The sequence below is a fragment of the Novosphingobium sp. KN65.2 genome, from assembly GCF_001368935.1.
Classification (GTDB): Bacteria; Pseudomonadota; Alphaproteobacteria; order Sphingomonadales; family Sphingomonadaceae; genus Novosphingobium; species Novosphingobium mathurense.
Window position 1 is genome coordinate 55,401 of the sequence record NZ_CCBH010000148.1, and the last position, 57,671, is coordinate 113,071.

General features: G+C 65.7%; 39 protein-coding genes and 2 tRNA genes (1 of these 41 only partly in view). 19 read left to right on the top strand and 22 right to left on the bottom strand.

Going from position 1 to position 57,671, the window contains the following annotated elements; all coding sequences use genetic code 11:
* Positions 1–96 precede the first annotated feature (96 nt).
* Entirely contained in the window at positions 97–735 is a 639-nt protein-coding gene (locus SPHV1_RS11280; RefSeq protein ID WP_054946134.1) for a TetR/AcrR family transcriptional regulator, read from the bottom strand.
* Positions 736–846: 111 nt separating this feature from the next.
* Between SPHV1_RS11280 and SPHV1_RS11285 the strand changes: the two genes are divergently transcribed.
* The 7 genes from SPHV1_RS11285 (at position 847) to SPHV1_RS11315 (ending at position 8,953) form a co-directional block, all read left to right on the top strand.
* On the top strand, positions 847–3,213 hold the full coding sequence (locus SPHV1_RS11285) for a TonB-dependent receptor (protein ID WP_054946135.1): 2,367 nt from the start codon (positions 847–849) through the stop codon (positions 3,211–3,213).
* Between the two features lie 103 nt (positions 3,214–3,316).
* Positions 3,317–4,189: an alpha/beta fold hydrolase gene (locus SPHV1_RS11290; RefSeq protein ID WP_054946136.1), complete on the top strand. Its 873-nt coding sequence runs from the start codon at positions 3,317–3,319 to the stop codon at positions 4,187–4,189.
* 1 nt (position 4,190) lies between these two features.
* The gene (locus SPHV1_RS11295) at positions 4,191–5,462 is read left to right on the top strand and encodes an MFS transporter (RefSeq protein ID WP_054946137.1); all 1,272 of its coding nucleotides are present in this window, start codon (positions 4,191–4,193) and stop codon (positions 5,460–5,462) included.
* A 144-nt stretch (positions 5,463–5,606) separates the two neighbouring features.
* Positions 5,607–5,840 (top strand): hypothetical protein, encoded by a 234-nt coding sequence (locus tag SPHV1_RS11300; protein WP_054946138.1) that lies wholly within the window; start codon positions 5,607–5,609, stop codon positions 5,838–5,840.
* Between the two features lie 256 nt (positions 5,841–6,096).
* Positions 6,097–7,452, top strand: coding sequence for an NADP-specific glutamate dehydrogenase (gdhA, locus tag SPHV1_RS11305; RefSeq protein ID WP_054946139.1), 1,356 nt, complete (start codon positions 6,097–6,099; stop codon positions 7,450–7,452).
* A gap of 16 nt (positions 7,453–7,468) precedes the next feature.
* Positions 7,469–8,086, top strand: coding sequence for a Pycsar system effector family protein (locus tag SPHV1_RS11310; protein ID WP_054946140.1), 618 nt, complete (start codon positions 7,469–7,471; stop codon positions 8,084–8,086).
* A gap of 264 nt (positions 8,087–8,350) precedes the next feature.
* Positions 8,351–8,953, top strand: coding sequence for a response regulator transcription factor (locus SPHV1_RS11315; RefSeq protein ID WP_054946141.1), 603 nt, complete (start codon positions 8,351–8,353; stop codon positions 8,951–8,953).
* A 112-nt stretch (positions 8,954–9,065) separates the two neighbouring features.
* On the opposite strand, the gene SPHV1_RS11320 is transcribed toward SPHV1_RS11315, so the two are convergent.
* From SPHV1_RS11320 to SPHV1_RS11335, 4 genes are all read right to left on the bottom strand, one after another.
* Positions 9,066–9,141: transfer RNA gene (locus tag SPHV1_RS11320), tRNA-Thr, on the bottom strand.
* 106 nt (positions 9,142–9,247) lie between these two features.
* Complete coding sequence (locus SPHV1_RS11325) at positions 9,248–10,978, bottom strand: DUF885 domain-containing protein (RefSeq protein WP_054946142.1); 1,731 nt, start codon at positions 10,976–10,978, stop codon at positions 9,248–9,250.
* Positions 10,979–11,058: 80 nt separating this feature from the next.
* Entirely contained in the window at positions 11,059–11,967 is a 909-nt protein-coding gene (locus SPHV1_RS11330) for a hypothetical protein (RefSeq protein ID WP_054946184.1), read from the bottom strand.
* Complete coding sequence (locus tag SPHV1_RS11335) at positions 11,964–13,283, bottom strand: replication-associated recombination protein A (protein WP_054946143.1); 1,320 nt, start codon at positions 13,281–13,283, stop codon at positions 11,964–11,966. The genes SPHV1_RS11330 and SPHV1_RS11335 overlap by 4 nt, the downstream gene beginning before the upstream one ends.
* Positions 13,284–13,374: 91 nt before the next feature.
* Here SPHV1_RS11335 and SPHV1_RS11340 point away from each other — a divergent pair, with 91 nt between their 5' ends.
* Complete coding sequence (locus tag SPHV1_RS11340; RefSeq protein ID WP_054946144.1) at positions 13,375–13,812, top strand: hypothetical protein; 438 nt, start codon at positions 13,375–13,377, stop codon at positions 13,810–13,812.
* A 16-nt stretch (positions 13,813–13,828) separates the two neighbouring features.
* Here the strand turns inward: SPHV1_RS11340 and SPHV1_RS11345 are convergent, their stop codons facing one another.
* The 3 genes from SPHV1_RS11345 to typA all read right to left on the bottom strand — a co-directional run bounded on the left by SPHV1_RS11345 (position 13,829) and on the right by typA (position 17,714).
* Positions 13,829–14,986 (bottom strand): glycosyltransferase family 1 protein, encoded by a 1,158-nt coding sequence (locus SPHV1_RS11345; protein ID WP_054946185.1) that lies wholly within the window; start codon positions 14,984–14,986, stop codon positions 13,829–13,831.
* Between the two features lie 140 nt (positions 14,987–15,126).
* Positions 15,127–15,612, bottom strand: coding sequence for a hypothetical protein (locus tag SPHV1_RS11350; RefSeq protein ID WP_054946145.1), 486 nt, complete (start codon positions 15,610–15,612; stop codon positions 15,127–15,129).
* Between the two features lie 269 nt (positions 15,613–15,881).
* On the bottom strand, positions 15,882–17,714 hold the full coding sequence (gene typA, locus SPHV1_RS11355; protein ID WP_054946146.1) for a translational GTPase TypA: 1,833 nt from the start codon (positions 17,712–17,714) through the stop codon (positions 15,882–15,884).
* A gap of 295 nt (positions 17,715–18,009) precedes the next feature.
* On the opposite strand from typA, the gene SPHV1_RS11360 reads away from it, so the two are divergent.
* Positions 18,010–20,652 carry a TonB-dependent receptor gene (locus SPHV1_RS11360; RefSeq protein WP_054946147.1) on the top strand — a complete coding sequence of 881 codons (2,643 nt, stop codon included), beginning with the start codon at positions 18,010–18,012 and terminating at the stop codon, positions 20,650–20,652.
* A gap of 202 nt (positions 20,653–20,854) precedes the next feature.
* A complete protein-coding gene (locus SPHV1_RS11365; RefSeq protein WP_054946148.1) occupies positions 20,855–21,310 on the top strand; it encodes a DUF805 domain-containing protein in 456 nt (151 codons plus the stop codon).
* On the opposite strand, the gene SPHV1_RS11370 is transcribed toward SPHV1_RS11365, so the two are convergent.
* Together SPHV1_RS11370 and SPHV1_RS11375 are read right to left on the bottom strand one after the other, a co-directional pair.
* A complete protein-coding gene (locus SPHV1_RS11370) occupies positions 21,307–23,829 on the bottom strand; it encodes an ABC transporter permease (protein ID WP_054946149.1) in 2,523 nt (840 codons plus the stop codon). The two genes, SPHV1_RS11365 and SPHV1_RS11370, sit on opposite strands and share 4 nt — an antisense overlap.
* Positions 23,826–24,539 carry an ABC transporter ATP-binding protein gene (locus SPHV1_RS11375; protein WP_054946150.1) on the bottom strand — a complete coding sequence of 238 codons (714 nt, stop codon included), beginning with the start codon at positions 24,537–24,539 and terminating at the stop codon, positions 23,826–23,828. The genes SPHV1_RS11370 and SPHV1_RS11375 overlap by 4 nt, the downstream gene beginning before the upstream one ends.
* A 64-nt stretch (positions 24,540–24,603) precedes the next feature.
* Between SPHV1_RS11375 and SPHV1_RS11380 the strand changes: the two genes are divergently transcribed.
* Positions 24,604–25,359: an arylesterase gene (locus tag SPHV1_RS11380; protein WP_054946151.1), complete on the top strand. Its 756-nt coding sequence runs from the start codon at positions 24,604–24,606 to the stop codon at positions 25,357–25,359.
* A 47-nt stretch (positions 25,360–25,406) separates the two neighbouring features.
* Here SPHV1_RS11380 and recF read toward each other — a convergent pair whose 3' ends face one another.
* Both recF and SPHV1_RS11390 read right to left on the bottom strand, forming a co-directional pair.
* Positions 25,407–26,501, bottom strand: a complete 1,095-nt coding sequence (gene recF / locus SPHV1_RS11385) for a DNA replication/repair protein RecF (RefSeq protein ID WP_054946152.1) — start codon at positions 26,499–26,501, stop codon at positions 25,407–25,409.
* 51 nt (positions 26,502–26,552) lie between these two features.
* On the bottom strand, positions 26,553–27,362 hold the full coding sequence (locus SPHV1_RS11390) for a queuosine precursor transporter (RefSeq protein WP_054946153.1): 810 nt from the start codon (positions 27,360–27,362) through the stop codon (positions 26,553–26,555).
* 99 nt (positions 27,363–27,461) lie between these two features.
* On the opposite strand from SPHV1_RS11390, the gene SPHV1_RS11395 reads away from it, so the two are divergent.
* From SPHV1_RS11395 to SPHV1_RS11410, 4 genes are all read left to right on the top strand, one after another.
* A tRNA-Arg gene (locus SPHV1_RS11395) sits at positions 27,462–27,538 on the top strand.
* A gap of 215 nt (positions 27,539–27,753) precedes the next feature.
* On the top strand, positions 27,754–28,149 hold the full coding sequence (locus SPHV1_RS11400; RefSeq protein ID WP_231634636.1) for a hypothetical protein: 396 nt from the start codon (positions 27,754–27,756) through the stop codon (positions 28,147–28,149).
* A 1,050-nt stretch (positions 28,150–29,199) separates the two neighbouring features.
* Positions 29,200–29,667, top strand: a complete 468-nt coding sequence (locus SPHV1_RS11405) for a hypothetical protein (RefSeq protein ID WP_054946155.1) — start codon at positions 29,200–29,202, stop codon at positions 29,665–29,667.
* A 64-nt stretch (positions 29,668–29,731) separates the two neighbouring features.
* Positions 29,732–30,010 carry a hypothetical protein gene (locus SPHV1_RS11410; RefSeq protein WP_054946156.1) on the top strand — a complete coding sequence of 93 codons (279 nt, stop codon included), beginning with the start codon at positions 29,732–29,734 and terminating at the stop codon, positions 30,008–30,010.
* A 22-nt stretch (positions 30,011–30,032) separates the two neighbouring features.
* Here the strand turns inward: SPHV1_RS11410 and SPHV1_RS11415 are convergent, their stop codons facing one another.
* Positions 30,033–30,986 (bottom strand): tetratricopeptide repeat protein, encoded by a 954-nt coding sequence (locus SPHV1_RS11415; protein WP_054946157.1) that lies wholly within the window; start codon positions 30,984–30,986, stop codon positions 30,033–30,035.
* A 90-nt stretch (positions 30,987–31,076) separates the two neighbouring features.
* Between SPHV1_RS11415 and SPHV1_RS11420 the strand changes: the two genes are divergently transcribed.
* The 4 genes from SPHV1_RS11420 to SPHV1_RS11435 are packed head-to-tail and all read left to right on the top strand — an operon-like array spanning position 31,077 to position 37,086.
* Positions 31,077–33,551 (top strand): cyclic nucleotide-binding domain-containing protein, encoded by a 2,475-nt coding sequence (locus SPHV1_RS11420; protein ID WP_054946158.1) that lies wholly within the window; start codon positions 31,077–31,079, stop codon positions 33,549–33,551.
* Positions 33,551–34,417 carry a hypothetical protein gene (locus SPHV1_RS11425; RefSeq protein WP_054946159.1) on the top strand — a complete coding sequence of 289 codons (867 nt, stop codon included), beginning with the start codon at positions 33,551–33,553 and terminating at the stop codon, positions 34,415–34,417. Before SPHV1_RS11420 ends, SPHV1_RS11425 begins: the two co-directional genes overlap by 1 nt.
* A 7-nt stretch (positions 34,418–34,424) precedes the next feature.
* Positions 34,425–36,194, top strand: a complete 1,770-nt coding sequence (locus tag SPHV1_RS11430; RefSeq protein WP_054946160.1) for a cytochrome c3 family protein — start codon at positions 34,425–34,427, stop codon at positions 36,192–36,194.
* A 43-nt stretch (positions 36,195–36,237) separates the two neighbouring features.
* Positions 36,238–37,086, top strand: coding sequence for a phosphodiesterase (locus SPHV1_RS11435; protein ID WP_054946161.1), 849 nt, complete (start codon positions 36,238–36,240; stop codon positions 37,084–37,086).
* A 168-nt stretch (positions 37,087–37,254) separates the two neighbouring features.
* Here SPHV1_RS11435 and SPHV1_RS11440 read toward each other — a convergent pair whose 3' ends face one another.
* The 9 genes from SPHV1_RS11440 to SPHV1_RS11480 all read right to left on the bottom strand — a co-directional run.
* The gene (locus SPHV1_RS11440; RefSeq protein WP_054946162.1) at positions 37,255–41,358 is read right to left on the bottom strand and encodes an LVIVD repeat-containing protein; all 4,104 of its coding nucleotides are present in this window, start codon (positions 41,356–41,358) and stop codon (positions 37,255–37,257) included.
* Positions 41,358–43,229: a hypothetical protein gene (locus SPHV1_RS11445; protein WP_054946163.1), complete on the bottom strand. Its 1,872-nt coding sequence runs from the start codon at positions 43,227–43,229 to the stop codon at positions 41,358–41,360. Before SPHV1_RS11445 ends, SPHV1_RS11440 begins: the two co-directional genes overlap by 1 nt.
* Positions 43,230–43,231: 2 nt before the next feature.
* Positions 43,232–45,229, bottom strand: a complete 1,998-nt coding sequence (locus tag SPHV1_RS11450) for a heme-binding protein (protein ID WP_054946164.1) — start codon at positions 45,227–45,229, stop codon at positions 43,232–43,234.
* On the bottom strand, positions 45,229–46,521 hold the full coding sequence (locus tag SPHV1_RS11455) for a multiheme c-type cytochrome (protein ID WP_054946186.1): 1,293 nt from the start codon (positions 46,519–46,521) through the stop codon (positions 45,229–45,231). The genes SPHV1_RS11450 and SPHV1_RS11455 overlap by 1 nt, the downstream gene beginning before the upstream one ends.
* An 83-nt stretch (positions 46,522–46,604) precedes the next feature.
* A complete protein-coding gene (locus SPHV1_RS11460; RefSeq protein ID WP_054946165.1) occupies positions 46,605–52,859 on the bottom strand; it encodes a hypothetical protein in 6,255 nt (2,084 codons plus the stop codon).
* Complete coding sequence (locus SPHV1_RS11465; RefSeq protein ID WP_231634638.1) at positions 52,856–54,673, bottom strand: ShlB/FhaC/HecB family hemolysin secretion/activation protein; 1,818 nt, start codon at positions 54,671–54,673, stop codon at positions 52,856–52,858. The genes SPHV1_RS11460 and SPHV1_RS11465 overlap by 4 nt, the downstream gene beginning before the upstream one ends.
* An 87-nt stretch (positions 54,674–54,760) precedes the next feature.
* The gene (locus SPHV1_RS11470; protein WP_054946166.1) at positions 54,761–55,504 is read right to left on the bottom strand and encodes a hypothetical protein; all 744 of its coding nucleotides are present in this window, start codon (positions 55,502–55,504) and stop codon (positions 54,761–54,763) included.
* The gene (locus tag SPHV1_RS11475; protein WP_054946167.1) at positions 55,491–57,527 is read right to left on the bottom strand and encodes an adenylate/guanylate cyclase domain-containing protein; all 2,037 of its coding nucleotides are present in this window, start codon (positions 57,525–57,527) and stop codon (positions 55,491–55,493) included. The genes SPHV1_RS11470 and SPHV1_RS11475 overlap by 14 nt, the downstream gene beginning before the upstream one ends.
* Before the next feature lie 13 nt (positions 57,528–57,540).
* Positions 57,541–57,671, bottom strand: partial view of a CHAT domain-containing tetratricopeptide repeat protein gene (locus SPHV1_RS11480; RefSeq protein ID WP_082430969.1) — the 3' portion only. It continues 2,929 nt past the right edge of the window; the window shows 131 of its 3,060 coding nt (coding positions 2,930–3,060); its start codon lies off the right edge, out of view — the gene reads right to left on this strand; its stop codon occupies positions 57,541–57,543.

Genomic DNA, 57,671 nt, shown 5'->3' on the forward strand with positions numbered 1-57,671 from the left:
TGGCGCCGCTGTCCCGCCGAAGGACTGCGGGAGCGCAAAAGTTAACGTGAAAATTCAGATAACTGATAAAGCCCCGAGGGACCGCTGCGGGGCTTCTCAGTCGCCCTTGGGACGGGCGATGCCTTCGCGCAGGATCGAGCAGGCCAGTTCCGCCATTTCGTCCGGATTGTCTTCGTCGGACCACACCATGTAGCGCAGGCCGAGGAAGACGTTCATGCCCATGATCGCCCAGGCGTGCGCTTCGCCCAGGTCCTCGCGCAGTTCGCCGCTGGCGATACCGGCCTTGAGCCTGTCGGTCATGCGCGCTGCCGTCGTTTCGTAGTGCGCGCGGAAGGCGGCGGGGTCGACGAATTCGCACTCGTCTATGATCCGGTAGATTTCCTTATGCTCACGCGCGAAGTGCAGGAACGCCCCGAGAGCAGCGCGTTCGCGGTCGAGCGCGGGAAGGGGCGGCTCCAGGGCCTTCTTGGCCGCCTCGCGCACTTTGCCGCTCATGTCGTCGACGAGCGCGCGGAAGATCTCATCCTTCGAATCGAAGTAGGTGTAGAAACTGCCCAGCGCCGTTCCGGCCCTGCGGGTGATTCCCGTTATCGATGCCTCGTGAAACCCGTGCTCGCCGAATTCGAGCGCCGCGGCGTCGAGCAACTTGCGCAGCGTCTTTCGTCCCCGCTCGGTTCTGGGAGCCTTGTCGGAGGCGGCGGAAATCTCGGGTTCGGGCGCATCTGCTGTGGTCACAATGCCACAGCTATCCCCTTCAATGGCGATTGGCAAATCTTCAATGTTGAAACCTGATTCAACTCTCGGTATCGATGGCGTCAACGACAAGGTTCATTGGGAGGTGAAGTGATGCTCAAGGCGCATTTTCTCACATTCGGTTGCAGTACTCTGGCTCTTGCCGGATCGCTGGGGCTGGCCGCACCGGCTCTCGCTCAGGATGCGCAGGCTGCAGCCGAAGCGCAGGAGACGACCGGCGCTGAAATCATCGTGACGGCCCGCCGCCGGGAAGAACGTCTCGTCGACGTGCCGATCGCGGTCACCAGCTTCAGCGGCGCCCAGCTTGAAAAGTCCGGCGCCATCGATGTAACCGACATCGCCCAATCCGCCCCCAACGTCACGCTGGAGCCCTCGCGCGGCACCAACTCGACGCTTTCCGCCTTCATCCGCGGCGTCGGCCAGCAGGATCCTGTTTCCGGCTTCGAGCAGGGCGTGGGCATCTATCTCGACGACGTCTATCTCAACCGCCCGCAGGCCGCGGTGCTCGACATCTATGACGTCGAGCGCATCGAAGTCCTGCGCGGGCCGCAGGGCACCCTGTACGGCCGCAACACCATCGGCGGCGCGGTGAAGTACGTGACCAGGCAGTTGCCGCAGGACTTCTACCTGAAGGTCAAGGGCACCATCGGCACTTACGATCAGGCCGATGGCGTGGTGACCGTCTCGGCTCCGATAAGCGACCTCGTGCGCGTGGGCGGTTCGGTGGCGCGGCTTACCCGTGATGGCTTCGGCAAGAACCTCACCACCGGGGCGGAGAATTACAACAAGAACGTCTGGGCGGCGCGCGGCAGCCTCGACATCGGCGGCTACGGTGCGCCGGTGCTGATCCGCATTTCCGGCGACTACACCCACGACAAGTCGAACGCCCGCGGCGGCCATCGTCTGATCCCCGGCTTCGCATCGGGTGCGCCGGTCCTGTCCGACGTCTTCGACACGCGCGGCGGCCTGACCGATCCGAAGCAGGACGTCGAGGCCTATGGCTTTGCCATCAATGCCACAGCCGAACTGACCGACGCACTGACCTTCAAGTCGATCAGTTCATGGCGCAAGGACAACAGCGCATCGCCAATCGACTTCGACGCGTTGCCGACCGTCGACCTCGACGTGCCCGCGTTCTATCACAACGAGCAGGTCAGCCAGGAATTCCAGCTGCAATGGGATGATGGCGGCCCGCTGCAGGGTCTTGTCGGGGTCTATTACCTCGACGCCACAGCCGACACCTACTTCGACAGCCGGCTCTACACGACCTATGCCGATGTCCTGCCGATGCTGACCGGCCATACCGAGGCCGACGTGAGTACCAAGACCTACGCGATCTTCGGCGACTTCACTTATGACCTGACCGATCAGTTCAGCCTGTCGCTTGGCGGGCGCTACACCTGGGACAAGCGCAAGGCGAATATTCTCAAGGAGAACTACATTCTCGGCGGCTCGGCAGGTTTCCAGAATCCGGGGGTCCTGTTCTCGACCGACACCGACTTCAGCGGCGGCAACGAGTTCAAGAAGTTCACGCCGCGCGTGTCCCTGAGCTTCAAGCCGAGCGTCGATCACAACATCTACGCCAGCTATTCCAAGGGTTTCAAGGGCGGTGGTTTCGATCCGCGCGGCGTCGGCAAGAATGCCAACGACCTCGACGGAAACGGCAGTCTGAGCGATGCCGAGATCGCCCAGTACCTCAGCTTCAAGCCGGAAACGGTCGACAGCTACGAGTTGGGCTACAAGGGCAACCTGCTGGGCGGCGCGCTCTATGTTGCCGGCGCAATCTTCCGCATGGATTACACCGACATCCAGATCCCCGGCTCGGTCGCCTGCACCGTCAATGGCGTGCCGACCTTCTGCGGCGTCGTTTCCAACGCCGGCAAGGCGCGGATGCAGGGCGCGGAACTGGAGGCCAATGCCCGCCTCGGCCGCGACCTCGTTGCCTCCGGGGACAGGCTGAACTTCTCGACCGCGATCGGCTACATCGACGCCAAGTTCAAGAAGTACGAGACGCTGATCGGCGGCCAGACGGTAGATGTTGCCCGGTACCGCAACATCCAGAATACGCCGAAGTGGACCGCCAGCGGAACGCTGTCCTATGCGACCCCGGTCGGTGCGGGTGAGCTTAGCGTGTCGACGACGGTCTCCTACCGTTCGAAGACCCACCAGTTCGAGTTCCCGAGCCCCTATCTCGACCAGAAGGGCTATGCCCTGTGGGATGCCAGCCTCGTCTACTCGGCGCCGGGCAGCGGCTGGAGCATCGGCCTGCACGGCAAGAACCTGCTCGACAAGGAATACATCACCTCGGGCTACAGCTACATCTCGCAGAACGCAGAGACGGGTGCGGTCAATCTGGGGACCAATGGCTACCCGATCCCGACGCTCGGCAGCGAAGGTACGCTGACCGCCTTCTACGGCAATCCGCGCCAGGTCTTCCTCACCGCGACAGTGGAATTCTGATCGGGGCAACTGCGCAGCAGCCTGGCGGGATCTTCGTCTCCATTCTCACGGAGCGCCCCCCGCGAAATTCCGCCAGGTCCGTTGCAGGTGAAAGGATTGTTCGATGGACTACCGCGACCACCGCTATCGCAGCGCCTGCGGGCGCCTTGAGCTGGCCGCGCGCGACTATCCCGCGGCCACGGGCGAAACCGCCCCGGTCCTGCTGATGATGCATGGCCTGACCCGCAACAGCGCAGACTTCGAGCCGCTCGCCGCGCGCATGGCCGGCACCTACCGGCTGATCGTGCCCGACCAGCGCGGACGCGGCCTCTCCGACCGGGACCCCGATCCCTCGCAATACCGGCCGGACGTCTATGCGCAGGACATGCTGGCCCTGCTCGACGGTCTTGGCATCGCGCGCGTCGGCATGATCGGCACTTCGATGGGCGGGCTGATGGCGCTTATCATCAACGCGCTGCGGCCCGAACTCGCATCGGCCGTGGTCTTCAACGATATCGGCCCGGTTCTCGAGGACGAAGGGCTGGATCGCATCAAGAGCTATGTCGGTCCGCGCGGGGCTATGACCTCCTGGACCGAAGCGGCCGCCCGGTGCCGTGCGATCAATGCGCCTGCCTTCCCCGATTTCGGCAGCGCCGACTGGATGGCCTTCGCCAGGCGCACCTGTATCGAGAATGCTAACGGCACCGTCTCCTTCGCTTACGATCCGGCGATCTCGCAGGGCTTTTCGGACGAGGGCGCGACCGTCGTCCCGCCCGACCTGTGGCCCCTGTGGGACCTGCTCGACGAGAAACCGGTACTCGTCATTCGCGGCGCGCTGTCCGATCTCCTGTCGAAAGCCACGGTCGAGGAGATGGCCAGTCGTCACAAGGGGGCCTATGCCGCCGTGGAAGTGCCGCGCGTCGGCCATGCCCCGATCCTTGATGAGCCTGCGGTTCTGCCAGCGATCAGGTCCTTCTGCCAGGAGCACGTGAACTGAGATGACCAGCACAGCGATCCGGCGACCGGCTTCGCCCAATCTCGTTCTGGCGATGCTGCTGCTGGTCTATGTGTTCAACTTCGTCGACCGCCAGATTCTCGCGATCCTCGCCGCGCCGATCCAGGCCGATCTCGGCCTCGACGATGCGCAGATGGGGATGCTCGGCGGGCTGGCCTTCGCCATCCTCTATTCGACGCTGGGCGTGCCGCTGGCGTGGATGGCAGACCGCACGAGCCGGTCCTGGGTGATTACCGGATCGCTGGTGGTCTGGAGCCTGTTCACCGCGGTCTGCGGCGCGGCGCAGGGCTTCTGGCACATCTTCCTTGCCCGGCTTGGCGTCGGCGTCGGGGAGGCAGGCGGGGTCGCCCCGTCCTATGCGGTGATCGGCGATCACTTCCCCAGCGAACGCAGGGCCTTCGCGCTCTCGGTCTATTCGCTCGGCATTCCGCTGGGATCGGCAACCGGCGTGCTGGCCGGCGGATACGTCGCGGCGAAAGTGGACTGGCGCGCGGCCTTCCTCGTCGTCGGCATCGCCGGGCTGCTGATTGCGCCGCTGTTCAAGTTCGTCGTGCGCGACCGTCCCAAGGCCGCCGCTTCGGCTTCTCCCGCGGCGGGGGAGGGCATCCGGTTCCTCGCCATTGCTGCCTTGCTCGCCCGCAAGCGAGGCTTCTGGCTGCTCTCGTTCGGCGCCGCCTCCAGTTCGATGCTGGGCTACGGCCTTGCCTTCTGGTTGCCCAGCCTGCTGCAGCGCAGCTTCCATCTCGATCTGGTCGAGACGTCGTGGTTCATCGGCGCGGTCCTGCTGCTGGGCGGAAGCGTGGGCGTGTTGTCGGGCGGACTTCTGGCCGACCGTCTCGGCCGCGCCAACCGCGCCTTCTATGCCTGGGTGCCGGCGATGGCATTCGTGGCCGCCGTTCCCCTGTTCGCCGGCGGCATCTGGACTTCGAGCGTACCGCTCGCCTTCCTGCTGTTCCTCGTCCCACAGGCCCTGGCCTATATCTGGCTCGGGCCGGTGACGTCCGCGATCCAGCACCTCGTCGATCCGCCCGCGCGGGCGACGGCATCGGCACTGTTCCTGCTGATCAACAACCTGATCGGACTGGGCGGCGGCATCTATGCGCTGGGCGCTCTCTCCACGGCACTGGCGCCGGTCTATGGCGAGGAATCGCTGCGCTATTCGATGCTCTTCGGCCTTGTCCTCTACCTGATCGCCGCCACGCTCATGGCGCTCGCAGGCCCGGCATTGCGGCGCGAATGGGTGGCTGAAGGCTGAGCCGCCCGACTTTTTTCGGGGGCGTGCCCGCGCGCTCTTGCGTTGCAATCGCGCGCCCATCGACTACCAATTGGCGGTGACGGCCCTGTCCGGACGCATCCGGGCCGGGCGGCAATGCTGGTTCAGGTAACGAGGGGACGCTCCGTGAAACTACTCAAGTGGGCCGTTGGCGGCGCCGGCGCTTACGCGATCTACAAGTACTCGATCGGTCGCAAGGCCAAGGGCGAAGACGTATTCGTCTCCCCGGAAAAGGAGCTGGAGAAGATCGCCCGCAGCAGTGAACCCGAGGCTGCGGCACCGGCCAAGCCCAAGGCCAAGCGGACGGCCAAGCCCAAATCGGCCGCTGCCAAGATGGCGGCCAAGCCTGCCAAGGAATAGCGGGCGATCCTGCGCAGGTGCGGGCTCCTGTGCGGGGCGGGGCCAAGTCTCCTCTCTCGAACAGTCTTGCCATCGCCGAAATGCGTGATCGTCGGGCCGTCGCTTGGCTGCGTTCTCGACCATTGCTTCGGTAATTCCCAAATCAACGACTTGTCCACTTTAGCCCTGTACGGCCTTGATCCGCAGTCGTATTCTCGTGCAACAGAACTGCGCGAACGACGCTGGAAGTACTGAACATAGTAAAGGGAGATTAATCATGGCCGTCACCGACCACGTTGATTTCAACGCGTTTATGGAAGGCGTGAAGCGCCGTAATCCCTACCAGCCCGAGTTCGTTCAGGCCGTGCAGGAAGTTGCGGAAGACATCTTCGAATTTATCGCCGACAAGGAACAGTATCACGAACAGCAGATCCTGCGGCGCATTGCAGAGCCGGACCGCGTCGTCTCCTTCCGTGTCTGCTGGGAAGACGACAATGGCAACATCCGCGTCCAGCGCGGCTGGCGCGTCCAGAACAACAATGCCATCGGTCCATACAAGGGCGGCCTGCGCTTCCATCCCAGCGTCAACGAAAGCGTCCTGAAGTTCCTCGCGTTCGAGCAGACCTTCAAGAATGCGCTGACCGGCCTGCCGATGGGCGGCGGCAAGGGCGGATCGAATTTCAATCCGAAGGGCAAGTCGGTGCGCGAGATCATGCGCTTCTGCCAGTCCTTCATGACCGAACTTTATCGCCACATCGGCGCCGACGTCGACGTTCCTGCCGGCGATATCGGTGTGGGCGGGCGTGAGATCGGCTACATGTTCGGCCAGTACAAGCGCATCACCAACCACTTCACCGGGGTGCTGACCGGCAAGGGCCTCGAATATGGTGGTTCGCTGATCCGCCCGGAGGCGACCGGCTACGGCGCGGTCTATTTCCTTGGCGAAATGCTGGCGGCGCGCGGGCTCGATCTCGATGGCAAGATCGCGGTGATCTCGGGCTCGGGCAACGTAGCCACCCATGCGGCGGAGAAGATCGTCCACATGGGCGGCAAGCCGGTGACGCTTTCGGACTCGGGCGGGTTCATCTACGATCCCGACGGGCTGACCCTCGATAAGATCAACTGGGTCAAACACCACAAGACCCACCGCCGCGGCCGCATCAGCGAATACGTGGACGAGTTCAAGGGTGCATCGTATCACGAGGGCAAGACGCCGTGGAACGTCGCCTGCGATGTTGCGCTGCCCTGCGCGACGCAGAACGAACTCAACGGCGCGGATGCCCGCGCGCTCGTCGCCAATGGCTGCATCGCCGTATCGGAAGGTGCGAACATGCCCTCCGACCTCGAAGCGGTGCACGTCTTCAAGGACGCCAAGATCATGTTCGCCCCGGGCAAGGCCGCCAATGCCGGCGGCGTGGCAGTGTCGGGCCTCGAAATGAGCCAGAATTCAGGCCGCCGTCCCTGGACCGAGGCCGAATTGCAGCAGATGCTCAAGGACATCATGTCCGGCATCCATTCCCGCTGCCTGACTTACGGCGAACGCGGTGGCGGCTATGTCGATTATGTGCGCGGCGCAAATATCGCCGGGTTCAAGAAGGTGGCCGATGCCATGCTGGCGTTCGGCGTGGTGTAACAGGACTGGAGTGGGCATGTCCGAAACGGTGCAGCCAGAAGGAACCGCTTCGGACATGCCTGCCCGGCATGAGCCCGACCGCAGGCAGGCCGGGCTTTACGACGACAGGACCTATTCGGTGCACGCCATCCACATGGTGCGCACTGCGATGACCAATCATGCCGTGCTCAGCCAGATGGCCGATCACAAGGCGAATATCCTGATGGGCGTGACCTTCCTCGTGTTCACCCTGTCGGTGAGCGCGTTCGGCGGCGGCAATTACCGCGTCTCTCTGCTCATCCTCGTACTTTCGGCCTTCCTGTCGGCGCTGTTCGCCATGGCGGCAGTGACGCCCAAGGTGACTCCGCCCAAGCTGTCCGACGATGAACTGGACAATCTTCTCTTCTTCGGGGTCTTTACCGGACTGCCGCAGGAGGAATTCATCGACCGCCTCATGCAACGGGCGGAAACCGATGGCCGGGTGCTGAGCACGATGCTGCGGGACATCTACCAGAACGGCGTGGTGCTCCAGCGCAAGAAGTACCGCTACCTGTCCTATGCCTTTCGCTCGTTCCGGATCGGCCTTGTCCTCGCCTTCGTCGCATTCGTGCTGGAGAATGCCGCAGAGATCCTCGGATTCGCTGCGCAAAGCTGAATTAGGCGAAATTTCCTCAATTCGTCGCAAAAATTCGCTTTGCGAAAAGCCATTTCAATCCAGTTGGTTGCGACGATATTTCAGAATTTTAATTCGCTTCGACCTCCCCATACGTGTGATTACGTAGTTGCCTAGGCTTACCTCGTCGAGATAACTCGAGATATAGCTAAATGGGGTGGGTGAACGTGGGAAGCGCTCCGACCGGTGCGGGTGGCGCCCCTGTTCGTCCAGCAAATCGGGCAAAAAAACAGGGGTCGACAATTAATGTACCAAGGGAATTTCCACCTGTTTCTGGTGGATGAGAATCAGAAGCGCCGCGCGACGGTCAGTTACGAAATGTCGAAGCGCGGCATCTATATCGTTCCTTTCGAGGCGGTCGAGGAACTCGCATCCCGCTGGCCGGATGCCGGCATGATCCTGATTGCGGACGATAACGGCAATATCTCGAAGCTGACCCATCTCATGCTGCAGATGGAAAAGTGGCTCCCCTTCGTCGCCTTCGCCGAAGATCCCACGACATCGCAGATCGTGCGCGCCGTGAACGAAGGCGCGGTAGGCTACAGCGACAGCCCGACCAACGTCGACGAATTCTGCAAGACGGTTGAGGAAGCGCGTGTCTCCATAGGCCGCATCGGCCACATCCGCTCGCGTGCGATCCGGGCCAAGAAGTCGATAGAAAGCCTGACGCGCCGCGAAATGGAAGTGCTCGAAGGTCTCGCCCAGGGCCTGACCAACCGCGCCGTCGCCGAACAGCTCGCAATCAGCCACCGCACCGTGGAAATCCACCGCGCAAACCTGCTCACCAAGCTGGGCGACGTCGGCATCAACGCCGCCATCCGCCTCTTGATCGAGGCGCGCATCATCTGAACCTGCGTGTCCGGGCGCCTGAAGAGGGGTGTACAGGCAACACGTGAATTCACGCAGGCCCGCTCGAACCGTCGGGTTTGGGCGGGCTTGTTCGTATTGGCGGAGAGTGAAGTGGTGCCGGCTACAGGATTCGAACCCGTGGCCCCCTGATTACAAATCAGGTGCTCTACCAACTGAGCTAAGCCGGCCCGGTGCGCCGCGCGATGACGGCTGCACGAAACAAGTCCGGCGCCCTTACCGCGAGGCAGGGGCGCCGGTCCAGAGTTTTGTGCGTTCGGTGCGAACGCTTTTGGATCAGAAGACGGCGTGGGGCGCGTCTTCGTGCATCATGGCCTTCCGCACCAGCGGGATTGGCGGGCCGCCGTAGCTCAGGAAAGTGTCGTGGAACTGCTTCCATGCGCCGCGGCCGCCGCGGCTGGCGGTCCAGTCGTCGCGCAGCTTGCGAATCATCAGCTTGCCCAGCGTGTAGTTGAGGTAGGCCGGATCATAGGTTCCGCGCGCGGCCTGCTGTTCGGCTGTGCCTTCGTCCTGGTAGCACTCGGTCATGAACATGCGCTTGGATTGCTCCTGCGTCATGCCGCGTGCGTGCAGCCCGATTGCCGACAGATAGCGGCAATTGCGCAGCAGGGCGTTGGAGAGCTCACCGACGTGGACACCGGGATCGCCGTCGCCAAGGCCGGCATCCCACATCATTTCCTCGGCATAGTGCGCCCAGCCTTCGGCGAAGGCATAGCCAACCCACAGGCGGCCCACCCATGACGGCGAGCGGTTGGAGTGGAGGAACTGCAGGAAGTGGCCGGGCATGACTTCATGCACCGAGGTGAACATCAGGTCGTTCTTCCCCGGAATGTAGTCCTGCTGTTTCTGCTTCGACCACGAAGGGTCGGGCGGCGAGATGTAATAGATTGAGGGGATGCCCTTCTCGAACGGTCCGGGCGGGTCGATGTAGGCGGAGTTCTGCCGGTTGTAGGGCGGACTTTCCTCGACCAGCGCCTGCTCGGTGCCGGGAATCGTGACGAGGTCGTGCGCGCGCACGAAGGCGGTGAGATCGGGGATCTGCTTGCGCGCGGCGGCGACCGGTCCGCCTTCGGGCTTGTCGGCCCGCATCTTGTCGAAGCAGCCTTGAATGTCCTTGTCCGGAGCATAGGCGGCGCAAGCCTTCTGCAACGCTTCCTGGTTGCGCTTGAGATCGGCCCGGCCAACGGCCTCGAGCGTGTCCAGCGGGGCGTCGACCGCTTCGGTCGCGGCCAGCATGCGCGAGAAACGCGCGGCGCCCAATGCGTAGTCCTGCGTCGGCGTGGCCGTGGCAAGCCAGTCCGCAAGCTGCTGCATCGCATTCGCCGCGGCTTCGGACGTGGCCTTGAACTCGGCCTGCAGCGCCGGGTCCTGCACGTCGGCAAAGGCGGCGCGGGCATCGCCGCGATAGTATTCCGCGAAGCCGCCGAAGCCGGCGACGCCCAGCCTGATGAAGCTGGCGGGCATCTGCGACTTTAGGTTGGCGCGGATATTCTTCGCGGCCATCGGCACGGCCTTGAAGAAGCTGATCATCGCCTTCATCCGCGTCGCCTTGTCGGCATAGTTGCGGCTGACATAGACATTCGGGTCGAGCCCGCCGTTGATGTACCAGGTCGGGTTGGTGTGCGGCTGGTCCGCGTCTTCGATCCAGAACAGGCTGCCCTTGGCTACCTGCACGAGGTAATCGCGCTCGAACCGGTCGGCCTCGGACAGGCCGGTGAAGGCATTGGCCTGATCTATCACCGAGTGGAGGAAGGCCGCGCGCTTGGCGAGACCGGCCTCGCTCCAGTCGGGCAGCCTGCCGTCGAACTGGTGCGCGCCCTGATAGACGGCGAAGGCCGGGTCTTCGGCCATCCAGCCCTCGATGGTCTTCTGGACGAAGGCCTTCCATGCACTTGCGGGGGCTTCGGCCGCAGGCGCGGCAGCCATTGGCGTTTCAGGTGGGGGCGCGGCGGTTGCACAGCCTCCCATTGCAAGGCAGGCGAGGCCGGCCAGCAGTCTGTGTTTCATGAGATAGTGTGTCCCTATCGGTTTGGTGGAGCGACGCCCGGACCGGGGGGAGGGGCGCCCTCGATGCGACAGGTTGTGGTCTATGCCGCGCCGAAGGTCCAGCCTTCTGTGCGGGCCAATTCCGGCGTCAGTTCAGCCGGTTGCCAGAGCGCCGGATCGAAGGCGGCGCGGCGCAACCAGGCGGCGGTGAGCAGCGCGTCGGTGGTGTGGTCGTCGATCGGGCCGCTACCTGCAACAGGCGGCGAACCCAGCGCTGCAAGGGCATCTGACAGCGCTTCGAACGTCGTCATCTTGGCGCGCGAGGCCGAGCGGCCCGCGGCTACCGCAGCGAGCGTCGTGTAGATCTCGACGATGACGGAGCCGTGCGCCGGCAGCGGGTCGATGGGCCAGACCGGCACCGTGCCGCCAAGGCGATGGAGCATGCGCATCCCGGTCAGGCTGGACTTGCCGACTTGCGCCGCGCCGACGAGGTTGAAGTTCGAATAGGGCTTGCAGCCTGCCCGGGCCTGCGCCTCTTCGGTCACGCGCATGCGTCCGCGCCGGTGCGCGGCGTCGGGCAGGTGGAACTGCGCACCCTCGCGCCCGCCATGGCGGCGAAAATAGGCGCTGGCCTGCGCGTGATCGACGAAGCTGGTGGCGCACAGGTCTGCATCCCTTTCGCAGACTGCATCGATCAGGGCCCACAGGCCACGCGCATGATCCGGGCTTTCGGCCCAGCCCGGGAAGAAGGCCCCGGCATCGGCGAAAGGCAGCGAGATGCCGAGGTCCAGCCCGACCAGCGTGTCATCGGGAAGGTCGTTGCGCAGGAAGTCGAGCACGTCGCGGCGCGACCATACGGGGTGATGGGCAGGGTGCAGGGCTTGCGGCGCGGCGCCGGTCAGGTCGCACAGGCCCACGGCGATCCCTTTCTGCCGGGTGCCGATGGCGCCGGACCAGTCGATCGCCACGAAGTGCCGGAAGCGCGGCGCGTCTTGCGCTGCCGCGCTCACTGCTCGCGCCGCTCGGCGCGCTTGCGGTTCCACCAGTCGATGCGCTTGAGGATCTCGCGTTCGAAGCCGCGCTCGACCGGCGCATAGTAGGTCTGCGGATCCATCTCTTCGGGCCAGTAGTTGTCGCCGGAAAAGCCGTCTGGCGCGTCGTGGTCGTAGGCGTAGTCCTTGCCGTAGCCGATGTCCTTCATCAGCTTGGTCGGCGCGTTGAGGATATTGGCGGGCGGGCTGAGCGAGCCGGTTTCCTTCGCGCTGCGGAACGAGGACTTGAAGGCCATGTAAGCTGCGTTCGACTTGGGCGCGGTGGCGAGGTAGAGGCAGGCCTGCACGATCGCCAGTTCGCCTTCGGGCGAGCCGAGGAATTCGTAGGCGTCTTTCGCGGCAAGGCACTGGACCAGTGCTTGCGGGTCGGCCAGTCCGACGTCTTCCGAGGCGAAGCGTACCAGCCGGCGCAGGACGTAGAGCGGTTCCTCGCCTGCCGTCAACATCCGGGCAAGGTAATAGAGCGCGGCCTGCGGATCGGAACCGCGCAGGCTTTTGTGCAGAGCCGAGATCAGGTTGTAGTGGCCGTCGCGGTCCTTGTCGTAGACGGCCATGCGCCGTTGCAGGAACTGGCCGAGCCCGGCCGGATCGAGCTTTTCCGCGATCTTGGCGGCATAGAGCGTTTCGGCCTGGTTGAGCAGGAAGCGGCCGTCGCCATCGGCCGAGGCGATCAGCGCCTCGCGCGCGTCGGCATCGAGGGGCAGGGGGCCTTCAAGCGCTTCGGCCTTGTCGAGCAGAGCGCCCAGGGCATCTGCGTCGAGGCGGTGCAGGATCAGCACTTGCGCCCGGCTGAGCAAAGCGGCGTTGAGCGCGAAGCTGGGGTTCTCGGTGGTCGCCCCGACCAGGGTTACGGTGCCGCGCTCGACGAAGGGCAGGAAGCCATCCTGCTGGGCCCGGTTGAAGCGGTGGATCTCGTCTACGAAGAGCAGGGTCCGCTGCCCGGCCCTGGCCGCCACTTCGGCCTCTGCGAAGGCCTTCTTGAGATCCGCGACGCCCGAAAAAACGGCGGAGACCGCGGCAAAGCGCATCCCCACGGCATCTGCCAGCAGCCGCGCTGTGCTGGTCTTGCCGGTGCCCGGCGGCCCCCACAGGATCATCGAGGACAGGCGCCCGGCAGCGACCATGCGCCCGATCGCGCCTTCCGGCCCGGTCAGGTGCTCCTGTCCGACCACATCGGCCAGGGTGCGCGGCCGCAGCCGATCGGCGAGCGGAGCATCCTCGCGCGGTTCGTCGCGAGGCGTGGCGGGAATATCGTCGGCAAACAGGTCGGCCATGGGGCTTATCTAGCGAGAGTCGCGCGCAATTGCACCGGCCTGCCGAGCGCGATAGGCTTGCGCTCACAAGGAAATGCGAAAAGGGGATGCGATGGACGAGCGGACCAACGTCAGGCCCCCGTGGCACTTCTGGGCGGCAGCGCTGCTGTCGATCCCATGGAATGCCTTCGGCTGCCTCGACTTCACCCTGACGGTGACGCGCAGCCCGACCTACCTTGCGCAGTTTCCGCCCGAAATGATCGACTATGTCGACTCGTTTCCCGGCTGGGCGATCGTTGCATGGGCGCTGGGGGCCTGGGCCGCGCTGCTCGGTTCGGTCCTGCTGGTCATGCGTTCACGCTGGACTATCGCGGCTTTTGCCGCTTCGCTGCTGGGTCTTGCGCTGACAACGGTCTACCAGTGGACCGGCGAGGCGCCCGCGACCGTCACCGGAGCGGGCGGACTTGCGATGACCGCGCTGATCTGGATCGTCGCCATTGCCCTGCTGTGGTTCGCCGTGCGCATGCGGGTGCGCGGCGTGCTGAGCTGAGAGCGCCGGCGCGCGGTCAGGCCCGGGTGCCGGGCTTCTGGCGGATCAGGCGGATGTAGGTGTCGGCGACGGCCTGGTTGATCTTGTCCCAGCTGAACTCGGCGGCGCGATCCTCGCCGGCCCTGCCGTGGGCGAGCCGCAGAGCCGGGTCCTCGATGTAGGACTTGAGCGCCTCGGCGAACTGGTGGATTGCGCCGGGCGGCAGCAGGCGGCCGGAAACGCGATCATCGACGAGGCTCTGGCTGCCGGTCGCGGCGGCGGCGACGACGGGCAGGCCGCAGGCCATCGCCTCCAGCGTGACATTGCCGAAGGTCTCGGTGACCGAGGGATTGAACAGCAGGTCCATGCAGGCGACGGCACGGCCCAGGTCGGCACCCTGCTGGAAGCCGACGAAAGCGGCGCCGGGCAGGCGCGCTTCGAACCATTCGCGGGCCGGGCCTTCGCCAATTACGAGGACCTTGTACTTGACGTTGCGGCGGCGCAGTTCGTCGAGCGTGTCGGAAAAGACGTCGAGGCCCTTTTCCATCACCAGCCGGCCAAGGAAGCCGATCGCCACTTCGTCGTCCGCAATACCGTGGGAGCGGCGCCAGTCGAGGTCGCGGCGGCCCGGGTGGAAGATCTCGCGGTCGACACCGCGCGACCAGATGGAGACGTCATAGTTCATGCGCTGTTCGCGCAGGAGTTGCGCCATCGATTCGGACGGCGCGACCAGAGCGTCGCAGCGGCGATAGAAGCGGCGCAGGATCGCCTCGACGACCGGTTCGCCCCAGGCCATGTTGTAGTAGCGCAAGTAGGTTTCGAAGCGGGTATGGACCGAGGCCAGCACCGGCAGGTCGCGCTTGCGCGCCCAGGTCACGGCCTGGTGGCCTACCGGGTCGGGTGAGGAGACGTGGACGATGTTGGGCGCGAAGGCCTTGAGATCCTTGCGCGCCTTGCCGAGGATCGAAAGCGGGATGCGATATTCCGAGCGCGAGGGAATGGGCATGGAGTGCACGCCGATCAGGTCGCCAGTCGGTTCGAATGCGGGTTGGGGCACCACCGGCGCATAGACGCGCACCTTGGCGCCCTGGCGCAGGAGATACTCGGCGAGACGGTTGAGGGCCTGGTTGGCCCCGTCACGAACGTAATTGTAGTTGCCCGAAAACAGGGCGATGCGCAGGTCGGCGGTGTCCATGGTGGCGAGCGCCATAGCCTCCCCCGCCTCGCTTGGCGAGGGGGAGAGGTTCTGGATGGCATCCGAAGATGAACGAAATAGGGCGCGGCTTGCGTTTATGTCACGCAGGGACGCCCGCCTGGATTTGCCGCATGGGCCGGTCAGTGACGATAGCGCCGTTCGTAGCGGTCATCCCGGTCATGATAACGGCGATCACGGCGCCAGTCGCGGCGATCATGGCGCCAGTCACGGCGGTCGTGGCGCCAGTCGTGGCGGTCCCGACCCCAGTCGTGGCCACGGCTCCAGCGTTCCCGATAATAGCGTCCGTAATAACGATCGTAGTAGCGGTCGCGGTAATAACGGTTCGGACGACCCTCGTAGTAATAGTAATACCCCGGATGGTCACGCACGGTCACATAGCGGCGCGAGGGGTAGTAATCGCGGTCGTAGTAATAACGGTCGCCATCGTCGGCCAGCGCTGCGCCGACCGCGAGGCCGATCAGGCCCGCACCGATCGCAATGGCTGCGTCGTCGCCGCCGTGTCGACGGTCATGCGCCTCGACCGGTGCGGCCATGGCAAGCGTCGAGGCCGCCAGCACGGCACCGAGGCCGAGTTTGGTGGCGAGGGATTTCAGTCTGGATTTCATGTGGGCGTCTCCCTTCGGATGGCCAACCGGGTGACGGCGGTATCGGTGGGCACGTTAGAGGGAGACCATGGCCGGCCGGGACTGAACCGGCACTGAACCTGTCGCAATTTGTAACAGGCCGTGCCGCGCGCGCGGCAAGCCGATTGTGCAGTGACGCATTGTACGCTTCGGCAGGCTCAGGGCGAGCCGAGGTCTGCGGGCGAATCGGCCTGACCCGCACCAAGAAAAAAGCCTCCCCGAGATGGCCCGGGGAGGCTTTTTGGATCGGTTTACGCCGCTTCCTTCTTGCGGCTGGCCTTCTTGCGCTCGTGCGGATCGAGGATCGCCTTGCGCAGACGGATCGACTGCGGCGTGACTTCGACCATTTCGTCGTCGTCGATGTAGGCGATCGCCTGCTCGAGCGTCATGACCCGCGGCGGGGTCAGGCGGATGGCGTCGTCCTTGCCGGTCGAACGGAAGTTCGTCAGCTGCTTCGACTTCATCGGGTTGACTTCGAGATCGTCGGGCTTGGCGTTTTCGCCGATGATCATGCCCTCGTAGATCTTTTCCTGCGGCTTAACGAAGAGCACGCCGCGGTCTTCCAGCGAGTTGAGCGCATAGCCAACCGCTTCGCCGGTGCCGTTCGAGATCAGCACGCCGTTAAGGCGGCCCTCGATGGCGCCCTTGTGCGCGTCGTACTTCTCGAACAGGCGGTTCATGATGCCGGTGCCGCGGGTGTCCGAAAGGAACTCGCCGTGGTAGCCGATCAGGCCGCGCGACGGGGCCGAGAAGGTGATGCGGGTCTTGCCGGCACCCGAGGGACGCATGTCGGTCAGCTCGGCCTTGCGGCGCTGCATCTTCTCGACGACGGTGCCAGAGTATTCGTCATCGACGTCGATCACGACAGTTTCATACGGTTCGGTGCGGTTGCCTGCCTCGTCGGTGCCGAACAGCACGCGCGGACGGCTGATGCCGAGCTCGAAGCCTTCGCGGCGCATCGTCTCGATCAGGACGCCGAGCTGGAGTTCGCCGCGGCCGGCAACTTCGAAGCTGTCCTTGTCGGCGGATTCGGTGACGCGGATGGCAACGTTGGTTTCCGCTTCGCGCATCAGGCGGTCGCGGATCATGCGGCTGGTGACCTTGTCGCCTTCACGGCCCGCGAGCGGCGAGTCGTTGACGGCAAAGCGCATGGCCAGCGTCGGCGGATCGATCGGCTGGGCCTGGATCGCATCGGTGACCGAGGGATCGGCGATCGTGTTCGAAACGGTGGCCTTTTCGAGGCCGGCGAGGGCGATGATGTCACCGGCGCGGGCTTCGTCCACCGGCACGCGGTCGAGGCCGCGGAAGGTCAGGACCTTGGTGGCGCGGCCGGTCTCGATCACCTTGCCGTCCATGTCGATGGCGCGGATCGGGTCGTTGACCTTGAGCGTGCCCGACTGGACGCGGCCGGTCAGCACGCGGCCCATGAAGTTGTCGCGGTCGAGCAGCGTCGCGAGGAACGAGAACGGCGCGTCCACGTCGAGGTTCGGCGCGGGGACGTGTTCGACGATCTTCTCGAACAGCGGGGTCAGCGTACCCTCGCGGGCGAGCGGGTCGTAGCTGGCGTAGCCGTTGCGGCCCGAGGCGTAGAGAGTCGGGAAGTCGAGCTGCTCGTCATTGGCGTCGAGGCTGACGAAGAGGTCGAACACTTCGTCGAGAACTTCGTCATGACGGCCGTCGGGGCGGTCGATCTTGTTGACGACGACGATCGGCTTGAGGCCGAGGCCGAGCGCCTTGCCGGTGACGAACTTGGTCTGCGGCATCGCGCCTTCCGAGCTGTCGACCAGAAGGATCACGCCGTCGACCATCGAGAGGATGCGCTCCACCTCGGCGCCGAAGTCGGCGTGGCCCGGCGTGTCGACGATGTTGATGCGGTAGCCGTTCCACTCGATCGAGGTCGGCTTCGCGAGAATGGTGATCCCGCGTTCCTTCTCGAGGTCGTTGGAGTCCATCGCGCGCTCTTCCACGCGCTGGTTGTCGCGGAAGGTGCCGGACTGGCGGAAAAGCTGGTCCACAAGCGTGGTCTTGCCGTGGTCGACGTGCGCAATGATCGCGATATTGCGCAAGGGAAGCGGGGCGGACATCGTTAGCCTTACAATTCGAGGGGGCCAAATGGCATCATCGCGGTGCTGTTTGCTGCACCGCAAAATTGCCGCGCCCTTAGCCGATGCGAGTGATTCCGGCAAGCGGTACTGCTTGTGCGGACAATTGAACAATTGCTGTGGCGCGCGTGCCACAAGCATCGCCTATTTGTCGAAGATGGCAACGACTTAATTGTGTCGCGTTGAATTCCCTCGTAATTGTCGAAGCATTGAATGCGGCGCGTACTGTGCAGCGATAGACGCAGGCCGCCCGACGGGTTTGTACAGCGAGGATGGCATGAAAGGCTTTTCTGCAACCGCCGCCGCGGAGTTCTTCCGTGCGCGCGGAGCGACCACGGCGCGTCGCCGTCAATTCGAACGTGTTGGCCTGATGACTGGCGTTGCCGCGGCGGCTTGTGTCTTGACGCCCGCCGCCATGGCCCAGGACGCTGAAGGCTCCACGCTTTCCGCCGACGAAATCATCGTGACTGCGACCAAGCGCGAGCAGACCTTGCAGGATGTGCCGGTCTCCGTTGCGGTAACCAGTGGCGAGACCATCGAGCGGGCGCAGGTGCGCGATCTGAAGGATCTGCAGACACTCGTGCCCTCGCTGCGCGTGAACCAGCTGCAAAGCTCGGCCAACACGAACTTCTACATCCGCGGCTTCGGCAATGGCGCCAACAATGCCGGGATCGAGCCTTCGGTGGGCCTCTTCGTCGACGGCGTCTATCGGTCTCGCTCCGCCTCGATGATCGCCGACTTCCCGGACGTGGAGCGGATCGAAGTGTTGCGCGGGCCGCAATCGACGCTGTTCGGCAAGAATGCTTCGGCCGGCGTGATCTCCATCGTCACGATGAAGCCCCGGTTCGAACTCGGTGGCAATTTCGAGGCGACTTACGGCAACTACGATGCCGTGACCTTCAAGGGCCGCGTCACCGGGCCGATCAGCGACACGATCGCGGTGAGCCTGGCCGGCGGGCTCAACAGGCGCGACGGCATGGTCCGCGACCTTGGCACCGGCAAACGCACCAACGACCGCGACCGCTGGTTCACCCGGGGTCAGTTGCTGTTCGACAACCACGACAATCTGCAGGTTCGCCTGATCGGCGACTACGGCAAGATCGACGAGAATTGCTGTGCCGCGGTCAATCTGCGTCAGGCCCTGCCGACGGCGGCGATCTTCGCGCTGGGCGGCGCGGTGAACCAGCCGGACGAGAAATTCGACAACTTCACCTACAACAACCGGCTCTCGACCAACGACATCGAGAACTGGGGCCTTTCCGGGCAGGTCGACTATGACCTTGGCGATGTCCAGCTGACCTCGATCACCTCCTATCGTCGATCCAACATCGTGACCGACCAGGATTCCGACTTTTCGAGCGCGGACCTTCTGGAGCGCAATTTCCAGGACCTGCGGATCAAGACCTTCACCCAGGAACTGCGGGCGAACTTCGACCTTGGGGAGCGGGTCCACGGCCTTCTCGGCGCCTACTACTTCAACGAGAAGATCGACCAGAACAACGAAGTCTTCTGGGGCACCGACGCACGCGGCTATGCCAATTTCCTCGTCCAAAGCCTTTCGGGCGGTGCGCTGAGCATCCCGACGCTGGAGACGACCTTCGGTGCGCTGGAAGGCGATCCGACGAAGTATGTCGGCACGTTCTATACGCCGGGCACCGGCCTGACCGAAGCCTACAAGCTCAAGAACGAGGCCTATTCGTTCTTCGGCCAGCTCGACTTCGAGGTCGCCCCGGGCCTGACCGTGACGGGCGGGCTCAACTATACCCACGACAAGAAGCGCTTCGCGACCGGAACGACATCGGACGATACTTTCGCGAGCATTGATCTGGATGCCGCGGCTTACGCGCCTTTCCGTCAGGTGCTGCTGTATCAAGGGGCGCTCCAGCAGGGTTTTTCGGCGAGCGACGCCGCCAATTACGCGGCAGCCAATGCCAACAACCCGGCTGCCAATCCGCTCGCCCCGCTGCGGGATCTGCAGTACTTCCCGCCGTTCATGAACGTGCCCAATGCCGTGGAAGCCGGCAAGGTCGGCGACGGCGATTTCAGCTTCACCGCTCGCGTTGCCTATGACCTGACGCCTTCGGTGAACGTCTATGCCAGCTTTGCGACGGGCTACAAGGCGGCTTCGGTCAATCTCTCGCGCGACAGCCGTCCGACCGCGACCGATCTCGCCGCTTTGCGACAGCAGGGGCTGGCCGTCACCAACCTGCGGGCTGGCAGTCGCTATGCCAACCCGGAGGATTCGACGGTCTACGAAGCCGGCCTGAAGGGGGACTGGGGCCTTGTTACCGCCAACCTTGCGGTGTTCAAGCAGACCATCAGGAACTTCCAGTCGAACATCTTTACCGGTTCGGGCTTCCTGCTCGCCAATGCAGGCAAGCAGTCGGTCTTCGGCATTGAGTTCGAAGGCACGGCAAAGCCGGTCGAGCCGCTCCTCCTGAGCCTGTCGATGACCTACCTCGACGGCAAGTACAACAGCTTCGTGGAGTCGGGCGTGGGCGATATCAGCGGTTCGACGCCGCCGGGATATTCGCCGCTCTCGGTCACCTTCGGCGGCCAGTACAGGCAGGAGATCGGCAACGGCGATGCTCTGATCCTGCGCAGCGATTATCACTACGAAGCGCCGTTCATGCTGGTGGAGGGCCTGCCCGGGCTGACTGTGACGGATACGAGCGGAGCCATCGTCGATGCCACCGCCGCGATCCAGGCGGCGCGCGACTTCAAGCAGGACATCAATGAGCTGAGCGCCTCGCTGACTTATGCGATGGCGAGCGGCGTAGAACTGTCGGTATGGGGCCGCAACCTGCTCAACGACCGGACGATCCTGCAGATATTCGACAGCCCGGCGCAGCCTGGCTCGATTTCCGGCTACCCGAACCAGCCGCGCACTTACGGCGTGGCGGCGCGCTATCGCTTCTGAGGCGAAGGCGCAGGCTGACCCGCGGCAAGGGAGGAGACGCGGGACCGGCTGACTGATGCAGGGGTGCGAAGCCAGGCGGTTTTGCATCCCTTTTTTCTGCGTCGGGCCTTCTGCTCCTGCGTCTCGCCCGCTGCCAGGGCGTTAACTTGCCGGAGGAGTGAACTGGACTATAGTGCGGCAATTCTATCGAGAGGGGCCCTACATGATCGAATACATGTTCATGCCGTTTCGGCGCTACGCCGAATTCTCCGGCCGTTCGCGGCGCATGGAATACTGGGCTTTCACCCTGCTCAACGTCATCGTCATCGCCCTGTTGGGGGTTCTGGCCGGCGTGATGGGCCTGTCGTTCTCGGCCTTGGCTGGCGGCGATGTCACCGGGGCCCTGTTCAGCGCGGGAACCATGCTGCCGCTCGCCCTGATCGGCATTTACGGTCTTGCGGTGATCGTACCAAGCATCGCGGTCACGGTTCGCCGCCTGCATGACCGCGACATGAGCGGCTGGTGGTACCTGGGCTTCATCGTCTTGAGCATGGTGCCGCTGGTCGGCTTCATCGCGAACATCGCGCTGATCGTGATCATGTTCCTGCCCGGCACGCCCGGCCCGAACCGTTTCGGCGAAGATCCCAAGGACCCGACGGGGGCGCAGGTCTTCGCCTAAAGCTCCCTGAGCGCGCGCGCCGGTTTCGCCCGCAGGAGCGGCAGCGAACCGGCGAGCGCGAAAGTCAGGATGAGGGCAAGCCCGGCGCACAGCACTGCGATGACGCGGGACCAGTCGGGCAGCCATTCGAATTCGAACAGCTTGACGATCACCGCCCAGGCCATGGCGCTGCCGCTTGCCAGCGCGACGAGGGCGAGGACCAGCGCGATCAGGCCGTATTCCGCCACTTGCAGGGCCAGAAGCTGGGCCCGGCTCGCGCCCAGCACACGCAGGATCACGTTGTCATAGGTCCGGCTGGCGCGCGCGGCGGCGATGGCGCCGAACAGCACTGCCAGCCCCGCCAGCACTGCAACCGATGCCGCGGCAAGGATCGCGACCGACATCTGGCCGAGCAGATCTCGCGCCTCGCGCAGGATGCTGCCGGTCTCGATGACCGAACTCGACGGGAATGCGCGCGCCAGCTTCGGCAGCAATCCTGCGGTCGACGTGCCGGGTGGCACTTCGATGGTTGCGGCCAGCTTGTGCGGCGCATCGGCAAGGGCATTGGGTGAGAAGACCAGCACGAAGTTGAAGCCCATCGTGTCCCAGTCGATCCGGCGCAGCGCGGCGACCTTCGCGGTCCGTTCCACGCCGAGCAGACCGATGGTCACGTAGTCGCCCACCTTGAGGCCGACGATATTGGCGAACTCCTCGTCGAGCGAGACGAGCGGCTCGCCGCGATAGAGCTCGGGCCACCATTTTCCGGAGGTCACCGTGCTGCCGTCGGGCACGTTCACCGAATAGGTCAGACCGCGTTCGCCGCGCAGGGCCCAGGCGCCCTCGGGAATCTCCTCGAGGTCGGAGACGCGCGTCATGTGGTCCCTGGGGCCATAGGCGATGATCCGTCCGCGCATGTTGGGCACCAGCTTCAATCCGGCGCCAGGGACGGTCTGCTCGACGGCATTGCGGAATTCGCCAGCGCGGTCCTGCGGCACGTCGAGCACGAAGAAGTCCGGCGCGCGTGCCGGCAAGGTGCGGCGGATATTGGCATCAAGGCTGGTCTGGACCCCGGCGATAAGGACGAAGGCAGAGAGGCCGAAGCCGAGCGCGGTGACCAGTGCGCCGGTCTGCGCGCCCGGGCGGTGCAGGTTCGCCAGTCCGGCCCGCAGCATCGGGTTGGCAGGCCGTGGCAGGCGTCTTGCCAGAAATCCGATGCCATGGCCGAGCAGCGCCAGAATGCCCAGCATCAGCGCCGCGCCTGCCAGGAAGCCGGATGTTACCATCGGCTGCGCGGCATTGAGCAGGGCCAGGGCGACAATCGCGGCAAGGCCAAGGCCGACCGGCAGCAGCAGGGCCTTGCGGTCGGCCGAAAGCGGCGAAACCCGCGCGCGCATCAGCGCCATCGCCGGGAAGGAACGTGCCCGCGCCAGTGGCGGCGCGGCAAAGACCAGCGCGACGAGGAGACCGTAGGCCGCAGCCGTGGCGAGGGCCACGGGGGACACGGTGAAGCCCGTGTCGACCGGCAACAGGGAGCCGAGCGCCTCGGCCAGCAGCGGCGTGACCAGCACGCCCGCCAGCAGTCCTGCAAGACTGCCCGCCAAGGCGGCGACGCCGACTTGCAGCAGGTAGATCCGCGCGATGTCGCCGCTGGTCGCGCCCAGCACCTTGAGCGTGGCAATCGAGTTGCGCCGGGCCTCGAGGTAGGAGGAAACCCCGCCACCGATACCGATGCCCGCGATGACGAGCGCGGCCAGTCCGACGAGGACGAGGAATTCGCCCATGTGGCGCACGAAGCGCTCGGTCGAGGGTGCGGCCCGGTCGCGGGTGCGGATTTCGAAACCGGCATCGGGGAAGCGCTTCTCGATCTGCTCCTTGACAGCGTCGGGATTGCGTCCGCCTTTCAGCTTGAGGCGGATCGCGCTGCGGTACATGGCACCCGGCGCGGTCAGTCCGGCGCGTTCGGGCAGGCCGATGGCCGAGATCGCGGTGTCGCCCAGCGAGAAGCCTTCGCCGAGCTGTTCGGGATCGGAAGCGATGATCCCCCCGACTTTCTGCGGCTGGCCGCCCAGCCGGAAGCTGTCTCCCACTTTCACGCCCAGCCGCTCGGCCGTGCCTTGCGCGATCCAGACCGTCCCCTCGGGCGGTGCGCCGACCTTGCGTCCGTCGCGCAGGGTGAGTTTGCCGTAGAGCGGCCAGTCCCCGTCGACTGCCTTGAGGGCCACCGGGGCGGTGAGATCGCCCTTCTGGGCAATCGCCTGCATTCGCAGGCCATTGGAAATCGTGCCGAGCGGCTGCAGGACCTTGCGTTCGGCCTCGGTCAGCCCGCGCTGCCAGACCCGCAATTCGACGTCACCGCCCAGGATCTGCCGCCCGCGCGTTGCCAGTTCGCTCTCGATCGAGCCGGTCAGCGTGCCGATGGCCGCAATCGCGCCCACGCCCAGGAACAGGCAGACGAGCAGCAGCCGCAGCCCCTTGAACCGCGCCGAAAGATCGCGCCGCGCGATGGTCCAGGCAGTTGCCCAGGGCAGACTTGCGCTCATGCCGGCATCGTGTCGCTGGCGATGCGCCCGTCGGCGATGGTGACGATCCGTTCGCAATGGCTGGCAAGGTTTTCGTCGTGGGTGATGATCAGCAGTGTCGCGCCGCTTTCCTCGCGCCGGGCGAAGAGCAGGTCGATGATCGTCGAACCGGTTCGAGCATCGAGATTGCCGGTCGGCTCGTCAGCGAAGACCAGCGAAGGCCGCGCGGCGAGGGCGCGGGCGATGGCCACGCGCTGCTGTTCACCGCCGGACAATTGCGCGGGATAGTGGGTGAGGCGATGGTCGAGGCCGACGGCGGCCAGTTCCTCTTCGGCGCGCTGGCGGGCCGAGGACATCCCGGCAAGTTCCAAGGGTGTCGCCACGTTTTCCAATGCGGTCATCGTCGGCAGCAGGTGGAAGGCCTGCAGGACCACGCCGATGCGGCCGCGCCGGGCACGGGCCAGCGCGTCCTCGTCCATCCCGGCGAAATCCTCGCCGGCAACCGACAAACTGCCCGAACTTGCCCGTTCCAGTCCGGACAGGACCGACATCAGCGACGACTTGCCCGAGCCGGACGGGCCAAGCAGGGCAAGGGTCTGGCCTTGCGGCACGGTCAGGTCGACACCCTTGAGGATTTCGACGGCGCTGCCTCCGCTGCCCAGCGTCAGGCGCAGGTCACGGGCAACGATGGAGGCGTTGGAATGTCGGGAAAGGCTTGTCACCGCCCCCATATGGGATAGCAAAGGGCGATCCTACAAGGAGAAAGCCTTGCGCGCACTGACAATTTCCCTGCTCATGCTCCCGCTGGCGCTCGCCGCCTGCGACAAGGCCGCGACGCCGCCGGTTGCCGAAGAGACCATGAGTGCGCTCGAAGCGCCGCCGGCCATCCCGGTCATGGGACCGGAGCGCCCGATCCTCGCCTTCGGGGATTCCCTGCTTGCCGGATACGGTCTCAACGATGGCGAAAGCTATCCCGACCGGCTCGAGCAGGCGCTGCGTGGGCGCGGCATCAATGCGCGGGTCATCAATGCCGGGGTTTCTGGCGACACCACCGAGGCCGGGCTGGAGCGGCTGGACTTCACACTGAGCAGCCAGAAGGAAAAGCCCGAACTGGCCATCATCAGTCTGGGCGGTAACGACATGCTGCGTGGGCTGCCCCCGGCAACGACGCGCAACAACCTCGAAGCGATCCTGCAGCGCCTCAAGCAGGAGAACATCAAGGTTGTCCTGCTCGGCATGCTTGCCGCGCCGAACCTGGGCAAGGACTACGCGGCGAAGTTCAACCCGATCTATGCCCAGCTCGCGGAAAAGTACGACGCGGCGCTGGTGCCCTTCTTCCTCCAGCCGGTGATCGACAAGCCGGACCTGATGCAGGAGGACCACATGCATCCGACCGCGCTTGGCGTGGATGCCATCGTGACGGCGACGGTGGACGATGTGGCCGATGCCCTGCCGACCGGCGCGGAAGCCGAAGCTTCCGAAGCGGCGCAGGGTGACGAGAAGGCCGTGCCGCCAACCGCCTCTGCTGGTGAGGAGAGGATTGCGCCCTGATCTCAGGCGTCATCCCTGCGCAGGATGGGCGGGTAAAGCCGCTCCTCTTACCCCAACCGGCGGACCGCGCCGGCCCGGACTTCCCAGACGGCGGCTTCGGCCGCAATGGCATCGAAGGGAGCGAGTTCGGTTCCGGTCAGCCAGACCTGCGCTGAGCCCGCGCGCAGGCGGTCGAACAGGGCTTCGCGGCGCACGGGGTCGAGATGGGCGGCAACTTCGTCGAGCAGCAGCAGGCGCGGGCGGCTGCCGCTGGTATCTTCCAGCAGCTGCGAGTGGGCGAGCGTGATCGCGATCAGCATAGCCTTCTGTTCACCGGTCGAGCACTCGGCGGCGGCCTGGCCCTTGCCGGCCATGGTCACCGCCACTTCGTCGCGGTGCGGGCCGGTCAGGGTGCGCTGTGCCGCCCGGTCGCGCGGCCGTCCCTCCCGCAAGGCGCGGGCCAGGGCGTCTGCCTCGATCGGACCGCCCGGCTGGTAGGCGAGCGAGGGGCGCGCGAAGGGAGAATCCGGCAGGGCCATCAGCGTCGCGTCGAGCTGGGCGACGAGATCCGCACGGGCAGAGGCGACGGCCGCGCCGGCTTCGGCGATCTGAAGCTCGATGGCATCGAGCCAGCGCGAATCGGGCGGCATGTCGTCGCAGAGCAGGCGGTTGCGTTCGCGCAGGGCATTTTCGAGGCGGGTCGCGTGCCCGGCATGGTCGGGCCGCACCGCCAGCACCAAGCGGTCGAGGAACCGCCGCCGCGCCCCGGCTCCTTCGACGAAAAGGCGGTCCATCGCGGGGGTCAGCCAGCCTATGGAGAGCCATTCGGCCAGCCTTACCGCCGGAGCTTCGGCGCCGTTGATCTGGACGAGGCGGCGTCCGGGGCGCTCGGCGGAGACGCCGGTGCCGAGCCGGACCGGTTCTCCATCCGGCGTCATCAGGGAGGCGCTGACGGCAAAGCCGCCTTCGCTGCCTTGCGCGGGCATGTCGGCAAGGCCAGCCCGGCGCAGGCCGCGCCCCGGGGCCATCAGCGAGATCGCTTCGAGCACATTGGTCTTGCCCGCGCCGTTCTCCCCGACCAGCAGGTTGAACTGCGCCGTGCCTTCCACCGCGGTCTCGCGGTGGTTGCGGAAACGGGACAGGAGGATGCGGTCCAGGGCCATCGCCCGCGTGCCTAGCCGCTCAATGCCGTCATTGCGACCCCGCTTGCAGGCTTACACCGCTTCCGTCTTGGCGAAGGGGTTGAAGTCGGTGTTGTCGTCATAGACGTCCACGCCCTCGCGCCGCTTGAGGAAGCCGACGACAAGGTAGGTGGCAGGCGTCAGCACCGCTTCCCACAGCGTCTTGATGATCCATTGCGTCAGCGCCAGCATCGCGACCGTGTGCGGCGTGAAACCGGGAACGCCGAGGAAGGCGAGCGGATAGAACAGCGCGCTGTCCACGCCTTCGCCGAAGATCGTCGAGCCGATCGTGCGCATCCACAGGAAGCGGCCCGCGGTCAGCACCTTCATCCGCGCCAGCACGAAGGAATTGACGAATTCACCGGCCCAGAACGCGACCAGCGAGGCGAAGACGATCCGCGGCGTTTGCCCGAAAATCGCGTAGTAGGCCGCCTGGTTGGGCGCAGTCACTTCCTTGCCCGCGACCATGTAGCTGGCCGAGGCAAGCGCCCAGTCCGGCGCTGCGGGAATGTTGACGACCACCAGCGACATGACGACCATGAACAGCAGCGCGAAGAATCCGGCCCAGATGCACCGGCGTGCATTGGCGTAGCCGTAGACCTCGGTCATCACGTCGCCGATGATGTAGGAAATCGGGAAAAACAGCACGCCCGCCCCGAACGTGATCGTGCCTACCAACGGCAGCGCGACCTGCGCCTGCTTGGCCGCCCCGATCAGGTTCGACAGCAGCAGGATCACCACGAAGGCGGTCATCACGTAGTCGAAATAGCGGAAATGGCGGCGGGCGCCGGTTTGTCCGTCGAGACGGGTCAGGTTGCGGTGCGCGTCGGGCTGCGTGCTCATCTCCTGTGCGTAACCTGCAACGCCGTGCAGGCAAAGGGGACTTTCAACAAGACTCGCGGTTTGCGCGGCGCAAGAACCGCGCTATGGGGACCCGCGTGCGCGCCCGTAGCTCAGCTGGATAGAGCACGAGCCTTCTAAGCTTGGGGTCGCAGGTTCGAACCCTGCCGGGCGCGCCATTTCCTCGCGAGATTCAGTCCTCGGCTGTGGGGCGATTGCGAATTTTCGATCCTGAAGATGCGCTTGCAGGCCATGTGCCATGAACCGCGGCGGTCGCCGCCAGGCCATGTCCGCGTCGATGATTTCGACCCGGTCGATGGGGATGCAGGGCGGCAGGCCAGGGATTGGGGCAAGGTCGCGGACGGAGGCGAAGCGATAATAAATCGCAGTCGTATTGAAGCGAAATCCTATTGAAGTCGGTATCGGGCTCGTCGATAATGTTGCGGTGCAAAAATATCTCAAAATAGCCTTCTGGACAGCGATGGGCTTTGCCATCTTCATGGCGATCCTGCCCAATTCCAACGACCTGCACGGCATCGTGCCGGATAAAATCCAGCACATGGCGGCATTTGCGAGTCTGGCGATCCTGGGGACGCTGGCCTATCCGCGTATTCCCCGGTTGCTGCTGGCGCTCGGCCTGGTGGTCGTGGGTGGCCTGATCGAAGTGGTGCAAATGCTTCCTGCGCTGCATCGCGATGCGGAATGGGGAGACCTGTTCGCCGATACGTTCGCGGTGGCGCTGATCCTGGTCTGCATGCAGTTCGTGCTCAAGGCCTTGCCCAACCGTTAAGCGAGCCTGGGCGGGGATCGCGCGATAGGTGCTCCGGCAAGTTCGCGATCCTTGCGCTCTCCCGACTTCCACGCCGGTTATGCTGCCGGAAATTGTGACGTTCTTCGCGAGTTCGAGCAGACCCGCGCGCGAAACTGGCGCCTTTCTGCTGTTAAATAAGTTTAATCGTTGTTGCTTTGGGACGAATTCGTTTCGCCGCTTCTTATAACTTATGATAGTTTCCATGGTTAGTGGAAGAGTGAGGGGCAGCCTGATGAGACGTGCTTCCCAATTCGTCTTGAATTTGACGGCCGTGAAGACCCCATTCGCGGATAAAACCAACTGTCCGACGCTCTGCCACGAGGGGAATCGTCAAGTCAGACTAGCGCCATGACCCGCTGATGATTCATCCGTTAACGCCGGCCGGTACAAGCCCCCCTGCTATTGCGTAGCCGGTACGGCACTGGTCCCGGCGCTGGAATCAAGGCAACTGCAAAGCTCCTCGTTTCTGGCGTCGGGACTTCCCTCGGCGCGAAACTGATTGCCGATCGCGAATTTCGGCATATTTCCGTCATTACCGCAGAAGCCCGAAGGTGGCTGATCGTGAGTTGTCGCCGGAAAATTGTATAATTGCGACAAGGCAGTCGGCCTGCCGCGTGGAGCGGGTGCTTTCAAAGTAAATATAGAAATAAAGAGCTGATCTGGGTGCTTTTCTTAAGTGCCCGGTTTACCAGACTTGTTTTGCGTTGAACTGGATGACTGCCCGCATTAACCTGACAAGACTCTGAACTCTATGCGATCCTTTCCTTGAAGAATGGAGAGAGAAGCAGTGGCGCGGCAGGACTATTCTTTTTTCGGGAGCGTCGATGCCCGAAGTGCGTCGCCGTCATTCGTCGGGCGACCGAACGCTTCTTCTCCGGCAGACTTTCTGGCGATCGAGCCCGGCTTACAGGGCCTGATGGAGGTCGTCCCCGCAGGGCGGCGTCCCTCTCATGACTTTCCGTCCCCTGCCTGCATAACCACCGAGATGGGCAGGGGGCGGAAAATTGTCACCATGGCGCGGTACCGGCCATGATTGCGCGCGTCGCCCGTCATGGCCTTGGGATATCTATTCTTGCCGGTCTGTCGCTCGCCTCGGAAGGCTGCGGTACGGGCAGTGGCGAAAAGCCGCTCGTGCCGCCAAGCGAGGAGGCCACGACCGATGCCGAGCCTATGGCCATTGCCAGCGAAGCCTCGGTTGCAATGCTTGAGCCGCCTGCGGCCCCGTCGCCAGTCGCCCAAGCCGGGCCGCGCATTCCCGAGACGCCGCCGGTTCGTGACCTCGCCGGCGGGCTCAGCGGCCTTGAATCCAAGTGCCTTGCCAGCGTGGGGGATGTGACCCGCGCGACCGTCATCAGCACGCGGCGCATCGATGAAAGCGGGCCGACGGTAAAGATATACGTGAATGTCCGAGGGGCTCAGGCCCCGTGGCTGTGCAGGGGCAATCGCGACGCCACCATTGTCGAGGTCATGTACACCGGTAGCGAGGGCAACCTTTGAAGCCTTGCGCGTGCCCTGCGATGTCTGTTTGCGGCCAGTTGCAATGCCATGGAGAAATACGAAGATGAGATGGCTCTTCGGGATATTTCTGGTGCTCTACATTCTCGCGCTCCTGGCGCTGACTGTGGGCACGTTCGGCTGGTTCGGGCAGGAGAAGGACCCGCTCTCGGGCGCTTTCCTCATGCCGCTGGGCCTGCCGTGGAACCTGCTGGCCGACCGCGCAGGGCTGGGTTCACTGGCGGCCGCCGTTCTGGCGCCCGGCGTGAACCTCGGCATTCTCGGCTTGCTGGTGGAGATGTTCCCACCGGCGGAAAGGGCGCGCGACGAACGCCGGGAGGGCTGATCCTCCAGTCCCCGCGGTGCTCCTATTTCTCCCGAATGCCGAGCATTCCGGCCTGCTGGCGCAGGTAATCGGCCTTGCCCGGATTGGCGGCGATGGCATCGGCGAGAGCCTTTTGCGCCTTTTCCGGTTGCTCTAGCATGCGGCGGCTGCGCATCAGCATGACCCATCCGTCGATGTTGGAAGGATCGTTTGCCAACCGCTGTTCGAGGCTTGCCACCATGCCATCGGCCATGTTGCGTTGTTCGCTTGGTGCCAGGCGCGAGGCATTGGCGAGATCCTGTGCAGTGGGCCCGGGAATGCCGCGGGCTGCGACCGGGAGCGAAGCGTCCATCGGTGCGCTGGAGGCAGCCTTCCTGTCCGCAGCGGCGAGCTTGTCGGCAACGTCGATCTTGTGAATCTTGCCGACCTGTTCGATCGTGCGGATGAGGTCGCTGCGCCACGGCGCATCGGCGGGGCTGTCTTCGAGCAGGGCAAGCCAGTCGTTCACAGCGCCCTGATGATCTCCGGACAGGTCGCGCTTCACCGCCATGAAGTAGCGCGAGCGCGGGTCCTTGGGGTCGATGGCGATGGCCTTTTCGAAAGCGCTGACGGCTTGCGGCGGCATCGGGTCGCGATCGCTGGCCATGACCCGTGCCTCGCCAAGCGCAGACCACAGGACGGCAATACCCGGCGCCAGCTCGGTTGCCTTGCCATAGGCATTGGCGGCCTCGGCGAATCGCGCCGCCTCGAAATACGCCAGCCCCAGTCGCTGCCAGGCGGCTGAATCCTTGGGCGAATCCCTGGTCGCCTGTTCCAGATCGTCGATCGAGGCACTGGCCGGCAAAGACGCTGAAGCGGCCATTGCCGCGTTGCCTGACGCAGTGTTAACCTCGTCATCGCGCAGTATCGCGGCTCCGACAGCGCCTGCTGCGACAAGTCCTGCAATTACCAGAGCGATTCTTTGCGGACGAAATATTGTCGTCGTCGGTTGTGTCATCGCGATTTCCCATTCATTACAGTATTGTCGGCTGAGGGGGCAGGCCACGGATCAGCTTTGGGCAAATGCGGTTTTTCGTGTGGCATTGCAATGTTCGGTCGGCACGACGAGGGGGAAGTTGTGAAAGATCGCGTCCGTATCGCAATTATCGGCTCCGGCCCTGCAGGCATGAGCGCGGCGGGCAGGGCGGCCAGGCTGGGCATGTCGCATGTCCTGCTGGAAAAGACCGATCACTTGTCCGATACCATCTTCAAGTACCAGAAGGGCAAGCACGTCATGGCGACGCCTTCGTCGCTGGTGCTGCGGTCCGATTTCGAGTTCGATGCGGGCAAGCGTGAGCAGATCCTGGGGATCTGGGACGAGCAGGCCGCCAGCAACGCGGTCACCGTGCGCTACAATGCCGAAGTGACTAAGATCGAAGGCGAAAAGGGCGCGTTCGTCCTGACGCTCAAGGGCGGCGACACCATCGAGGCCGAAGCGGTGATCCTGGCCATCGGCACGCAGGGCAACCCCAACCGCCTGCGCTGCGCCGGCGCCGACCTGCCGCATATCCAGTACCAGCTAGACGATCCGACCGAATATGTGGACGAGCACATCACGGTCGTGGGTACCGGTGACGCCGGGATCGAGAACGCCCTGGGCCTCGCCGCCGATCCGGCGCAGGGCAATGTCGTCACGATCCTCAACCGCGGCACCGAATTCGCGCGTGCCAAGGAAGCCAACGTCAAGCTGCTGACCGAAGCCGAAGCCGCCGGGCGCATCATCATCCGCAACGAGACGACCCCGGCTGAAGTCCGGCCGGGCGAACTCGTTCTCGATACGCGCGACGGACAGGAAACCATTCGCTGCGACCGCATCATCGCGCGCACCGGCTCGGCCCCGCCGCGCAAGTTCGTCGAGGATTGCGGCATCGAGTTCACCAGTCCCGAGCGCGAGGCGTTCCCGGTGCTGTCGCCGGTGTTCGAGACGACGCGCCCGGGCATCCACGTCATCGGCGCACTGGCGGGCTATCCGCTAATCAAGCACTGCATGAACCAGGGCTATGACGTCGTCGAGTTCCTCAACGGGAATACCGATCTCAAGCCTGCCGACGAACCGATCCTGGCCGAAAAGTTCGCGACCCTGCCGGGCCAGCGCAGCGTCGACGAATGGCTTGAACTGTTCGGCAGCCGGATCGAGATCTTCCGCGACATTTCAGCGCTCCAGCTGCGCGAACTGATGCTCGATTCCGATGTCAGCGCTTTCCGCAAGGGCGAGGCGGTGTTCGAGCGCAACGAGCCGGGCTCCTCGCTCTTCGCCATCGCCGAAGGTTCGGTCGCGGTCGAGGTCAACAAGGACGATCCCTCGATTACCGTACCGATCGGGCAGGGGTCCATCTTCGGCGAAGTCGGCCTGATTTCCGGCCGTCGCCGCGGGTCCACCGTACGTGCGGCGCAGGACCTGATCGTTGTCGAACTCTCGCGCGCCGCCGCGCTGAAGATGATGGCGACGGCCCCGGCCGCGGCCAAGGTCGTCAACCGCATCGCCATCGAGCGCCAGTTGCTCCAGATCTTCGGTTCGGGCCTCACGCCGGAAGACATCGCCGAACTGGTCGACGGCGCGGAAGTCAGGGAACTGCGCGCCAACGAAGTGCTGATGAAGGAAGGCGAGGAAGGCACCGACATCTTCATCATCCGCCGCGGCTCGATGATCGTCGAGCGCCAGATCGGCGGCAAGCCGGTGTTCCTCAGCTATCTTCCGGCCGGCGCCTATGTCGGCGAGATGGCGGTGATCGATGGTTCGCGCCGTTCCGCGACAGTGCGATCGGCGATCAAGTCCGAAGTGATCCGCCTGCCGGGTGAAGCCTTCGTGCGCCTCTTGGCGCGCAAGCCGCAGCTCAAGCAGAAGGCCTTCGCCGAGATGGAGCGGCGGCGCGAGATCAATACCTTCGTCGAAGGGCGCAAGGAGAACTTCTCCAGCGTCGTCGACATGTATTCCCAGACCGCGCAGTTCCTTGTCGACAACGGCATCGGCGAGGCGACCGACGTCCTGCTGATCGACGAGACGCTCTGCGTGGGCTGCGACAACTGCGAGAAAGCCTGCGCCGACAGTCACGACGGCCTTTCGCGGCTCGACCGCGAGGCGGGGACCACTTATGCGCACCTCCATGTGCCGACTTCGTGCCGTCACTGCGAACATCCGCATTGCATGGCGGATTGCCCGCCCAATGCGATCCAGCGCGGCCCCGACGGCGAAGTCTTCATCGACGAGACCTGCATCGGCTGCGGCAATTGCCAACGCAATTGCCCCTATGGCGTGATCCGCATGGATTCGGTCCCGCCGAAGAAGCCCTCGATCCTCTCGTGGCTGTTCCTCGGCAAGGGGCCGGGGCCGGGTGAGCCGAGCAAGGCCTGGCGCAAGGCGCATGCCGATGGCGTCGAGCGGCCCAAGCAGGCGATCAAATGCGACATGTGCGCGGGGATCGAGGGCGGTCCGTCCTGCGTTCGCGCCTGTCCCACCGGGGCGGCGATCCGCGTTTCGCCGGAGGCTTTCCTCTCGGTCGCCAAGCTGGCGGAGGGCGAATGATGGCAAGCGCATCCGAAACCGGCCACGTCGCCAACCGGGAATATCGCAGCGATCACGAGGGTTTCCTGCGTCATCGCGGGTTCCGCTGGATGAAGATCGCGACCGCGCTCTGCGTGGTGTGCATCGCCGCCTATTTCCTGACCGATCCCAAGCCGCGCCCCGGTGGCGGCACCTGGATCGGCTATACCCTGGGCACCATCGGCGCCCTGCTGATCGTCTGGCTGTCGCTGCTGGGGATTCGCAAGCGCGCCATCACCGAAGGACGCTGGTCGCTCAAGGCGTGGACTTCGGCCCACGTCTACCTAGGCCTTTCGCTGATCGTCGTGGCGACGCTGCACACCGGCTTCCAGCTGGGCTGGAACGTCCACACGCTGGCCTATGCGCTGATGATGCTGGTGATTGTCTCGGGCATGTTCGGCATCTGGGCCTATGCCTCGCTGCCCACCGCGCTCAGTACCAATCGTGAACAGATGACGCAGGGACAGATGGTCGACGCCATTCGCGCGCTCGACCGCCAGCTCCACGAAGCCGCGCAGCCGCTTGCGCGCGGACCCTCCGATCTGGTGCTGGCCGCACTGGAAGAGGACCCGTTCTCGCCGGGCCTGCTGCGCCGCCTCTCGGGCCACTATTCGGGCTGCGCGACGCAGAAGGCACTGGAAGGCCTGGCGCTTTCCGGCTCTGCCGATCCGGAGATCGAGCGGGTGGAAAAGCTGCTGGTACGGCGCAAGGCCCAACTCGAAAGGATGCGCCGACACATGCGGCTCAAGGCCATGCTGGAGGTGTGGCTCTACGTCCATGTTCCCGCCACGATGGCGTTGCTCGCGGCGCTGACCGCCCATATCGTTTCCGTGTTCTACTACTGGTGAGGGCGGCATGACTTTCAGGATCCGCCAGATCGAGCAGACCGCGACCGGACGCGAAATCGTCCGCGACCGAGACATTGCCGGCGAAACACTCACCATCGGCCGCTCGGCCGAAAACACCATTCACCTGCCCGACCTCGCCGTCGAGCCGCGCCATGCCGAAGTGTCCGTCGTTTCCCGCGGGCGGCTGCGCGTCGAGGCGGTTGGCACGCTCGGCTTCGTTGTCGACGGCGCGGAAACGCGCTCCGCCTCGATCGACAGCCTCGGCGGCGCCGAACTGGGCTTCGGCACTTACCGGATCACCGTCTCGCAGGACGAGGACGGCGCAGTGCTGCTCACCATCCGCAAGGCGGAAACGGCGGCGACCCGCTCGGGCAACCTCGAGGAGAAGCGCGGCTTCTCGCTGGGCGGCGTGTTGCCGGGCAAGCGGCGCATGTCATGGGCGCTGGCCGTGGTTATAGTGCTGGCGTTCCTGGCCCTGCCGATCGTGACCAACCTCATGAGCGTGAAAGGGCCGCAGGTCGCGGACAAGAGCACCGTCATCAACGACGGCAGCTGGAATCCGGGCGAACTGAGCCTGGCCCACCACTCGCTGGCCAACAAGTGCGTGGCCTGCCACGTCAAACCGTTCGAATCCGTGCGGGACGAGACTTGCCGCAGCTGCCACAAGGACGTGCACGATCATGCACCGGCAGCGCGTCTGGCCTCGGCGCGGGGCAACCTGCCGCTGGGTCAGGCGGCCTTGTGGAAGGTCGCCCATGCTCTCGGCAAGGAAGGGCCCGGCGCCTGTCAGGACTGCCACTCGGAGCACAAGGGCCCGACCCGCCTGACCGCGCCCAGCCAGCAGTTCTGCGCCGATTGCCACGGTCAGCTCAAGAGCAACCTGCCCGACACGCGGCTGGGCGATGCCGGCGATTTCGGCAAGCTCCACCCGCAGTTCACTGCGCGGGTGATCACCGATCCGGTGACCCGGCATCCGGCCTTCGTCTCGCTCGACAAGAAGCTGCGCGAAGACAACGGCCTGACTTTCCCGCACAAGCTTCACCTCGATCCGATGGGCGGCGTTGCGCGCATGGCCAAGAACATCGGGACCGAAAGGGGCTACGGTGCGAACGGGCTGGAGTGCAAGGACTGCCACCGCAAGACGGAGGAGGGCGTGCGCTTCAAGCCGATCGACATGGAGCGTGACTGCGAAGGCTGCCACAGCCTTGCCTACGAACGCGTCGGCGGCATCGTGCGCCGCCTGCGCCACGGCGATGTCGAGCAGCTGACCGCAGACCTGCTGGCGGCGAAGTGGGATCACAGCAAGCCGCTGGTTTCCAACCGCAAGCGTCCGGGCGAATATGCCGAGGGCGGGCTATACCAGTTCCGATATTCCGGCGGCGTCTGGCCGGGGCTGCAGCTCGACGTGGCGTTGTCGAAGGACGGCATCTGCGGCGAGTGTCACCGCCCGACGCGGATCAACGGTCGGCCCGGCGTCGTGCCGGTATCGCAGCCGATGCGTTATTTCGACCACGGCTGGTTCGACCATGCCGCGCACAAGCAGGAGAAGTGCACCACCTGCCATGCGGCGGACACTTCGACCAGTGCCAGTGACGTGCTGCTGCCGGGGATCAAGACCTGCCGCACGTGCCATCTCGGTGAAGACGCACCCAAATCGAAGGTGCCATCGAGCTGCGCGATGTGTCATGGTTATCACATCACCGAGACGGGTTCGGCGGACCGGAAACCGGACGTCAACCCGTCATCTCCTAAGAAGGTCGCACTTCGGAGGGAGTAAGGCCCATGAATGGCATCAACGCAGGCTTCACAAGGATGCCAAAGTGCTGATCGCACAGATTACGGACCTGCACATCGGTTTCAGCGGAAGCGAAACGGGGGGCTACAACACGCATCGCCTGAAAGCGGTGCTGGACCGCCTGGTGGATGGGCCCAACCGGCCCGATCTTCTGCTCATGTCCGGCGACATGACCGAGTTCGGCGACCTGCAAAGCTACACGCGGCTGGCGGAGATGGTGCGCGACTGTCCGTTCCCGGTGGCACCGATGGTGGGCAACCACGACATGCGCGCGGCGATGTTCGAAGCCTTTCCCGACTGCCCGGACAATGGCGGTTTCGTGCAGTACGCGATCGATCTCGGCCCGCTGCGGGTACTGGTACTCGATACGCTGGAGGAAGGCCGTCATGGCGGCGCCTTCTGCGCGGCACGGGCGGCGTGGCTGTCCGCGGAACTGGCGGCGTACCCGGATCGGCCGACGGTCATCGCCATGCATCACCCGCCGTTCGAAAGCGGGATCGACTGGCTCGACAGCGACGAGCGCGAACCGTGGATCGCCCGTCTGATCGAAGCCGTCTCGGGCCACGCCCAGATCAAGGGGATCGTTGCCGGGCACCTGCATCGCCCGATCCACACCTTGTGGGAAGGCATCCCGGTCACCGTGGTCGGCTCCACCGCAGCGACGGTTGCGCTCGACCTGAACCCGGTGGACCCGGACAGGCCGGACGGACGCGCGATGATCTCCGCCGAGTTGCCGGTCTATGCCCTGCATCGCTGGGATGGCCGCCGTCTCGTCTCGCACACCGAACCCGTCGGCGCGCTCGATGCTCTGGCGCGGTATGACGAGGCGTTCCAGGAAGTGGTGCGCGTGATCGTGGGCGAACGGCCCGACTGAGACTGACTCCGGCGCGGTTCCGGAAGCGCTCCGGCACCGGCGACATGCCCACCTTGCCTTCGACCGTTCGCCATGACGAGGCAAGCCACCCCGATTCAAGCTCCCCGCTTGCCCCGAGCCTGTCGAAGGCCGGGAGCGCAAGGCCCTCAGCCCAAGTTCAAGGCTGCCTCAGCGCTTGGGTATCCACACGCTCATGTCGACCTCGTCGGTGACCTTGAAGGGCACGCCGCGGCGGTTGACGAACAGGCGCTCCATTTCCTCGCGGGTGAAGGGGCGTGAGCCCAGGCGACCGAAAACGGCCATCTGGCCACCGGTCTCGTCGACACCGCGGTCGCGGTCGAGGCCCTTGGAGAGGGCGCGGGCCGGGCTTGGCGTCCTGGCCCATGCGATCAGCTCGGGCTTGGGCGCGGGCGAGAAGCCATAGAAGTTCGGCTGGCTCGACGGTGACGTGAGCTGCAGGACCTTGAGGCCGTTCCGGCCGTCCGCGACATAGGCGAAGAGCGAGGCATTGGTCGAACCGACGATGACGTCTTCGGCATCGTTGAGCTGCCCGTCGAAAGTCACCTTCCGGTAGATGCGCGGGTTGGGCGGGCTGCGTACGTCGACGATGACGAGGCCGTCCTGCTTGGCCGCGACATAAGCGTAAGTGCGTGCGACGTAGATGCGGCGGGCATCGGCCAGCGGCACGGTTGCCTGGGGCACCGCGATCGGGTTGCGCAGGTTGGTGACGTCGAAGAGCTTGAGGCCGTCCCTGTCGGTCACCCACAGGTAGCGGAACTGGACTGCGCTGGCGCGCGCGTCCTCAAGCGGGCGTACGGCCGAGAGCTGCGGGTGCAGCGGGTCGTGCAGGTCGACGACGACGAGTCCGGCCTTGGCGGTGATGTAGGCCACTTCGCCCGCCAGGACGATGTGCCGCGCACCGTCGAGCACGTGATCCGGGTTCCAGGTTACCGCGCGCTTGAGCTTGTTGTTGCGGAACTCGCCATCGGCCATCGTGTCGATGTTGACGAGGATCAGGCCCTCTTCGCTGTCGGTGATGACCGCGTAGCTGTAGATCGGCTCGAAAGCCTGTTCCTGGTTGGCGTCGCGCAGCGTGAACGGTGTGCCGTCGGCCTTGTAGAGCGTCTGGCCCTTGTCGTCCTTCAGGATCGTCGCTTCCATCGTCCGGTTGCGCGTGGGGGCAACCGGCTGGTTGGTCGCCAGCGCCATGCAGGTCGCGTTCTTGGTCTTCACGTGGGTGTTGTGGCCCAGCGGTGAGAAGGGCGCCGAGACGACCGCGTCGGAGAAGCCCTTGTTGGCCACGGAGGCGACGTCATAGACCTCGAAGCCGCCCTTGCCCTCGGCCACGAACATGTATTCGCCGCGAAGCTGGAGGCAGCCGACTTCGCCGCTGGTACCCTGCGTCACGTTGCGGAACTGCTCGAAGGGATGGGTTTCGCCCGACAGGTTCTTGTCGAAGGCCTTGCCGCGCGTCCAGTTCTTCAGCTCGCGCCCGTTCTGCTCGACGTGGAGCTTGTAGTAGTCGGGGTAGGCGTACTTCTGGAGGTACGAACCGATCACGGCCTGCGGTTCGTCCCATTCGGTGACGCGCACGGCCTCGAAGCCGCCGTCGAGTCCGACCCACGAATTGAGGCCGACGAAGTTCACGAAATTGGTCCCGAGCAGCAGGGTCTGGGCCATGATCGCGTTGTTGTCGTCCTTTTCGGACAGGTGGCAGTCGGTGCAGGTCTTGGTTTCGGTCAGGCGCACGGTGTGCGGGAAGTGGGGAGCAAAGGCCTGGCTGGAGAAGCCCGCAGCGCTGATCGGCGGCTGCTGGATGTAGATGCGCTCACGGTTGACGTTGGTCGAGGACAGGACGAGCGCCGAGGTCGACCGGATCGGGGCGACTTGCGAGCCCTTGGTCGTCATGTGCTTGCCCAGCTGGAACATTTCGTCGCGTGCGACCTGCGGGTTGTAGGTCGCGAAGTTGCGGGTTTCCTCGCCTTCGTAGTGGTGCAGCGTGGTTTTCCAGTTCGCCTCGATCGGCAGGTGGCAGCCGCCGCAGCTCGTGGTCCACGAGAGGTGACAGGTGAAGCACGCCATCTCGCCGTCCTTGTGGGCACGGTCGCTCATCGGCACGCCGGGGCCGAAGCCGAAGCTGCCGTCGTCCGCGCCGGACTTGCTCATCAGCTTGGCGCGCGCCGACTTGGCGTTGAAAGTGGGCGAGGCGGGGTCGACCGCGTCCTTGACCAGAGAGACTTCCCACGAAAGGTCCGGATCGACGATCGAGCGCTGGATCAGGTGCTTGCGGCCCGAGGCGTCGGCGGTCCATTCGAAGCGGCGCTTGCCGTCGGGGTTGCGCAGCAGGGCGAGGTCGGTGCCCTTGGGCGGCGCAGCCGGACCGCTGGTCAGCAGCGTCGGATAGGCGTCGGCGGTGCCGTGGCAGTCCTTGCAGCCGATCTCGACGGCGTTGGCGACTTCGCCATAGATCAGCCCGTTGCCGTGGCTGTCCTGCGAATAGTGGCAGTCGGCGCACTGCATGCCCTTTTCGGCATGGATGTCCATCATGTGGACGCTCTTGCCCGGGTTGGTGCCGACGGGGACGAACTTGCCTTCGCCCTTCTTGCGCCACTTCTCCGGATCGTCGGGCGAGACGATGTGTTCCTTGTCGGTGCCCCAGGTCGCCTGGTTGCCGCCGGCATCGAGCAGGTTGCCCTCACGGTCGCGCTTGAAGATCGCGCGGAAGTTCCAGCCGTGGCCGTGATAGTCGGCGAACTGGGTGTCCTTCAGTTCCGGATTGAGGTCGTAGACGTTGCGCAGGAAGTCGAGGTCGGCCCACTTGCCCTTGGGCGATGCACCCTCGGGGTTGCGTTCCAGCACCTTGTGGACTTCCTCGGCACTCGGATACTTCTGCTTCTCCGGCCACATCTTCGGCGCATCGGCCTCGTAGTCCCACATCGTGTAGCCGAGGTAGCTGTTCAGGAAGATGTTGGGCTGGTGCATGTGGCAGTTCATGCACTGCGCGGTCGGGATCGCCCGGGTGAACACGTGCTGGAGCGGGTGCCCCTTCTCGCGGTCGTCGGCGGGCTTGGCGATGCCGTGACCGTCGTCCTCGTGCCCGGTCTTGAGCGAGCCGTGCCCGTCTTCGCCATAGCCCTTGCCGTGGCTCTTGAGTGCGGCGATGGTCGGGTCCCTGGTGACCGTCTGCCCGTCGCGGCCGAGCTTGGCGTAGATCAGCGAGTGGCGCGGTTCGCGGTCGTTCGCGTAGATCACGTGGCACGCGGTGCAGCCCGAAGAGCGATAGTCGCCCGGCTGGTCGTTGGTGCCCATGAACCAGGTGTAGGGATCGTTGAGGCGCGTCTTGTGCAGGTTGAGCACGGGGATCGCCACGCGAAGGCCGGTACCGGGGCCGCGGTTCGATTGCTTGATGTCCGGGCGGCCCGGTTCCTCGAGCCGCTGGATCGATCCGGTCGGGTTGGGCAGGCCGACTTCGGCGAATGTCGAGTTGATGACGCGTCCGCCACGTTCGAACACGCGGAACACGTCGCCCGGAGGCGTGACGTTCCAGCGCGGCAGCGGATAGAGCGCGGCCAGTGCACCGCGCGCCTTCTGTTCGGCGGTGACGGTGCCCGGCGGGTTGCCGGCCGATACGATCTTCGCCGGCTCGCCGTCGCGGGTATAGGCTTCGCCGAAGATGTAGTTCTTGTAGGGGACGATGCCGTTGTTATAGGCCGCGCCGCCGAACAGCATCGCGCCCGAGGCCATCAGCGAGCGTTCCGCCGCCTCGATCGCGGGCAGGTGGCAATTGCCGCAGCTCTCGCGCGCGACGCGGTAGTCGCCGGGATTGACGAAGCGGATGTATTCCGGGGCTTCCTTGTTGAGCAGGGTATAGCTGCGCTGCGGGTTCGCCGCGCTCGGCCAGTGCCAGCTCTCCGGGAACTTGGGCAGCACGTGCGCCTTGTTGCGCGCGGCGATGTAGTCGGGGTGATCGAAGCCCAGCTCCGGCCGCCCGGTGATTCGCGCATTGCCGCCATGGCAGTCGGTGCAGCCCAGCTTGACTGCAGGCGTCGCGTGCATCGTGGGCGCATCGCTGGCGGTGTGGCAGGTGAGACAGCCCGCCGACTTGGCATCCATGTCCGCCGCCGACTGGCCAGCGGGCGCAGCGGGCGCGCGCACCAGCGAGTAGTCGCGCTCGACCGGCTTTTCCTCCTCGCTGGCGAGAAGGCGGCCCGCAGGGATGGCCAGCGCCAGCAGGAGCGCGAAAGCGAGGAATATCCGGCTGAGGCGCTGCATCAGTAACTCACGATGATGTTGGCGAGGACGGAGTAGTAGTTCCGGTTGCCCTCGGCGTTGTCGAACAGGTCGCGGAAGCCCTTGCCCGGGACGAGGGCGGCGGCGCTGAGGCGCGCCACGATGTTCTGCGTCGCCTTGGGGCGCCAGATCGCGGCGGCGGAAAGGTCCCAGCCGATGTCCCTGGGGATCGAGCCTTCATTGCGCAGCGTCTGCAGCGTTGCGGTGTTCTCGAACCACAGGTGATTGGCGTTGGTGGACAGGCGGAACTCGGGCGTCAGGTCGAAGTCCGCGCCCGCGCCGACCAGTACGGTTCCCGGGTTGTTGAAGTTCGACTGGCCCTGTTCCTTGGACGAGCGCAGCGAATTGAGGATGCCATTTCGTCCGTTGACGCCAATGACGCGGCCGCCGCCGGCGAAGGGGATCGTCTGGCGGATCCAGTAGCTGGTGTCGGCACCCGCGAAGATCGGGTTTTCGAACACCGCGTCGAAGCCGGTTTCCTTGTTGTCGTAAGGATCGCCGTCGCCGGTGGCGTAGAGGCCGGACAGGCGAAAGCGCATCCAGTCCTTGTCGTAGCTCAGTTCGGCGGCGCCGAAAAAGGCGCGGATGTCGGCCTTGCGGTCGGTGAAGAAGCTGTTGCGGTCCTGGCCGAGCGCGCCATAGGCCGATGCCGTCAGGTTGATCCGGCCGATGCGGCCATCGGCGTTGTAGCCGAGGTAGACGACGTCGTAGTCCCGGCCCTTGAGGGTGCCGAGCAGGGCCGGGCGCACCGGAAAGCCGTTATCGTCCACTTCGACCCGGCCTGCCTCGCGGTTTCGGTTGTACGCGACGGTGAACTGGCTGGTCAGCGCCGGGATCAGGAAGTCCTGGCGGTAGATGTTGGCGACGAACAGGAAATCGTCGCGCGGGCGCTGGACGACCGAGTTGAGGCCCGAGTTGGTGTCCTTCTCCAGCCGCCAGAATGCGGCGAGGTTGTACTGCACCCGGTTGTTGTCGCGGTTGCCGAAGAAGCGGATGCCAAGCTGGTTGTCGTTGAACAGGAAGCCGCGAAAGTCTGCCTGGAACGGTTGGATGCCCACGCGCACCGAATCGAAGTCGTAGCGGTCCGAGGTGTTGCGCAGGTGATAGTCGATGAAGGCTTCCTGCACGCCGACGAAATGGTCGGAGCGGTGCGAGGGCTTGCTCGGCTCGACGAAGAGCACGCGCTTTTCGGGCACGTTGACGTAGTTGTAGTTGAACGCCAGCGCGACGCGGTATTCGACCGCGGGCGGCTTGAACGCGGTATTGCCCTTGGTCAGGCCGAGCCCGAGGATGAAGGTCTGCGAAAAGACGAGGCTGGCGTCCTTGCCGAAGACGTCGATGGAACCCGGTCGCTCGGTCGTCTGCACGCCCACGGGAATCGGGAAGGTGCGCGGTTCAAGAACGGTGTCGGAAATCAGGTTGAGGCCGAAGAACCAGTCGTCGCCCTTGATCGGCAGCCACTTGACCTTCTTGGGATCGAGCGGACGGTCACCCTTCAGCGTGTTCTGGTGATAGGGGTCGAACCAGCGTTCCTTGACCACGCCCAGCGTCTCGATCAGGCGCCAGCGGTCGGGGATCGGGACCTGGTCGGTCGGAAATGCCTCGGGCGGGGGCGCACGCACCGCGCCTTCGTTGTTCTGCGTCACCCGCTCGGGCAGCGGCGGGGTGTAGCCGGGACGGCGGCGGCCGTCGATCACGCCGGGATCGACGTCTTCGGGGGCGGTCTCGGTGCCCGGCGGTTCGAGGATCGGCTGCTCGGGCTGCGTATCCTCCTGCCCGAAGGTGGGCCCGGGGATTTCCTGCGGCGCGGCCTGCGCCGCCACCATGGGGACAAGAAGAACCGGCAGGGCCATCGTTACAGGCCCTCGCAGACGTTCTGTTCGCTGGAGTCGAGGAACGGCGCGAAGGGACAGTTGACGAAACGCAGGCGCACCATCGCGCCGTTGACGTTGACGACGATCCGGTCGGCGCGGATCGCTGCCGGGGCATTGCCGGTGGTGCCCAGGCGCACGCCGGCATTGTGGTTGCCCAGGAAGCTGATCATGTCGTCCTGGTCGATACCGTCACCCGATACGCCGATGCCGCCGACCAGCACATTGCCGCGATAGACCGGGACCGAACCGGGGAAGATCTGGATGCCGTTCTGCAGCCGGTTCTGGTTCGTGGCGACGTCGGGCAGGAATGTGCAGCGCTGCTGCGTATCGGTGGCGCTTGCCCCGGTGACGTACTGCAGGTGCTGGGCGAGGTTGGTCAGGACCAGCGCCGATTGCAGGCCGGTGGAGAACGGGCTCCACTGCGCGATCGGGCGCGAGAGTGGGCCATTGGGATTGCCGACTTCGCCGTCAGGGAAATAGGGGCGCGACAGGTTGCCGCCCGAGCGGTCCGCAAAGGCGAAAGTGCCGGTCAGTGCGCTCTGGTCATTGAGGAAGGTGCGCACCTTGCCGACGAAGGCCTGCACGTCGCTGCTGGGATCGCCCAGAAGCTGCGCCCCGGCCTGCGCGCCGGAGAAGAAGGTGGCGGTGCGCGCCTTCTGCAGCGAGACGTCGGTGCCGAAGATCGGCGCATCGGGAGAGCGCACGATGCCCAGCACCTCTCCGCGCGTATCGACGAGCGAGATCGAGACCTGCGCCCGGCTGTCGAGCGGCTGGCGGATCTGCGCGCGTGCGCGCGACATGACCTTGAAGGCTTCCTCGAGGATCGCCGTGGCTTCCTGCGCCGTGATCGGCTGGGCGATGTCGGCGCCGTCGGTTCCCGCGCGGATCGGGTAGCGGTTCGCGCCGCTGCCGTTGGTCAGGACGAACGCGTCGCGGTCGGAAAACTCGGAGGTCGTCGAAGCGCGGATGCCCGAGGCTTCTGAGCCGTAAGCGGTGCCGGCGCGCAGGGCTGCGGTTTCGAAGTACCCTTTGACAGCGACGAGACTGCCCAGCGCGGGGGCGGTCTGCGCGTATGTTGCGCCGGCGACGTCGAACAGGCCGGAATAGGTCGCGTCCGAGTAGCGCAGCTGGGTGCCGTCCACGTAGATGCGGTTGGCGCGGATCGCCTCCGGGGCTTCGAAGCCCACGGTGCCGGCCAGCGCGATCCGTTCCTCGAAGTCGGTGTCGGTGTCGAGCACGTTGTCGTCGAGGCCGTAGACCCCGTCGCCGCTCACGCCGATGCCGCCCACGAGCACGCCGTTAATGTAGAGAGGAAAGCCCCCTGGGTCTGCCGAGAGGCCGAGCGGCGACCGCTTGGGCCCGATCAGCGCATCGGTGCCGGAAGCCTTGAAGCGCGATGCGAAGTCCGAACAGGGAAGCTGGCTGAACTGCACGCCGAACAGTGGCCCGCTTTCCAGGCCGACGGTGCTGGGGGCGGGCGGGAAGTGTTCCTGCACGATCATGCTGGCAGTGCGGCTGGTGAAGGCGTTGCCCGCGCTCGACAGGTAGGCGCCGGTCACCGCCTTGGCGATGGCGGCGGCCTCGGCCGGAACGGACAGGCCCTGGATGTCGATGTTGTCGCCATTGGGCGCATCGGGAATCTTGGCATTGGCCGGGGCGCCGGCCATGCGGAATACGGCAAGGACATTGCCGACTCGGTCGACCACGGCAATGACCGAGGGATGACCGGACTGGTTGGCCTGCGCCGCGGCCTGCGCCACGATCTTGCCGACGTTTGCGCTGCTCAGCGACAGCTGTGCCGGGGCCACATAGTCCTCCAGCGTGGTGCCGCCGCTCGAGGAACCGCCGCCCGAGCTGCCGCCTCCCGAAGAACTGCCACCGCCGGAACTGCCGCCCGATGAGCCGCCGTCGTCTCCGCCGCAGGCCGCCAGCATGAGCGTGGCCGCGAGCGCTGCAATGGTGCCCCCCCGCCAGCGCATCAGCGCAGGGCCTCGATCGAGCGGGCAGCATTGCCCAGTGCGGCGCGGAAAGTGCCGGGATCGAATTTCTCGGGCGCGGAAACGGCGGCATAGGCCCGGTTGATCTGTGTGCGGATGCCGGCGGCGGCACCCACTGTGATGCGGCCTTCTCGGACCAGCGCGTTGAGCAGGGTGTCGACGGCCATGACCGCCTGCGCCGAACCTGTGTAGTCGGTCAGGCGCGGGGTGATCGCCTTGCCGGCAATCGTCGCGATGACCTGGAACGCGGTGTCGTTCGAATAGTGACGACCGGCCAACGCATCGGACAGTGTACCGGCGGCGAAGGACAAAGCTTTGGCAGCTTCTGCGGCCTGCGGGCGGCCCTGCGCCATGGCGGCGTGGAAGGCTTTGGCGGCGGCGTCGTAGCGGGCGGCCTGACCGGGCGCGAGCGTCGATGCGACGGCGGAGAGCATGATCATGTTCTCGTCGTTGTAGGGCGGGTTGCCGAAGGGGATCGGGCGCCCGGGATTGGTCTCGAACGTGCGCTTCGCAGCCGGATTGTCGGTGATCTGGCGATGGCAGGAATGGCAGTCGTAGAAATAGAACTGCGGGAACATGCCTTCGGTGGCGAGCGAGGCATTGGTGAACAGGCGCGTCGAGCGTTTGACCGCTTCGGCCTGGCCCACGGCCCAGAGCTGCAGGCTGTCCAGCCTTCCCTTGCGCTTCGCGTAGTCGGCGTCGAGGTTGTAGTGGGCCTGCAGCGAGGAAAAGAGGTCGAGCTCGAACGACACGCGCGGGTGCCCCGCCGCCATCATCGAATGCGTGACGAACTGGCCCGGCTTGTCGCTGCCGAAGTGACAATCGAGACAGACCGAGGCGCGCACTTGCGGTTTTTCGAGCGGGATCATGCCTGCCGCGACGTTCGAGGCATGGGTGGCCGGCATCGCATAGTGACTGGAGAGCCAGCCCGAAGCTGCGCCATGGCAGGATTCGCAGCCTACGCCATCGGCGGCCAGGTAGCGTCCTCCGCGCGCGGCATTGGGCGCATTGGTGGCATGGCAGCCAAGGCAGGCGGGTGCCGAAGCGGCATTGCCCAGCCCCAGGGCCGCAGCGATGCGCTGGCCGCGCGGAGTGGCAAGAACCGCGGTAGCCCGGCTGTGCGCGCCGGTCTCGCTCGACGGCTCCTGCCAGATGCGCAGTTCGTCCTGGCGCACCACCTTGCCGTCGCCTTCGCTGCGGCCATGGCACGTGGACCCGGCGCAACTGGCGACGCCTTCGTAGCTGTCGGCCGTGGCCGCGTTGGACCAGACCATGACGAGCGCGGTGAAGATCGCCGCGATGGCCAGGTACAGGCGCGCCCGCGCGCGAAGTCCGGTTCCGATTACCCCCGAATGGGTCACTTGGATTGCCCCCCTACGCAGCCCTCCGTGTCCGGAGAACAGCTATCGCCCCATAGATCCTCGTTGCCAACCCCTGTAACCGGCTCATCGACCAAGGGCAACGTAAGGTTACGTACAAGTTCCGGCAAATCCACGTTAATTTGGATTGGCGGCGGTGAAAGTAGTGCGCCGACATTATTTTCAGGCGTTACCGGATGTTCGATATCAGTCTTGGTGCGGACGATTGTTTCGAGCCCAATGCCGGGTTGCAACAAGGTACAGGGTAGCCCGATCACGCACCCGTTAACCGTCGAGAGCGGGTTGAACGGTCCACCCGCCGCCGCCGCATTGCCGTTCACGGTAACCAGGGACACGGTATCGAGGCCGGCCAGCGCATTTCCGGCCGAATCGATCAGCACCCCGTTCACGACGATTCGCGTGCCGGTTCCCGCGGTCGTGATCGAAAGGGCATTGGCGGTGAAGCCGCGCCGGTCGGCAAATGCGGTGGTGGTGCCCAGGTTCTGGATGAAGATGCCGTCGGTGACGCTCGCCTCGATCGATCCGGCCAGCAGGCCGCCTGCCGAACTCGCAGCCGGTTGACCCATCAGGCCGTCGATCGCGGTGATGTCCGTTGCGGTGTCGACCTGGCCGATGACACTAGAGGTGGCGGCGGTGAACCGGTCGGCCGTGACCCGCAGGATGCCCTGTGCGCCGCCATTGGCGTTTGCCAAGGCGATTGCGCCCAGATCCGTCGCGACGTCCACCCTTGGCGCGATCAGGGCGAACGTATCGAATGCGCCGGAAGTGGTGAGCGCGACGTTCCCGATTACCGAAATGCGTCCGTTCGACGTTAATGAAAGCGTCCCGCCCGTGCCGATCGCCTGACCGGTGCCGAAGCCCAGCGTGAGGTCGCCGACCTGGACTGCGCCGGTGCCGGACTGGACGACAATGGCAATCGCACTGTCGGCGAAGACCTGCTGCAGCTCTGTGTTGTCGAGACTGTAGCCGCCAGCCGCCGCGCCGCCGATCGTGCTGGTATTGGCGCCGTTGCTGTTGGTGAAAGTGACGCTGGTCGTCCGGCCGCGCTGGCCCAACTGCGCAGTCGGACCGATGACGATATCCTGCGAGGTCGCCGTCATCGTGCCGCCGACGGCAAAACCGTCGATAGTCAGGGTCTGTCCTGCGCTCATGGCCAGCAGACCGGCTGCAACTGCATTGCCGGCGATCGATGCATTGGCTCCTGCATCGACGGTCAGGTCGGCGCTGGAGGTGAGGGCGCCGTTTGCCGCGATGTCTTGTCCGGCGGCAATCGCAATGCCGGCACCGGTGACGGCGCCGGTGTTCGAGAACGCCCCGGCAGCGCTCGCAAGGTCGACGCTGCCAGTTGCGCTGGCCGTGGCAATATCGAGATCGCCCTGTGTCTGGATCGCGAGGTTTCCAGCCGTCGCGGTGGCATCGGCGAAGGCAAGGCTGCCGCTTGAGGCAATGTCGAGCGACGTGCCGCTTGCAGTCACCGGTCCGGTCGACACGAGATCGCTCACCGTCAGCGCGCCGTTCGCCTGCAGCAATGTGCTCCCGCCGGATGAAAGGCCCTGCAGGCTCAGCGCGGTGCCAGAGGTGATCGAAGTCTGCCCTCCGCTGACGATTGAGCCGCTCGCCGTAACCGCATTGCCTGCCGTCGCCGCGAACGCGCCAGTGAGATTGACGCTTGTGAGACCGATGTTCTGCGCGGCGTCGACGGTGGCATCGGTTCCGGTCAGCGGACCGGCGAGTGACACGGAGCCGCCGGTGCTCGTGAGCTGGGCTGTCCCTGATGCACTGCCGCTGCCCAGGGCGAGGTCGCCTGCGGTTTGTATCGAAAGATCGCCCGCGGTTGCGTCCGCCGATGCGAAGGACAACGCGCCGGTCGAGGCGATGTCGATCGACTGGCCCAGCGCCGTGACCGGACCGGTCGAGGTGAGTTGGGCCACGGCTATCGGGCCTGCGGTCGATTGCAGCAGGGTCGTGCCGCCCGAAACGAGGCTCGGCAGGGAAATTCCCGCATCGGCCGCGATGGCGGTGTTGCCTGCCGCCGTGACCAGTGCCGTCGACGAGAATGTCCCGCCGGCGGCAACGTCGAGGGGGCCGCTCGAAATGAGGTTGGCGTTGGCGGTCACGTCGGTGCCGGCGCCCAGCGCGATGCCGGCGCCATTGACTGCGCCATTGATCGAGAGCGCTCCATTGCTGCTGGTGAGCGTCACTGTTCCGGTGGCATCGACCGTCGTGACGACGAGGTCGTTGCTGACGTTCAGGGCGAGATCGCCGCCGGTCGCAACGGCGTTGGCGAAAGTCAGGCCGCCGCTCGACCCGATCAGGACCGAGAGGCCGGAGACGGTCACCGGGCCGGTCGAGAGCAGGTCGGCGACGTTCACCGGGCCAAGCGCGGAGAACAGGCCGGTGGTCCCGCCCGAGGTCAGGCTGCCGAGATCGATACCGGTCGCGCCGTCGATCAGCATGTTGCCGGCGCTGGTGATCAGGCCGGTGCCGGTGATCTGCCCCTGCGTCGAGGTGATCGTCAGCGGGCCGCCGGAATCGAGGCTGCCGGTGCCGAGAATGTCGAAGAGGGCATCGCCGGTGGTGGTGAAGGTCGTGTCGCCCACGACCGAGATCTTCGCGTCGGCCGTACGCAGATAGAGTCCCTGGCCATCGGACCGGGCGGTGTCGCCGATTGCGGTTGCGCTGAAGGTCCCGAAGACGGTGAGCGCCCCGCTTGGGGTGGCTGCCGAGCTTCCGATCTTGAGGAAGCCCGCGACGGTCGGCGGCGCGGTGCCGCCGGGATTGGTCCCGCCCGTTGCATCCGCGGTGAGGACGGCATTGCCCACCACGTCGAGAGCGCCCCCTTCCGAGGCGAGGCCGGCGCTGCCGCCGGTTGCCAGGCCCTGTGTCAGGGAATCGACGCTGTTGGCGCCGCCGGTCGCAGAGCCGTCGACAAGCAGGTCGGTGCCCACGGTCATCGTGCCCGTGCCCTGTTGCCCGGCACTGGCGCTGCCGCCGAAGGCATTGCCGCCCAGCGCGCCCGCCACGGAGCCGTTGCCGCCGATGCCGTCTGCAAGGACCGAGACGAGCCCGTTGAGGGTTACGGTGCCGCCGCCGCTGCCGGACAGCACGGCAAGGCCTCCGGTGCTGTCGCCGCCGATGCCGCCCAGTCCGGCCGCGCCGGCAAGACCGCGGGCAGTGACCTGGGTGACTCCGGCGACAGTGATGGTGCCGCCCGAGCCCGCAAGCCGTGCCTGTCCGCCCGTACCGTCGCCACTGCTGCCGTTGGCGGCTGGGTCGACGCCGAGGCTCGAGCCGTTGGCGTTTACCGAGATTCCGGTGCCGTTGACGATGAGCGCGCCGCCAGAGACATCGACTGCGGCAAGTCCGCCAGTGCCATTCCCGCCCTTGGCGCCGCCGGTTACGCCGCCGCCGGTTCCTTCGGCCAGGACGGAGAGCGTCGAGGCTACCGTCATCGTGCCGCCACTGACCGCGACCTGCGCGGTGCCGCCGGTGCCGTTGCCCAGCGAATCCGCGCCGCCGACCGAAGTGAATGTTCCGCCGAAGGCGCTGGCGTCGACTTGCGCCGGGTCGGCCAGGGTCACCGTGCCGCCGTTGAGCAGGAGGCTGGCCGTACCGCCCTGCGCCGCGGCGCCATACTGGTCGGCGCCGGGCGAGGCGAACGGGTCGAGGTAAGTGCCGTCCGCTCCGGCAAGGACGGTGAGACCGGTCCGTGCGGTTGAGAAGGAAGCCAGTGCTGCATCGACGACGAGGCTGCCGTTGTTGGCGACCGAGACGGTCGCGGTGCCGCCTGTGGCGGTGCCTGCGCCCGAGGTCCCTCCGGTCGTCGTGGCGTACGCCTCGACCAGGAGGCTGGGCAGCGACACCGAGCCGTTATCGATCGTCAACGCGGCATTGCCTCCGAACATGTCGGGAGAAAAGACCGAGCTGCTGGCGGAACTTTCCACTTCGAACCCGGCATTGGCGCTGATGGTGGCGTCCGAACCGGTTGTGAGCGAGCCGCCCGCCCCGACATTGACCACTGCGCTGCCAGCGCGCGCGAACCCACCCGAAGCGCTGTTTGCGGTGGTGTAGGCATCGGCTGTGACGTCGAGGTTGAAAGCCACGTTGAGCGCGACGCCTTGAATGTCGAGCCGCGCGCCATTGACGAGGTCGGCCGTCGCATTGCCGGAAACGCCGCCGCCGAAGCTTTCGCCGCTGTGCGCGCTGGCTTCAAGGCGAAGGCTGTCCCAGTTTTGCGCATTGCCCGCAAGCGATACGAGGATCGAACCACCGAAGCCGTCGCCGCCATTGCCACTCGATCCGGACCCGTAGCCCGAAGCGTTCAGGCCTATGCTGCCGAAGTTCAGGGTGCCGCCGGTATCGGCCATGGTGATGCCGCCGCCGGTGCCGTTTCCGCCGGTCACGTCGGAATAGCCGCCGGAACCCACGGAATCGATGAACAAACTGGTGCCCGAACCGATCGTCCCGCTGCTCGCGACGAGCAGGCCGACCTGGCCGCCGATACCGTTGCCGCCCAGCGCCACGCCGTCGCCGCCGTCGCCCGAAGCGTCGAGGCTGAAATTGCTCGCGGGTACCGTGCCGCCGCCGGTGGCGGTGAGCTGGATCGAGCCGCCCTGACCGTTGCCGCCGGTATCGCCGCTGCCGCCCGCGCCGCTGGCGCTGGCACGCAGGCTGTCTGCCGCGAGTGTTCCGGCGCTGACGATGCTGACGCTGCCGCCGGTGCCATTACCGCCTGTGCCGACGGCAACGTTCTGGCCGTAGCCACTGACGTCGATTTCGAGATTGGGCGTGGTAATCGACCCGGCACCCAGGCCGATGGCGACGCTGCCGCCCGTGCCGTTGGCGGATAGCGCTGCCGTACTTGTGGCATCGCCGATCGCGCGCAGGCGAATGCGTCCCGCCGCCGTCAGCGCGCCGCCTCCGTCGACATTGACGGCGACCGCGCCGCCCTGGTCGGCGTAGCCCGCATTGACGTCCAGCGCATAGGCAATGCCGAAGGGTGGGAACTGCAGGTCCGAAGGCAGGCCGGTCGTGTCGTTGGCGACGATCTGGGCACCGCCCAGCGCATCGAGCCGGACGAGGTTGATGGCATTGAGCGTCGTGAAACGGTCGAACTGCGTCAGGGTGGTCGGCGCGACGGTGATCGTGTCGGTTGCCGAGGCTGTCGTGACCGAAGTGAACTGCGCATCGCCGATGGCGATGTTGGCGGTCGCGGTGAAGGGGCTTGCGGCGTCGAAACCGATGCCATGCCCCGCCGAGAGGACGACCGAGCTGCCGTCGCTGGTCGCCACGGCCGCCGCGTCGTAGCCGATCCCGCCGCTCAGCAGCATCGTCAGGCCGTCGTTCTTGCCCATCGCGACCATGTAGATCGATTGCACATCGGTGCTGCCGGTCGAGGCCGCGCCGCCCGTCGATCCGGTATGGACCACGCCGTTGGCATCGGTGGTGCCGGTGGTGACATTGATGTCGAACAGGCCGGCGTTGATCGTGATGTCCGCCACTTCGGCCGCGACATAGGCGATCGAACCGTCCGAACGCACGGTACCGCCCTGCTCGATGCGGGGAGCGACGAGGGCGACGTAGGCCGCATTGGTCGGTGCCTGCGGGTTGAGCAGGGCGTTGATCTGCGCGCCGTTCCGGATCGTTACCGGGGCCAGCGATCCTGCCGCTCCGGCGAACCGGATCTGGCCGGTGGGACCGTAAAGACCGCCGGTCGTGTCGATCGGATTGGTGGTGAGCACCAGCCCGCCGACGTTGAAGGTGGCGGTCGAGCCGATGATCACGCCATTGGGCGAATAGAACCAGACATTGCCGCCGGTCGCGCCGGCCAGGGTGCTGTTCACGGTGCCGTCGAACTGGATCGTCGAACTCGTGGGATTGCCCGTGCCATCGACGGGCACGATCCGGTTGAGCACCGTGTAGTCGGTGCCGCTGAAGCCGGAATCGGTGAAGTTGGCGGTGGTCCCGCCTGTCTGGAAGATGACGTTGCCGGTACCGCCCGGATCGTTCGTCGTCCAGTCGATCACGACTTCGGTGGAGCCGATGAAGACATCGGTCGTCCCGGCGCCGTCGACGATGGAGGCGATACCCGAGTTGACCGTCCCGATGCCCTGGAAGGACTGCGCCTGAGCCGGAGTCGGGGCGGCGATGGCGAGGACCAGCGCGGAGAGGCTCGCCCCGGAGAGCGAGGCGCGGTGCTGGCGGGCGATGGCGGTGAGGGGCTTCTTGGTCATGACGGATCCTGCGGCCAGAGCCGTGCCCTAACTGTGAAAAGCACGCGTACATCGCCGCGTTCCTGTTGGAATCCGGCGCGTCTCAATGGAACTGCGAGTGACAGGTTGGCGTCGATGGCGCCGCCCCAGCGTGCCCGCAGGCCGCCGCCCGCCGAATAGGCGCTCTGTCCGTCGCTGCCGTGGCGCCAGGCGCGCGCGGCATCGAGGAAGGCATAGGGCTGCACCGCAAGGGCCTTGTCGACTGCACGGGCGATGCCGCCGTAGCGCAGCTCGAAGGAGGAGCCGATGCCGCTGTCGCCGAGCACTGTGCCGGGATCGAAGCCGCGCCCTACGGTGTAGTTGCCGATGCTGAACTGTTCGTAGGACAGCAGACGGTCGGGCGAATATTGCGCGCGGGGCGAGACGGCGAGGGCCAGCTTGGGCACGGGGCGGAATTCGGCCGTGGCCTCTGCCCGCAGCACGAAGGCGCTGGGATCGGCCAGCAGGTTGCTGATCGGAACGTGCGGCGTCAGGCAGTTGCTGAGCGGCGAACAGTCGCGGCTGGCGCCCAGCGCGTCGAGCCCGTGCCGGGCCTCGACCTGCACCCCAAGGCGCCAGCGCGGCTCGGCGGCGGTATAGCCGCCATGGCCGACGAGGCTCGCGCCATCTGCGGTGTCGGCGGCAAGGCGGGCATAGAGTACGCGCAAGTGGTCGCGGGTCAGCGGCGTGGTCGCGAAATCGATGTCCTGATTGACGATCTCGAGGCCGCCTGCGGCCTTCAGCGAGACGGCGCGCTTGCGGATCAAGGGATAGCTCACCCCGATGTCGGCGGCGATCGTATCGCTTTCGAAGGGCAGGGCGCCCGACGGCTCGCTGCGGCCCCACAGCAGGCTGCCGCCCACGCGCAGCCCGCTGGCCCCCAGCGCGAAGTCGTGGGTCGCCTGCAGGACCGTCTGTTCCTTGAAATCGAACGTGTTGAACAGGCTCACGGTGGTGCGGTCGGCCAGGCCGGTCACGCCGTTGAAGGTGGCCTGGATAAAGCCGCCTTCGCGCCCGACCGCCCTGGAACCCAGGTTCTGGATGCCGCCGACAAGTTCGAAGGGCTCGCGGCGCACGACGACGTCGCCGATGACGTCGCCGGGCGTGCCCCGCGCCGGCTTGAGGGTGAGGCGGACCTGGTAACCGGGCATGTCGCCCAGCAGCAGGAGCTGGCGTTCGGCGACGTGGGTGTTGAACCAGGGTTGTTCTGTCAGGTGGGCCAAGTGCGCCGCAATTGCCTTGTCGTTAGCGCCGACATCGCCGCGAACCTGCACTTCGACCAGTCGCGCGACGAGCACGTCCATCTGAACCTGGCCGCCCTTTTCGATCCGCTGCGGCGGGATCTGCACGGCGGCGAGGTAGCCCATTTCGCGCAGGGCCGTGGCGGCGCGGTCGCGCACTTCGCACAGGGCGGCAACGGGCAGGTCCTGCCCGGCCATGTCACTCCAGGTGTCGTCCAGTACGCTGGGGTCGACGGCCTCGAGATGCGCGAAGTTCACGCGGGAGAAAGTGATGCGGGTCTGGGCGAAGGCCGGGTCGGCCAGCGGGCAGGGGCCGCGCTCGATCTGGCTTTCGACATCGAGGCGCGGACGCGGCGCGGGCAGCCGGTCGAGGACGCGGCCGGGATCGAGGGATTCGCGTGTCTGTGGCTGGGGCGCCGGCGCGGCAGTCTGTGCCCGTGCCGCCAGCGGGAACGCGGCCGCCGCGATCGCCGGGCCGAGCATCATGCTCCGCCGCAGCGAACCGCTTCGCGCGCCGCAATTCCGTTTCAGATCCGCGATCGCAATCGCCCTCATTCTCATTCCCCCGGCCGGACCTCTCTGTCCGGCAAATCCTTCATGTCAGGGCCCCGTCCGGAACCCTTACCCCTGTGTGCCGCGCGCTCAGTCGGTCGGCAGGGCCAGCGAGCTGGCCAGCAGCGAAACCTGGCTCTCGCAGCCCTTGGCCAGAAGCGCCTCGGCAAGATCTTCGGGCGCGTAGTCGATTTCCGGCATCAGCTCGAACGTCACCTTCACGTCCGGTTGGCCCCTGCGCGAAATGACGTAGGAAGCCCCGTCGGCCACCGGCATAGCGACTTCCCATGGCGCGACCATCGAGCCGGTCTGGAAGGCGAGCGTCGTGGCGCTGCCGCCGTCAGCCGGTTTGACGCTGTAGCTTTCGTCGCCTTCATTGCTGGGCCGCCAGGCGCGCACTTCGGCCGGATCGACGACGCAGACCGGGCCGGGGCTGGTGACGTCGACGTACCACAGGTTGGGGCGCAGGGGCTTGCCGTCCGGGCCGCTGCCGCGAACGGCCCCGGTCCGGACCCGGCTGGCACTGCGCTGGGTGGTCAGTGCAACGAACGTCGTCGTGCGGCTGGGGCCGGTGCTGGAGCCGACCGGGAAGGTACCGGCTCCGCGCAGGACACGGGTGCCGCGCTTGTCGAGGATGGTCACGCTGTCCGACGCCTTGAGCGTGATCTCGGCATCGTCCGGCAGCTTGGTGCCCGGCGGGTAGGACTTCGCCGAAGGGCCGCTGGACGCGACGACGATGCCGGCCATTGCCGTGGCGGGCAGGGCCATCAGGACGATGGCGGTCATGCCGCGCAGTGCGGCGCGGGTGGTGCGGTGGCGCTTATCCGAGGACATAGGCCCTGTTCCCTTCCAGTTTACGGGTTCGTTCCGAGAGATTGCGCAAGGCCGGGTCGTCCGGGTGGGCGTTGGCAAGCGCATCGATGCGGTCGGCGGCGGCGGCCGGGTCGCTGTCGATCAGGGCGACGGCATCGGCCAGCGCCTCGCGATCGGCGGCGGGAAAATCGGGAGCGGGCTCGAAGATGTCGACCGGCTTGGCCCGGCCGCGCAGGACCACGCGGCCCAGCGGGCGCCACCAGTCGAGGCCCGAGCGCTCGGCGAACTCGCCGCTGGCGACGACCGAGGTTCCCAGCGACTTGTTCGCGGATTCGAGGCGGGCCGCGGTGTTCATCGCATCGCCGAGCGCGGTGTACTGGATGCGCCGCTCGCCGCCGAAGTTGCCGACCACCGCCTCGCCGAAGTGCTGGCCGACGCGGGTGCGGCCGATCGGCGGCAGCGAGGGATCGATCGAATGGCGAAATTTCTCGCCGGCCTGCCACATGGCATAAGCGCATTTCGCAGCCTTCTGGGCGTCGTCGGGCCGGGCGATAGGTGCGCCCCAGAAGGCGACGACGGCGTCGCCCACGTACTTGTCGACGATGCCGCCGTGCTCGAGGACCACCGTGGTCAGCTTGTCGAGATATTCGTTGAGCAGCTTGGCGACGACTTCCGGCTCAAGCTGGTGCGACAGCTTGGTGAAGCCCTCGAGGTCGCTGAACAGGATGTAGAGTTCGCGCTTGCTGCCCGAGAGGGTCAGGCGCTCCGGGTTGTCGATGATTTCCTGCGCGATGTCGGTCGGCAGGTACTTGCCCAGCGCGTCCTGCGCGAAGCGCCGCTCGACCGCGCCGGACGCGCGCACCGCGCTCGACACGCCGATGAAGGCGAGGATCCAGCCGGCGATCCAGCCGAAGGCAGGGGTGCCGTAAGTCTCGACGCCCGAGGCTTCGAGGTAGAAGGGCAGGCCGATCATCATCGCCAGCTGGAGGATGAACAGCGGAACGATCTTCCAGGTCCGGCCGTCCAGCAGGGCGGTCAGCGACGCCGCGAAGATGAAGATGAGCCCGACCGCCCAGCGCTCCCAGCCTGAAACCGGTGTCCGGCGTGCGCCGTCGAGCATCTGCGCGATCATCGCGGCATGGACCTCGATCCCGGGGACAGTGGTGCCGGTATAGCTGGTCAGGGTGGTGGTGACCTGGTCGGTATCGATGATCTGGCCGCCGATCAGCACGTAGCGGCCTTGGACCTGCGCGGCGAAGGCGGCGGCCATCTCGGGATCGTCGAGCGAGGCGAACAGGTCGATGGGGATCGACGAGAAGACCGGCGCGTCGCTGTCGGCACGGCGGTAGCGGATCGATCCGGTATAGCCGGCAAAGGCCCTTTCCTGCCCGGTGCCGCCCGCGGCGACCATGGCGCGCCCGAGCAGTGGCGGCAGGCCCGCTTCGAGCGAAGGCCACACACGCGTCGCGCCCTGGTAGTTGCTCAGGCGAATGCTGGCCGGGCGCGCATTGCTGCCCTTGAGCTGGTCGAGCAGGCTCTTCAGGTACTGCTGCTGCTCGTAGTTGATGTCGTCCTTGTTGGTCGCCTGATCGGCATAGGCGACGAACGTGGGCGTGTGCATTGCGCGCAGCGTCTGGACGAGTTCGGCATCCTCGTCCTGCGGCTGGTCGAAGAGGATGTCGATGCCGATGGCCTTGGCGCCCATCGCGTCGAGCGTGCGCAGCGCTGTGGCAAGCATCCCGCGATCGAGCGGCGAGCGCTTCTTGGCGTTGATCAGCGTCTGGTCGGTATAGGCGACGATCTGGATGCGCTGGTCCTGGTCGACCTGCGGGGCCAGGACGAAGCTGCGCAAATCGTAGAGCGAGTCCTCGGCATCGCCGACGACCGGGATGTCCCAGCTGAAACGGGCCAGGATCACGCCGATCACAACCAGCATCACGGTGGCGGCCATCTGCCGCTTGCTGGCAGCGCGCACCTTGCGCCAGCCCTTGCGCAGCAGGGTGGCGGTGGGTGGTTGCGCCGTTGTGACCGGTGTGCTTGCCATGACCGTGCCGCGCTCAGTGCGCCGGGACCGGCCGCGCCGCGTCGCCGACGATGGCGAAACCTGCCCAGTAATAGGGATGCGAGGTTAGCGGATCGTCCATCAGGCTGGTCTGCGAGGCACGCAGGGCATTGCCGATCGAGGCGT

Excerpts from the sequence above, each read along its gene's own strand:
- SPHV1_RS11285 (WP_054946135.1), top strand. The coding sequence starts at position 847 with ATGCTCAAGGCGCATTTTCTCACATTCGGTTGCAGTACTCTGGCTCTT.
- SPHV1_RS11290 (WP_054946136.1), top strand. The coding sequence starts at position 3,317 with ATGGACTACCGCGACCACCGCTATCGCAGCGCCTGCGGGCGCCTTGAG.
- SPHV1_RS11295 (WP_054946137.1), top strand. The coding sequence starts at position 4,191 with ATGACCAGCACAGCGATCCGGCGACCGGCTTCGCCCAATCTCGTTCTG.
- gdhA (WP_054946139.1), top strand. The coding sequence starts at position 6,097 with ATGGCCGTCACCGACCACGTTGATTTCAACGCGTTTATGGAAGGCGTG.
- SPHV1_RS11310 (WP_054946140.1), top strand. The coding sequence starts at position 7,469 with ATGTCCGAAACGGTGCAGCCAGAAGGAACCGCTTCGGACATGCCTGCC.
- SPHV1_RS11315 (WP_054946141.1), top strand. The coding sequence starts at position 8,351 with ATGTACCAAGGGAATTTCCACCTGTTTCTGGTGGATGAGAATCAGAAG.
- SPHV1_RS11325 (WP_054946142.1), bottom strand. The coding sequence starts at position 10,978 with ATGAAACACAGACTGCTGGCCGGCCTCGCCTGCCTTGCAATGGGAGGC.
- SPHV1_RS11335 (WP_054946143.1), bottom strand. The coding sequence starts at position 13,283 with ATGGCCGACCTGTTTGCCGACGATATTCCCGCCACGCCTCGCGACGAA.
- SPHV1_RS11340 (WP_054946144.1), top strand. The coding sequence starts at position 13,375 with ATGGACGAGCGGACCAACGTCAGGCCCCCGTGGCACTTCTGGGCGGCA.
- SPHV1_RS11345 (WP_054946185.1), bottom strand. The coding sequence starts at position 14,986 with ATGGACACCGCCGACCTGCGCATCGCCCTGTTTTCGGGCAACTACAAT.
- SPHV1_RS11350 (WP_054946145.1), bottom strand. The coding sequence starts at position 15,612 with ATGAAATCCAGACTGAAATCCCTCGCCACCAAACTCGGCCTCGGTGCC.
- typA (WP_054946146.1), bottom strand. The coding sequence starts at position 17,714 with ATGTCCGCCCCGCTTCCCTTGCGCAATATCGCGATCATTGCGCACGTC.
- SPHV1_RS11360 (WP_054946147.1), top strand. The coding sequence starts at position 18,010 with ATGAAAGGCTTTTCTGCAACCGCCGCCGCGGAGTTCTTCCGTGCGCGC.
- SPHV1_RS11365 (WP_054946148.1), top strand. The coding sequence starts at position 20,855 with ATGATCGAATACATGTTCATGCCGTTTCGGCGCTACGCCGAATTCTCC.
- SPHV1_RS11370 (WP_054946149.1), bottom strand. The coding sequence starts at position 23,829 with ATGAGCGCAAGTCTGCCCTGGGCAACTGCCTGGACCATCGCGCGGCGC.
- SPHV1_RS11375 (WP_054946150.1), bottom strand. The coding sequence starts at position 24,539 with ATGGGGGCGGTGACAAGCCTTTCCCGACATTCCAACGCCTCCATCGTT.
- SPHV1_RS11380 (WP_054946151.1), top strand. The coding sequence starts at position 24,604 with ATGCTCCCGCTGGCGCTCGCCGCCTGCGACAAGGCCGCGACGCCGCCG.
- recF (WP_054946152.1), bottom strand. The coding sequence starts at position 26,501 with ATGGCCCTGGACCGCATCCTCCTGTCCCGTTTCCGCAACCACCGCGAG.
- SPHV1_RS11390 (WP_054946153.1), bottom strand. The coding sequence starts at position 27,362 with ATGAGCACGCAGCCCGACGCGCACCGCAACCTGACCCGTCTCGACGGA.
- SPHV1_RS11405 (WP_054946155.1), top strand. The coding sequence starts at position 29,200 with ATGATTGCGCGCGTCGCCCGTCATGGCCTTGGGATATCTATTCTTGCC.
- SPHV1_RS11410 (WP_054946156.1), top strand. The coding sequence starts at position 29,732 with ATGAGATGGCTCTTCGGGATATTTCTGGTGCTCTACATTCTCGCGCTC.
- SPHV1_RS11415 (WP_054946157.1), bottom strand. The coding sequence starts at position 30,986 with ATGACACAACCGACGACGACAATATTTCGTCCGCAAAGAATCGCTCTG.
- SPHV1_RS11420 (WP_054946158.1), top strand. The coding sequence starts at position 31,077 with ATGTTCGGTCGGCACGACGAGGGGGAAGTTGTGAAAGATCGCGTCCGT.
- SPHV1_RS11425 (WP_054946159.1), top strand. The coding sequence starts at position 33,551 with ATGGCAAGCGCATCCGAAACCGGCCACGTCGCCAACCGGGAATATCGC.
- SPHV1_RS11430 (WP_054946160.1), top strand. The coding sequence starts at position 34,425 with ATGACTTTCAGGATCCGCCAGATCGAGCAGACCGCGACCGGACGCGAA.
- SPHV1_RS11440 (WP_054946162.1), bottom strand. The coding sequence starts at position 41,358 with ATGCAGCGCCTCAGCCGGATATTCCTCGCTTTCGCGCTCCTGCTGGCG.
- SPHV1_RS11445 (WP_054946163.1), bottom strand. The coding sequence starts at position 43,229 with ATGGCCCTGCCGGTTCTTCTTGTCCCCATGGTGGCGGCGCAGGCCGCG.
- SPHV1_RS11450 (WP_054946164.1), bottom strand. The coding sequence starts at position 45,229 with ATGCGCTGGCGGGGGGGCACCATTGCAGCGCTCGCGGCCACGCTCATG.
- SPHV1_RS11455 (WP_054946186.1), bottom strand. The coding sequence starts at position 46,521 with ATGGTCTGGTCCAACGCGGCCACGGCCGACAGCTACGAAGGCGTCGCC.
- SPHV1_RS11460 (WP_054946165.1), bottom strand. The coding sequence starts at position 52,859 with ATGACCAAGAAGCCCCTCACCGCCATCGCCCGCCAGCACCGCGCCTCG.
- SPHV1_RS11465 (WP_231634638.1), bottom strand. The coding sequence starts at position 54,673 with ATGAGGGCGATTGCGATCGCGGATCTGAAACGGAATTGCGGCGCGCGA.
- SPHV1_RS11470 (WP_054946166.1), bottom strand. The coding sequence starts at position 55,504 with ATGTCCTCGGATAAGCGCCACCGCACCACCCGCGCCGCACTGCGCGGC.
- SPHV1_RS11475 (WP_054946167.1), bottom strand. The coding sequence starts at position 57,527 with ATGGCAAGCACACCGGTCACAACGGCGCAACCACCCACCGCCACCCTG.